This window comes from Aureimonas ureilytica, assembly GCF_001475935.1.
GTDB lineage: Bacteria > Pseudomonadota > Alphaproteobacteria > Rhizobiales > Rhizobiaceae > Aureimonas > Aureimonas ureilytica_A.
In genome coordinates, this window is record NZ_LDQA01000025.1 from 1 (window position 1) to 57200 (window position 57200).

Here is a 57200-nt window from a genome sequence, read left to right on the forward strand (position 1 = left end):
CGTTGATCACGGCCGTGATCGTGCCGATCGGCACTTGGGCGACGACCCATTACGGCGCGCGGATGACGACGACGTGGCGCGAAATCTACGGCAGCATCGGCGACTTCAACGCGCGCATCGAGGAGAATGTTGGCGGCATCCGCGTGGTGAAGAGCTTCGCCAATGAAGGCCACGAGACGGCGCTCTTCGCCGTCAACAATCAGGGCTACCGGGCGCGCAAGCTCGACGCCTATCGCATCATGGCCTTCAGCCAATCGCTGAACTACCTGTCCATGCGCCTGACGCAGATCATCGTCATGGTCGCCGGCACGTGGTTCGTGATCTCGGGTGATCTGTCCTATGGCGGCTTCGTCGGCTTCCTGCTTCTCGTGAACGTCTTCTTCCGCCCGGTCGAGAAGATCGCGGCCGTTCTGGAATCCTATCCCAAGGGGATCGCCGGCTTCCGGCGCTATCTCGAGTTTCTCGACACCGAGCCCGATATCGCGGACGCGCCGGGCGCCGTGCCGCTGCCGGCGGGCGCTGGCCGCGTCGAGTTTTGCGGCGTGGAGTTCGGTTATCCCTCGCGTGGGTCGGTTTTGAAGGGCATCGATCTTTCCATTCGCGCGGGCGAGACCGTCGCCTTCGTCGGCCCGTCCGGCGCGGGCAAGACCACGATCTGCTCGCTGGTGCCGCGCTTCTATGACGTGACCTCGGGCGCGATCCTGATCGACGGGATGGATGTGCGGGAGGTCACGCAGGACTCCTTGCGCCGCCGCGTCGGCGTCGTCAGCCAGGACGTTTTCCTGTTCGGCGGCACGGTGCGCGAGAATATCGCCTATGGCCGGCTGGATGCTTCGGAAGTCGACATCCTGCGCGCCGTCGAGCGGGCCCATCTCGGCGAGACGATCGCGGCGCTTCCGCAGGGGCTGGATACGGTCGTGGGCGAGCGCGGCGTCAAGCTGTCGGGCGGCCAGAAGCAGCGCCTGTCCATCGCCCGCATGTTCCTGAAGAACCCGGACATCCTGATCCTCGACGAGGCGACCTCGGCGCTGGACACGGAGACCGAGCGCATGATCCAGGCCTCGCTTCAAGAACTCGCCGAAGGGCGCACAACGCTGGTGATCGCCCATCGCCTTTCCACCATCCGCCATGCCGATCGCATCGTCGTCATTTCGGACGGGCGCCTTCTTGAAGAGGGCAGCCATGATGAACTGATGGCGCGGGAGGGGAGCTATCGCCGGCTGGTCGAGGCGCAGCACGGCATCCTCAACGACGAGCGGCAGGCGGCGGAATAAGACTTCGACGCTAGAATCGAGCATCATAAAAGCGGCGGCCCCAAGAGGAGCCGCCGCTTTTGTCGTCTTACCAGACGCTTGCCGTCAGAAGTTGAAATGCGCCTTCAGGAGACCCGAGCGCCCTTCGGCATAGCCGCAGGTGACGGAGGTCTGGCAGCCCGCGACATATCGTTTGTCGAAAAGATTGTTCACGTTGAGCGATACGCCCCAGGTCTCGCGGTCGTAGCGCACCGCCGCGTCGAAGACAGTCGCGTCCGGCACTTTCAGCGTGTTGGCGTTGTCGGCAAAGGAATCGCCTTGGTAACGCACGCCGCCGCCGAGCGACAGCCCGTCGAGCGAGCCGCCCTTCACCGTATAGTCCAGCCAGAGCGAGGCCATGATCTCCGGCACCAGATAGGGGCGCTTGCCGATGACCGAGGCGTCGGCGTCGTCTTCGATCGTCAGGTCGAAGGCCGTGAACGCGCCCGTCACACGCCAGTTCGGGTCGAGATTGACCTTGCCTTCCAGCTCGACACCGCGCGAATTGATCTCGCCCACCGTGCGCGGGATGAAGAAGGGCGCGACCGACTGGAGCGTGTTGCGACGGGTCAGGTCGAAGAGCGATGCGGTGAACACGCCGTCGATGAAGCTCGGCGCGTATTTGATGCCGATCTCGTATTGCTCGCCTTCCTCCGGCACGACGCCGTTGCCGCTGGCATCGGTTCCGATCTGCGGATTGAAGAAGCGCGAGGCGCTGATATAGGGCACGATCCCATTGGCGAATTCATAGGCGAGACCCGCGCGCCCGCTGAAAGAGCCGTTGCGGGTCTCGTAATCCGCGTCCGCCGCTGAGCGGTCGTCGCGGTCGATCCACACGCCGTCATAGCGCCCGTTGAGGGTCAGGATGAATCCGTCTCCGAACTTCGCCTGATCCTGCGCGTAGACGCCGAGCTGATTGAGGTCGATCACCTCGTTCAAATAGGGCGCGTAAAGCGGTGCCAGACGGTTCGTATAGACCGGATTGGTCGGGTCCAGCGGCGAGGCCGCGCCCACGGCCTGCACTTGGTCGATGCGGAAGAACTTGTAATCCACTCCCGCCATCAGCGTGTGCCTCACAGCGCCCGTATCCAACTCGACGCTCGCGCGGTTGTCGGTCGTGAACGTATCGACCTCGGTGTCATGCGCGAAATTGAGGCGATTCAGGAGGTAGGGTGGGCCGACCGGCTTCTCGAAGCCGCCGAAGCCCGAAGCGGAATCGTACCAACCGAAGAAATAGGGTCCGTATTCGTTGCGCTGGTCGTGGCCGTAGCGCGTGTTGGAGGTCAGCGTCACCCCGTCGGCCGTCTTGTGCTCGAACTCGTAGCCGAGAAGAATCTGCCGATTGAGGAATTTGTCGAGGTCGGGCTCGGAATAGAAGAGATGCTCGCTGATCCGACCGAAGGGCGCGGGCACGACGCTGCCGAAATAGGGCAGGAACCCGTTCACATGGTTCTGGTCGTCATATTGGTAGTTCAGATAGAGGTTCAAACGCGTGTCGGCGTCCGGCGCGTAGGTGAGGTTCGGCGCGATCAGGCCACGGAAGTTTTTGGCGTAGTCGGTGTCGGTGTCGCCGCCCTTCACCTTGCCGAGTAGACGGTAGCTCCAGGCGCCGTCATTCGTCAGCTTGTCGGCGAGGTCGAAGGCCACGTAGCCGTTGGGCGTGCCGTCGATGCCCCCCTCGACATAGCGGATGCGATCACCCGTCGCGCGCTTGGAGACGGAGTTCACCACGCCGCCGGGATTGCTGCCGCCGTAAAGAACCGAGGCCGGGCCGCGCAGCACCTCGACGCGCTCCAGAAGGAACGGGTCGATGATGAAGCCGCCAAAGGCGTAGGAATAGAGATTGAGTCCGTCGAGATAGACGCCCGACTGCGTGGCGTTGAAGCCCCGGATATAGATCCAGTCCGTATCGGTATCGTTGCCGAAGGGCTGCGCGAAGACGCCGGGCGTATAGCGCAGCGCCTCGTCCACCTTCTGCACGCCCCGATCGGCGAGTTCTTCCTGCCCGATCACCGAAACGGACTGCGGCACTTCGATCAGCGGCGTGTCGGTCTTGGAGCCCGTGGTGGTGGCTTTGGCCACATAGCCGTTGACAGGCCCCGTGCCCCCCGACAGGCCGCTGCCCGCCCCGCCATTGCCATCGATGGTGACGGTCTCGAGGACGACAGGTTCCTGCGCGATGGCGGGAGCCGGCAAGGAACAAAGCGCACAGCCGACCAGAAGCGCGCGGCGAAGGGAGGGGAGGGAACCCATGCAAAACTCCAACAGAAAGTTTCTGCACCTTACGGCTATGAACATGATCTAAGGAGTCATGTTTTCTGCGCGATCGAATTCCCACAACGATATGTGACGGATTCAACACGCGATTTCGAAACGTTCCAATTTGCCCCTCGGCAGCGCTACGCCGATTCGCACGGGGCTTGAGAAGTGCCGCCAACGCCCCGGACGTCGGCGCGCTTCAATCGGTTTGATCCGACGGGCGTTGGCCGGCCCGGCATTTTGAATCGGTTTTTCTGCAAATCGGCCGGCTTTTCCCGGTTTTCGTCATGGATCGGCAAGGTCAATCGCGCTAGTGGCTGCCGCAGACCACGCGGGTCCCATGCCAGGAGCGAAAGGTATTCCCATGACGCAGCCCAAACGCATCGCCGTCACCGGCGCGGCCGGTCAGATCTGCTACTCCCTGCTGTTCCGCATCGCCAATGGCGACGTCTACGGCAAGGATACGCCCGTCGTGCTTCAGCTCCTCGACCTGCCGCAGGCCCAGAAGGCCGTTCAAGGCGTCGTCATGGAACTCGAAGACTGCGCCTTCCCGCTTCTGCAGGGCGTCACCATCACGGACGATCCGGCGACCGCCTTCCGCGACATCGACGCCGGCTTCTTCGTCGGCTCGCGTCCGCGCACGCAGGGCATGGAGCGCCGCGATCTGCTTTCGGCCAATGCCGAGATCTTCCGCACCCAGGGCCGCGCCCTGAACGAGGGCGCCAAGCGCGACGCCAAGGTGATCGTGGTCGGCAACCCGGCCAACACGAACGCCATGATCCTGGCCGCCAACGCCAAGGATTTCCCGACCGAGAACGTCACCGCCATGCTGCGGCTCGACCATAACCGCGCCCTGACGCAGTTCGCCAAGAAGGCGGGCGTCAGCGTCGATGCGATCGAAAAGTTCGTCGTGTGGGGCAACCATTCGCCGACCATGTTCGCCGACTGGGCCAATGCCACCGCCGACGGCAAGCCGCTGCCGCAGGTGATCGGCGACGAAGCCTGGTACAAGGACACGCTGATCCCGACCGTCGCCAAGCGCGGCACGGCGATCATCGAAGCGCGCGGCGCGTCTTCGGCGGCTTCGGCGGCCAATGCCGCCATCGACCACATGCGCGACTGGATCTCCGGCTCGAACGGCGACTGGGTCTCCATGGGCATCTCGTCGGATGGTTCCTACGGCATCCCCGAGGGCGTCATGGCCGGCGTCCCGGTGATCTGCTCGAACGGTTCCTATGAGCGCGTTCAGGGCCTGAAGCTCGATGCGTTCGCCCAGCAGATGCTCGATCGCACGGTGGCCGAACTGGTGGAAGAGCGCGAAGCCGTCTCGGCTCTCCTCTAACTTCCGCCCGTTTTTACGGATTTGGGAAGGGCGCTCCGCGAGCCTCGCGGGGCGCCCTTTCGCGTTCTCGGCGGGTGACAACCGCTCGTTAAGCCTATGCTGCGAGACTTGGGGCTTCTGGGTCACATCGCCTTCGGAAATCTCATGCCCTCCAGCCGCTCCATCCTTCTCTGTCTGGCCTTGGGAAGCTTGGCGGCGGCCGGCGGCTGCGCCACAGTCCAGCCGGGGATGAGCTCGGAAGAGTGCCTCGCGCGGGCCATGTATTTCGAAAGCAACCGCTCCAGCGAGGAGGGGATGATGGCCGTCGGCACGGTGGTGATGAACCGTTTGGAATCAGGCCGCTATCCCAAATCGGTTTGCGGCGTCGTCGGCCAGCCCAACCAGTTCGCGCCGGGCGTTCTGACCAAGCCCATGGGCCGGGGCGGCGATCTCGCCAAGCGCACGGCGCGGCGCGTCCTGCACGGCGAGCGCCATTCGCGGGTGCAGAAGGCCATGTTCTTTCATACCGCGGGCTATTCCTACCCCTATAAGAACATGAACTACCTGACGATCCAAGGTGGGAACGCCTTCTACGAGAAGCGGCGCGACGCCACCCAGACGCAGTTCATGGTGGCCGAACGCGAGCGTGCCGAGCGGGAAGGGCGGATGCCCTACAACCCGCCCGAACGCGCGGCCGCCGCCATTGCGGCCGCCCAGACACCGGCCCCCGCCATCATGACGACGCCGACGCAGACCAGCCGCATCGCGCGCCAGATGGCGGCCGGGCGCGGCGGCAGACTACCGCCACCGCCCAGCCGGGAGGCGACCCTCCCGGACATGTCGATCGAAGAGCTGATCCAGGAGAACGGCGGCTGATCCGCCGCTAGTCCTTTATTCCGGGAAATCGGCCGACAGGCTTTCGCTCTTCAATCGCTCGATTTCGGCGAGGCGCTCGCGCAGCTTTGCCGTGACGCCGTCATAAGCGATGCGCCCGAGCACGAGATGGCGCGGCGGCTCGGCCATCTCGGTCACGCGGATCATCGCCTCGCCGGCGCGCACGGGATCTCCCGCCTGCTTGCCGCTGATGTCGGCCGTGCCCTTCAGCCGCGCGCCCGCCGTAGGCGCATAGGCTTCGATCCGGTTCGGCGTCTGGCGCAGCGAACGGCCCGCCCAGTCGGTGCGGAACGGGCCGGGCGCGACGCAGGTGACGGAAATGCCGAGCGGCTTCACCTCGGCCAGAAGCGCATCCGAGAAGCCCTCCACCGCGTGTTTCGTCGCGGCATAGTATCCCGAGCCCGGAAACCCGATGAAGCCCGCTTGCGAGGTGAGGTTCAGGATATGGCCCTTGCCCTGCCGGCGCATCATGGGCAGCACCGCGCGCGTCATGGCGAAGAGGCCGAAGACATTGGCGTCGAACTGATCGCGGATCTCCTGGGCGTCGCCTTCCTCGATCGAGGCCTGATAGCCATAGCCGGCATTGTTGACGAGAACGTCGACCCGACCGAACCGCGCTTCCGCTTCCTTCACGACGGCGTCGATCGCCTGCTCGTCCGTCACGTCGAGATCGACAGCCAGCGCGCGCTCGCCATGTCCTTCCGTCAGATCGGAAAGACGCGACTTGTCGCGCGCGGTGACGACGGCGTTCCAGCCGCGATCCAGCACCAGCTTCGCCAGTTCGCGGCCGAAGCCGGTGGAGCAGCCTGTGATGAACCAGACGGGCGTTTGCGTCGATGACATGGAACAATTCCTCTGTGAGAGAACGGCGCAGCGGGTTGGTTTGCCCGGCCGACTGTCGTTCGGCTTAACTGGAACGAAACCATGAAGGGACCACCCTCGGATTGATTTGCAACGCCCGGACATCGGCCGGGCGCAACCTTATGCGCCGCGCGATCTCTCGTGCGCGCCAGCCTCTCGGACGTTCCTGTGTCGTTCATCTCCGCCCGCGTCTCGACCCGCCTCGTCGCGGCTTTCCTGGCCCTTGGTCTGGCTGGATGCCAGTCCGTCGATCTATCGCGCAACGATCTGGCGGCCGGCCTGTCCGTGCAGTCGAAGGCACCGGCTTTCCAGGTCGGCAATGGCGAGATCGTGCCGGTGCGCGCGGGCTCGGCCATCGTCGTGGACGCCGATTCGGGCAAGGTGCTCTTCGGCGACGATCCGGACGGGCTGCGCCATCCCGCCTCCCTGTCCAAACTTCTGACGCTCTACCTCCTGTTCGAGGCGATCGAGGCCAAGCGCGTGACGCTCGACACCGATCTCGTCGTCTCGACCCATGCCGCCTCGCGGCCTCCCTCCAAGCTCGGCCTGCGCCCCGGTTCCACGATCAAGGTGCGCGATGCCATGTATGCGCTGGCCGTGAAGTCGGCCAACGACGTCGCGACTGTTGTGGCCGAGAACCTCGCTGACGGGTCCGAGGAAGCCTTCGCGCGACGGATGAACATGACCGCGCGCGAAATCGGGATGCGCCGCTCGAACTTCGTGACGCCTTCGGGCCTGCCGGACGATCTTCAGATCTCGACCGCGCGCGACATGGCGGTGCTGGCGCTTCAGATCCGCAAGCGCTTCCCCGGCTTCGTGCCGCTCTTCTCGACGGAGAGCTTCGACTATGCCGGCCGGCATTACGTCTCGACCAACAAGCTCCTCGGCCGCGTTCCGGGCGTCGACGGAATGAAGACCGGCTTCGTCAACGCCTCGGGCTTCAACCTCGTCGCCTCCGCGCGCCGCAACGGTCGGGGCGTCATCGTCGTGGTCATCGGCGGGCAGACGGGCCGGGCGCGGGATATGAGAGTCGAGCAGTTGATCGACACCTATCTCGGCCCGGCGACCTGAGATTCAAACCGTGCGCAGCATTCCGCCATCGACGAAATAGGTCGAGCCAACCGAGTAGCTCGCCTTGTCGGAGCAGAGGAACACGAAGAAATTCGCCAGTTCCTCCGGCGAGCCGAAGCGCTTGATGGCGGCGTGCTCGTCGGCGACGCCCTGGAGATAGCCTTCCCAGTCGCCGCCCGACTTCTCCGTCAGCTGACGTGCCGTCTTCTTCCAGTCGGGCGTCAGGATCAGGCCGGGATTGATGCAGTTGACACGGATGTTGTCGGGAATCAGCTCCGTCGCGAGGCACTTGGAGAACATCATCAAGGCGGCTTTGGTGACGTTGTAGATGGGCTCGTACCAGAGCGGCTGCACCGCGCAGATCGAGGCATTGTGCAGGATCACCCCGCCGCCGCGCCGCTTCATCTGTGGCGCGATCCCGCGCGCCAGACGCACGGCGGCCATGACATGCAGGTCCCAGTAGGACTGCCATTTCTCGTCCGGCGCTTCCATCACCGTCTCGTTCGAGCCGGTGCCCGCGTTGTTGATCAGAATGTCCGCGCCGCCGAACCGCGTCCGTGCGGCATCGATCACGGCTGCCGTGCCCTCGGGCGTCGCGACATCGGCCGCAAGACCCATCGCTTCGACGCCATATTGGCTGGCGATGCGCGCGGCTTCCGCCTCGACCCGCTCGGCTCCACGTGCGACGAGGAGCACGTGTGCGCCCTCCGCTGCCAGCGCCTCGGCCACCGCCAGCCCGATGCCGACCGATCCGCCGGTGATCACGGCAACCTTGCCGCCCAAGCCCATATCCATCGAATCTCTCCCTCCCATGCCCGGCGTTGCCGCCGGCGTAGGGGAGTGTGGGGCGGGCGGCTGAGGAAGACCAGCCTCGGATCAGTCCGAATAGCGTTCTTCGGCCCAGGGGTCGCCGCGATTATGATAGCCACGCACCTCCCAGAATCCGGGTTGGTCGCGGTTGCGGAACTCGATGCCGCGCAGCCATTTCGCGCTTTTCCAGAAATAGAGATGCGGCACCATAAGGCGCACCGGGCCGCCATGCTCGGCCGTCAGCGGCTGACCCTCCCATGCGTGTACGAGCATCGCGTCGGGCGCGGCGAAATCTTCAAGAGAGAGATTCGTCGTGTATCCATCGTAGGAGGACAGGACAACGAAGCCGGCCTCGGGCTTAGGCTTCACGATTTCCAGAAGATCGCGCGTCAATACGCCTTTCCAGTGATTGTCGTAGCGGGACCATGTGGTGACGCAGTGAATATCCGTCACCTCCTCGCTCTGCGGCTGCGCCTGGAAGGCGGCCCAATCCCAGACCTGCACATTCTCCACCGCTCCGTTGATCGTCAGTTTCCACTGACTTTCATCGACCTGTGGCAGAAGGCCGAGATCGAGAACCGGCCAGTTCTTGACGAGATGCTGACCCGGCGGCAGACGTTCCGTCTCGGGGCGGGCGTGGCGGCCCGTCAGGAAGCGCCCCTCGCGCGCCCAGCTTTCCTTGGTACGGGTGAGCTTGGTGTCGGGATGGTCGGGATCGTTGGGTTCGCTCATGCCGTTCTGCGCTCCTGTTTCGAGGATGACGTGGCGATTTTGAAGGGCATGGCAAGGGTCATGTGACCAAGATGGCTGCTTGATTTCGAGCGGGACCGCGACAAGTCTGAACCCGATGTCCTTCGCGCGAGCCCTCTCGAGATCACGCTCTCAAGCCGCAGCACTCAACGGCTGCGGCCTTCGCCTGTTCATGGTGCTGGCCTTTCTGCTGGCGGCGGCGGGCTTTCCAACAGGCGGTCACGCGCAGATTCATTCCGCCAAGCCCTGCGCCGAAGCCACCATGCTCTCGGACCATCATGGAACCTCTCCGGGCTCTGCTGTGGACAGCCTATGCTGCTTGTTTCATTGCGTGCCGGTCGCGCCGGTCGCGCTCCTGTCCGCGGCAAGGCCGCTTATGCGCTCGGCTCGCATGCCGCTTGTGCTCCAGATCGCCCCGCACGGGGTGACGCCGCCCGTTCTCGCGCCACCGCCGCGAGCCTGAAAGTCTTCGAGCCCCGTTTTATTCCCGGTCCAGACCTCGAGCGCCACACCGACGCCGGGCGAACCCCCGCCATTCGAAGGATTTCACCATGAACCCCATGAAAATGGATATGCAGGCCTGCATCGACGCCTGCCTCGATTGCTACAAGACCTGCCTCTCCTCCGCCTCGCATCATTGCCTGGAGGCGGGCGGCCCGCATACGGAGCCCGCGCATTTCCGGCTGATGCTCGCCTGCGCGGAAATGTGCCGGGCGTCGGCGCATCTGATGCTGCTCGGCACGGACGCTCATCGGCATTCCTGCGCGGCCTGCGCCGAAATCTGTGCAGCCTGCGCGGATGATTGCGAGCGTGTGGGCGATATGGACGCCTGCGTCGCGGCCTGCCGCCATTGCGCGGATGAATGCCGGAAGATGGCGGCTTGAACCATGAAGCGTATTTTGATCGCTCTCACCATCCTGCCCGCTATCGTAGGCGCTCCGGCGCTGGCGCAGGATCATTCCGCCCATGGAGGCGCGCACTCGCCGGCCTCGCAGGCTTACATGAAGGCCATGAAGCGCATGGATGCGGACATGTCGTCCATGCCGATGTCCGGCCAGCCGGGCGTCGATTTCGCGCGCATGATGATCCCGCATCATCAAAGCGCGATCGACATGGCCAAAGCCTATCTCGCCAGCGGCGAGAACGATCCGACGATCCGCAAGATCGCGGAGGATGTGGTCGCCTCGCAGGAGCGCGAGATCGGCGAGTTGCGTGACTGGCTGAAGAGCAAGGGCGCGCAATAAATTCTGCGGGAGCCGGGCCAAGGCCCGGCTCTCCCTCTCGCCGGTTGGAGAGCCGGCTATATCTCGTTGGCATGACCGATCGATCGACCGCGCCCGACGCGCCCTCTTCGTCCCGTTTTCGCCGACTGCCGGTTCTTGGTCGGATCGAAGCCAAGCTCCTGCTTTGGCTCGTCGGCTTGTCCGGCGGACTGTTCGGATTTCTGTCCATTGCCGGCGAGGTGCGGGAAGGGGATACGCACGCCTTCGACGACGCGATCCTGCGCGCCTTGCGCGAGCCCGGCCGACCGGACGATCCGATCGGCCCGTTCTGGCTCGAAGCGGCGCTTCGAGACATCACCGCCCTCGGCGGTTACACCGTCCTGACCATGATCCTCGTCGCGGCCGTCGCCTATCTGTTGCTCAACGGCAAGCGCGCCGCTGCGCTGCTCGTCTTCGGGGCGGTGGTGGGCGGAACGGCTTTGTCGAATGTGCTGAAGGTTTTCTTCGACCGGCAAAGGCCGGATGTCGTCGGCCATCTCGTGGACGTTCACAGCTTGTCCTTCCCGAGCGGGCACGCCATGCTTTCGGCCGTCACCTATCTGACGCTCGGCGCGCTCCTGGCGCGAACGGAAGAGCGCTTCGTCATGCGCGCCTATTTCATCGGCCTCGCGGTGGTGCTGACGCTGCTTATCGGTGCGAGCCGGGTTTATCTTGGGGTGCATTACCCCACCGACGTTCTGGCCGGTTGGTGCGCCGGCGCGACCTGGGCCTTTCTCTGCCTGCTCATGGCGCGCTGGCTTCAGCATCGCGGTCAGGTCGAGCCATCGGATTGAGGCTAGGTGGCGCGGCTTCGAAAAGCCGCGCCATGTTCGGTCTTAGAAGTCGAAGTTGTTGATGTCGGCCTTGGTGAAGACCTTCGGCGCACCGAGCAGAATCTGGCTCTGGTTGACGATCTGGAGATCGCCCAGACGCCCGGCCTTGAAGCTCGTGTCACCCGGCTTCAACGTGCCGTCCGCAACCGCGCGCATGGCGAGGCCTGCCGCATAGCCGAGATCCACCGTCGACCAAAGCACGGTCGACTTGATGCAGTCGCCGTTGATATAGGGCTTCATCGCGTTGGGCAGGGCGAGGCCGACCACCGACACCTTGCCGCAGAGCTTGTTCTGCTGAACGGCTTCGGCGGCGGCGGGCGTCGCGACCGAGGTCATGCCGAGGATGCCCTTCAACTCGTCGCCATATTTGTTGATCAGCGTCTGCGCCTGGTTGAAGGACAGGATGTTGTCCTCCTGCGCTTCCACCGTCTCCAGGAACTTCAGCTTCGGGTGGCACTTCTCGGCATAGCCCTGCATCTCGCTGATCCAGCGGGACTGGTTGGGCGTCGTGAAGGTCGAGGTGACGATGGCGAAGGAGGCGTCTTCGCCGACTTCGGAGGCCAGCTGATCGATGAGCGCCTTGGCCACGCCGTTCGGCTGCGCCTGATTGACGAACCACTGGCGCGCATCGGCTTCCGCATCCGCGTCATAGCCGACAACGTTGATGCCGGCTTCCAGCGCACGCTTCAGAACCGGCGCGATGGCCACCGGATCGTTCGCGGCGAAGAGAATGCCGTCCACGCCTGAGGTGATGTAATTGTCGATGAAGGTGATCTGCTCGTCGATATTGGCCTTGGTCGGACCGTCGGTCGTGACGGTCATCGAGCCGGTTTCCTTGGCGGCTTCCTGAATGCCCTGGGCGGTCGAGTTGAAATAGCCGACGCCGACGAGCTTCGGAATATCGACCACCTTGAGCGGCTTGCCCTTGCGATCGGGCGCGCCGGTCGGCGTGCCGCCATTGTATTCGCCAGGGGGAACGGGCGTGACCGAGGCGTCGCAGGCGAGCGGATTGGCCGGCGCGCCGTCGCCGCCGGTCCAGGCACTCTGCGCCATGGCCGGAGCGGTGAGAAGGCTGGTGCCCAGAAGCAGGGCGAGCATGGTGCGCATTGTTAGTCCTCCCAAATGGAACGGTTGTGAACCGACCCCCTCCCGAGGGGCCGAAGGCCACTCTCAATCGCTGGAATAGCGACGAAGAAGATTGGAAACGAGAACGGCCGCGATCAGCACGAACCCGATGATGACGATCGTGCCGTCGCCTTTGACGCCCGACAGGGCGAGGCCGTTCTTCAGAACCTGCACGAGGCACAGGCCGATCAGCGTCCCGACCACGAGCCCGCGCCCGCCGAAGATCGAGGTGCCGCCGAGAACCACCGCAGTGATCACGTCGAGTTCGATGCCCGTGCCCATGTCCGAGCGCGTGGTGGAGACGCGAGACACGAAGACAAGGGCGGCAAGCGCCGACACGAAGCCCGAAGCCGAGTAGATCAGAAGCTTCGTGCGCACCACGTCGATGCCCGAAAACTCCGCGCCCATCTCGTTGTTGCCGATGGCATAGGTGGCGCGGCCGAAGGCCGTGAAGCGCAGGATGAAGAAGCCGACGAGGGCGACGATGGCGAGAAGCCAGAGCTGCGTCGGCACGCCCAGAACATTGCCCTGACCCAGTACGAAGAACCAGGACGGGTAGCCGCGGATCGACTGTGCCTGGCTGATGCCTTCCGCCAGACCGCGATAAAGGGCGAGCGTCGCCAGCGTCGCGATCAGAGGTGGCACGCGGAAGCGGGTGACGATCAGCCCGTTCACGAAGCCGGCGAGCGTGCCGACCACGAGGCAGAGCACCATGGCAACGGGCAGGGGCAAGCCGAGCGTCTTCCAGAACACGCCCACCAGAATGGCGCAGAGGCCAAGGATGGAGCCGACTGAGAGATCGATGCCGCCCGTGATGATGACAAAGGTCATCACCACCGCGATCAGCCCAACCTCGGTCATTAGGCGACCCTGGTTGAGTAGGTTGGCTGCGGTGAAGAAGCGCTCGTTGTCGATCGCCAGAACGGCGAGCGCGACAGCGAGAATGAGGGCCAGAAGCGCCTCGTGGCGGAGAAGGGAGCGAAGAGCCATGATGATATCCCCCCTCAGCCCGTCCGCCCGCGCCGCGCCATGTCGATCAGCACGGTGGCAAGGATTAGAATGCCCTGAACCGCACGCAGCCAGTAGGCCGAGACGTTCAGGAAAATCAGCGACGAGCCGATCGCGGCGAAGAGAATGGCCGCCAGCGTCGAGCCAGTCACCGTGCCAATACCGCCTAAGATCGAGACGCCGCCGACCACCGAAGCCGTGATGATGATGAGTTCGAGCCCGTTCGGAACGGTGGACTGGATCACCTGAAGCTGCGTCGCGAAGAGAATGGCGGATACCCCAGCGATCATGCCGTGAATGGTGAAGACCTTCACGATCGTTCGGTTATAGGGGATCCCCTCGGCCTCTGCCGCCTCGCCATTGCCGCCAACCGCATAGATCGAGCGCCCGAAGGCGGTGGAGCGCAGCAGGAAAGCCGCGACGATCGTCATCACCACCATGAACCAGACGGGCGAGGGGATGTCGAAAAGGCGAAATTGCGCAAGCTGGAACTCCGGTGGCAGACCGGAAATCCAGGCGCCGCCAGTCGCCGTGATGAGCCCGCCGCGCAGGATCGAGAGCATGGCGAGTGTCGCGATGATCGAAGGCACCTTGAGATAGGCGATGACGGCGCCGAGCAGCGCATTGACCGCCCCGCCGATCAAGACGGGCAGGAGCCAGGCCACCCAGACGGGATAGCCGTTGGTGACGAGAAGGCCGCTGACCGTCGCCAAAACCCCGATCAGCGCGCCGACGGACACGTCGATATGGCCGGAGATGATGACCATCGACATGCCGATCGCCGCGACCGCGATATAGGCATTGCCGACGAAGATCGAGGTCAGGTTGTTCTGCGAGACGAAGCGCGGGTTGAGCCAGCCGACGACGAGAAACAGAGCGACAATGGCCAGCAGCAGCAGGATTTCCTGCCCCGAGCCGGACAGGCGGCGGGAAAGCGAAGGGCCGGTCATGCGGCGTGTCCCGTCATCATGGCCGCGCCGACCATCTCTGGCGTCGCCTCGCTGCGTGGCAGAATCGCGGACATGCGCCCGCCATTCATCACCACCACGCGGTCGCTCATGCCGAGCACCTCTGGCAATTCGCTGGAGATCATGATGATGGCGAGCCCTTGGGCGGCGAGTTGGTTCATCAGTTTATGGATTTCGGTCTTGGCGCCGACATCGACGCCGCGCGTCGGCTCATCGAGAATGAGAATGCGAGGATCGGTGGCGAGCCATTTGGCGATCACCACCTTCTGCTGATTGCCGCCCGACAACTGGGCCACGACTTGCCCGGGGCCGCGCGCGCGGATCGCGAAGCGCTGAATGGCGTCGGCTGCGATCGCCGTTTCGCGCGTGGTATCGACCACGCCGCGCCGGGTCAGCCGGTTCAGGATCGCCATGGACACGTTTTCGCGGATCGTCTGCGGGCGCACGAGGCCGTGCTGGGCGCGGTCCTCCGGGACATAGGCAATACGATGGGCGATGGCTTCGCGCACGCTGCCGACCGTGACCGCTTGTCCGTCGATCAGGATGTCGCCCGAGGTCGCCGGCGTCACGCCGAAGATGGTTTGGGCCAGCTCCGTTCGCCCCGAGCCGACGAGACCGGCAATGCCGAGAATCTCGCCCGCGCGCACGGAAAACGACACGTCGCTGACCTTGCCGGCATGAGCGAGGTTCTTGACCTCCAGCACCGTTTCCCCGAGCGGAATCGTGTCCTTGGGGAAGAGCTGGTGAATGTCGCGGCCGACCATCATGGACACGAGGGTGGCTTCGGTCACGTCATCGGCGGCGCGCGTGTCGATCGTCTTGCCATCGCGCAACACCGTGATGCGGTCCGAGATTTCGAAAATCTCGTTCATGCGATGGCTGACATAGACGATGCCGACGCCTTCCGCCCGCAGCGAGCGCACGACATCGAGCAGCCGGCGCACATCGGCCTCGGCGAGCGCGGCCGTCGGCTCGTCCATGATGAGAACGCGCGCGTCGCGCGACAGGGCGCGGGCAATTTCGACGCGCTGCCGGTTGGCGACCGAGAGGCGGGAGACCTTCTCGTCCACGTCCAGATCGGGGCAGTCGAGCCGATCCAGAATGGCGCGCGCCTTGCGGCGCATCTCGTTCCAGTCGATCAGGCCGCGCCCGGTCCTGGGCGCATGGCCGAGAAAGATGTTCTCAGCCACCGTCATCGCCGGAAACAGAAGGAGCTCCTGATGCACGACGGCGATGCCGGACGCCTTCGCCTCGCCGGGACCGGAAAAGCGTACGGGCGCGCCGTCCACTTCCACCGTGCCGGAATTGGGCTGATGGGCCCCCGACATGAGACGGATCATGGTGGATTTGCCCGCGCCATTCTCGCCCATCAGAGCGTGGACCTCGCCGGCGCGCAGATCGAAATCGACCCCGCGCAGCACCTGGACCGGGCCGAAGGACTTCTCGACGCCACGCAGCGCGATGATGGGCGCGGCGTCAGTTGGCAAGGAAGCCTCCGTCGATCGGCAGCGTCACGCCGGTCAGCATGGCCGCCGCGTCGCTCAAGAGGAACAGGATGACCTCCGCCACGTCCTCGGTTTCGGCGAAACGACCGATCGGGGTGCGTGCCAGCATGGGGCCGCCCTTCTCCGGCGCTTCCCATGCGACGCGGGCGAGATCGGTCAAGGTAATGCCGGGCGCAACGGAATTGACGCGAATGCCGTGCGGCCCCAACTCGTTCGCCATGACCCGCGTCAGCCCGTCCATCGCGCCCTTGGAGGCGCAATAGGCGGCGTGATCGCGAAAGCCGAGAAAGGACGAGATGGACGAGACGTTGACGATTGCGCCCTTGGCCTTTCGGGCGACCAGATCCCTCGCGAAGACCTGCGAGACGATGGCGGCCGAGCGCACGTTCACGGCCTGAACCGTGTCGAAGGACTCGTCCTTCATCTCCAGGAACGGCTCGAGAATGTTGATGCCCGCACAATTGACCAGCATGTCGGCCGGCAGGGCCTCGGCGGTGATCCGACGTGTCTCCGCGGCGTTGCCGAGATCGACGCTGAAGCCGCGCGCGCCCGTCTCGGCCGCGAGACTGTCGAGATCGGCCTGTGAGCGGGACAGCGCGACGACCTTGGCGCCGCGCTGCGTCAGAAGCTCCACCGTGCGCCGGCCGATGCCCTTGCCTGCGCCCGTGACGATGACGGTCTTACCTTCGAAATTCATAGGGCTCCTCCCAAAGCATTCGTGATCGCGGCCGGCAGGCCGGCGCTATGCGCCGGGGAGACCCATGGTGATCTGCATCTTGACTTGGCCCTTGGGGGCGGACGCGGCGTCCTGAAACGCCTCGACGCTCTTCTCGAACGGATAGGTCCGCGTGATGAGGGGCGAGACGTCGATCGCGCCGGAGGCCAGCATCGCCACGCATCGCGGGAAGACATGGGCGTAGCGGAACACATGCTCGACCCGCGCTTCCTTCAGCATGGCGGCCGACACGTTATAGGCGGGGTTGGACAGCGGGATGCCGACGAAGACCACCACGCCGCCGGGGCAGAGCGGTTCGAAAATATCGGCGATCGCCCGTTCGGAGCCGGCGCATTCGTAGATCACATCCGCGCCCCAACCTTCGGTGCGGGCCTTCACGACCTCGGCGAGGTTTTCGCGCGACACGTTGACAGTGGAGACCGAGCCGAGCTTGCGAGCGATCTCGAGCTTCGTGTCGTCCACATCGCTGACGATCACATGCGCGCAGCCGCCTGCGAGCGCGGCGAGCACCGTGACGAGGCCGATCGGTCCGGCGCCGATCACGACCGCGATATGTCCGGGCGCGGCCTTGGCCTTGGTAACGGCATGAACGCCCACCGCCAAGGGTTCCACCATGGCGGCGGCAGCGAAGGTCACGTTATCGGGCAGTTTGAAGGTGAAGGCTTCCGGGTGCACGACGCTCGGGCGCAACACGCCATGGATCGGCGGTGTGGCCCAGAAGCGCACGGCGGGATCGAGATTGTAGAGGCCAAGCCGCGTCGCGCGCCCGTTCGGATCGGGAATGCCGGGCTCCATGCAGACGCGGTCGCCGGCTTTCAGCGTCGTCACCGCCGAGCCGGTCTCGGTCACGATCCCGGAGGCCTCATGGCCGAGGATCATGGGCTCGCGCACCACGAAGGGGCCGATGGCGCCATGGGTATAATAATGCACGTCAGAGCCGCAGATGCCGACCGTGTGGATGGCGATGCGAACGTCGTGAGGCCCGAGCGGCTCGTCCAACTGGAAGTCGCGAAGCGAAAGCTGGTCCTTGGCTTCGAGCACGAGGGCGCGCTGGTCGGTCGGATCGACCGTGGGAACAGGGGCGACGGAAGACATCCGATGGCCTCTCCTTGTCATGCAGTGTTGGAATGGATGCTATGCAGCCTCGTCGCGGATCGCGACACCGATTCAGGCGGGTTTCCAAACTTTCTTGCGTTTCTCCGGGCTAGGCTGTTGCGCGTTGCATCAGGGGAGGGCGCTGGATACGGCGTGTCGTTGCCCGGTAACCGCTGGGCGTCTCCCCGCAGACCATGAAGAATCGCCTGTTGAAATTGGCAGTGTTGTTGAAGCCGGTTTCAAAGCAGATATCGGTGATCGACTTGTCGCTGGTGGCGAGAAGCTGACAGGCGGCCTGCACGCGCAGATGGTTCACATAGGCCGAAAAATTGTGTCCGGTCTGATGCTTGAAGAAGCGAGAGAAGGCCGTCGCCTCCATGTTGCAGACATCCGCAGCTTCCTGCAGCGCGATGTCCCGGCGGAAATGCGCGCCCAGAAACGCGATCACGCGCTCCAGCTTACGCGAGGCGCTGGTGTGAAGGCCAAGCGCGGGCGCGCATCTCGATAGCGTGCGCCGTTCCGCCCGGCGGGTGGCGAGGTCTGCCATCAGGCTCAGAAATGCGAGCAGTCGATGCGGGCCTTCCAACTCGCCGATGTCGCAAAGTTTCTTGCGACCTCGTTCGGCCGTCTCGCCGATGAACTCGACGCCGAAAGCCGCCTCCTGCAGCAGGGCGGCGACCTCGGCGAATTCAGCGAAGGCGTGGGACAGACGATCCGCGATCTCGCCGCTGAACTGCACCAGCACGTCGCGCTCGCGTAAGCTTGTGCCGGGCTCGATGGCGCTGACCCAATTGTGCGGGAGGTTCGGCCCGGTCAGGATCAGGCTCCCGGCCTCGAACGGGCCGACATGATCCCCGATCATCATGCGGCCGGAGCTCTCACGGATGAGATGCAACTCGTATTCCGGGTGGCAGTGCCATTTGGCGAGGTGATGCGGATAATCATGCGTGGCCCAGCGGAAGGACTCGCGCGGTCCGCAAAGAATCACCTCCAAGGCCGGCCCGTTCGGTGGCGTCGGCTCCAGCATAAGCGCGCGTGACGCGGACATGCTCATGGCCATATCCCTTCCATCGCATTCAGCCGCTCGCGCCAGCGCGCCGCGTAGTCGGACAGACCCGGCAAAGACGCGAGCGCTAGCGACGTTTCATCAGACCCTTGTGGCTTCGCGCCGTCGCGCCCCGACGCCAGAAGCGCGGCGCCCGCGCTGGTGCCCGTGCCCTGCGTCGGTGCGAAAACCGGCCGACCCGTCAGGCCTCCGAGCGCCCGCAGGAACAGCGCGTTGCGCGCGAACGGCCCTTCCACGATGGTTGGTCCTGCCGCGCCGATCAACGTAAGGCTTTCATGGGCCATCAGAGCCACGTAAAGGCTCGCAGAGGCGGTACGCTCGGCCGCCGATAGGTTGTGAGACGGGTGCGACCAACCGCCCTGGCCGTGCGGGAATGGGCCAGTTCCCGTTGTGATCGGCGGCGTCACCATCAGCCCGCGCGCCATTACGGCGTTCACCACGTCGTCTCCCGGCGTTTCCGGCGAGCGGCCCGTCAGGATGTCGAATTCGCGCCCGCCCATGAACAGGGCCGAGGGCACCGGGCGGCCAAAGGCATCGACATAGGCCAGCATGTTCCGGTCGGGATCGAAAGGTTTCGGTTCACCGCCAATGGAGAATCCGACGACCCAGGTTCCCGTGGACAGGACGGCGAAAGGGGCCTGCCGCGTCAGGAGATGAGGCAGAAGCGATGCGTTGGAATCGTGAATGCCGCAGAAGACGGGGATTTCTTGCCCCCCCAAGCCGATCCGTTCGGCAAGGTCCGACTTCAACGGACCCAAACGATCGAAGGCGCTGCGCAGCGGCGCAAACAGAGCCCGCCAGCCCATTCGATCAACCAGCGAGGAGAAGTCACCGCGCTCGGGCGACCAGAGATCGGTGTGGCTGCCCAGCGAACTCGCCTCGCAGGCGGCCACGCCCGTCAGCCGATAGGCCCAATATTGTGGGTAGGTGAGAATGTGCCGAGTCTCGGCGAAGCGTTCGGGAAAGCGGGTCTGGAGCCAGAAAAGCTGACGCCCGACATTCAATCCGTTCGCCATGGCGGGGGATAGCGTTTCGGCAAAGTCCGGCCGGATCGCGTCATAGGCTTCGCTTCCCTCCAGCGGCGCCTCGTAGTCGATCACGGGAAGGGCTAGGTCCTCGCCTCCGATCAAAGCGACCGAAGCACCGTGCGCGGTGATCGAGATGGCGTCCAGCCTGTGCTCGGTTGAGAAGGCGGCGAGGCTTTCGATCAGAAAGGCGAAAAGCGCATCCGTGTCGTAATGCGGATAGGGACCGTCTTGCCGGATGATGTTGGGGCGCGAGCGGACAGCGAGGTCGCGCCGCTCGCTGAGGTCGTGCAGCACCAGCTTGGCATTGGTCTTGCCGATATCGACGACGGCGACGAAGCGGGGCGCATCGCTCATGGCTCAATCCATATGAAACATGGGAACGAGCGGCACGGCCACGGGCTCATTTCCGGAATGGGTGTCCATGATATCGGCCATCGCGGCCCACCAGCGCTGCATCACGGGATGGTCCGGCAAGGCCGCCATGCCGTGATCGCGCGGGCGCTTCAGGACGCCGAAGAGGCAGTTCGTCTCGGGATCGAGAAAGATCGAATAGTCGCTGACGCCGGCCTCGCGCAGCAGGACGACGAGTTCGGCCGGAATGGCATCGTGGCGCGCTTTGTACGCTTCCTCCCGATGAGGGTGAAGCCGCATACGGAAGGCGTAGGTTTCCACGCTGTCGGCGCTCATGACTCGCTCCTCGGTGGCTCGCCCTTGGGCTCCAGCACCGCCACGATCAGGCGAAGCCCCGCGCTTTCGATCATGGCGGCGGAGCGGTCGTCGATCCGCTCGTCGGTGATGAGGATGTCGGCCCGCTCCAGCGGCGCGATGATGAAGCTGGACCGATCGGCGAATTTGCTGGCATCGGCCAGGATCACCAGCTCATCGGCCTGCCGCATGAGGCGCTGTTCGGACTGGATAATGAGCGGGTCCGATTCTGCGAAGCCCAGCGGCGAAATGCCCTGCGCGCCCATGAACATGCGCCTTGCGCGGAAATGCGCGATCCCGTCCGCGTCGAACGGCGAGAGGATCAGGCCCTGCTCGCGATAGACCGCGCCCGCCGGCAGCAGGACGCCGCATTGCGAATGCTGAAGGAGATGCTCGGCGATCGGAAAGGAATTGGTCAGCACCTGCAGACGGAGCCCCGTGAGGTAATGCACCATGCCGAACGTGGTCGAGCCGCCATTGATGATGATGGCGCTGTCATCCTCGCATAGGCGCGCGGCCTCGCGGGCGATGGCGAGCTTCTGCGACGCGTTGCGGGTCTGGAGCGTGCCGAAGCTTTCGCCGGAGACGGCGCGAGGCAAAGCCTGTTTCAGGGCCTCCGCGCCACCCCGCACGCGCCTGAGCTTCTTCTGCGAATCGAGCAGCGCGATGTCACGGCGGACCGTCGCCTCCGAAGCGCCCGTCAGCGCTGCGAAGTCCTGAACGGTCGCCACCGAGCGCCCTTCGATAGCGCTCAGGATCATGCGATGACGCTCCCGCTCGTGCATTCCCAGTCCTCCCGAACCCGAAGTTCCGCTCTTATCGGCCCTCTGTCAATCATCTTCGATCAGGAATAATCATTGTGCAGCGCAACATGATCGAACTTGATCGATCCTGTTGACAGATGGGGATTGCGAGCGGATGGTTCGCGTCGTCGCGAGAGGCTTTCGCGGCTGCCGAAGGAGGAGGCTTCTGCCCATGACCACCAAGCTTTTGGACAATCGCTGGGACGACGCCAAGGCGGCGGGCATGAGCGAGTCGGAGCGGCTGCTCTATCGCTCGAACCTTCTCGGCTCGGACAAGCGCATCACCAATTACGGCGGTGGCAACACCTCGGCCAAGGTCGAAGAACGCGATCCGCTCACCGGTGAGACCGTCACCGTCCTCTGGGTCAAGGGTTCGGGCGGCGATGTCGGCACGATGAAGCTGGACGGCTTCGCGACGCTCTACCAGTCCAAGCTCGAGCAGCTGCGCGGCATCTATCGCGGGCCGGAGCATGAGGACGAGATGGTGGGCCTGCTCAGTCACTGCACCTTCAATCTCAACCCGCGCGCATCCTCCATCGACACGCCGCTGCACGCCTATCTCCCGTACACCCATGTCGATCACATGCATCCCGATGCGGTGATCGCCATCGCGGCGACCGGGCGCTCGCGCGAGCTGACGCGCGACATCTATGGCGAGGAGCTCGGTTGGCTGCCCTGGCGTCGTCCGGGCTTCCAGCTCGGGCTCGACCTCTCGCGCTTTGCGGCCGAAAACCCACAGGCCAGGGGCGTCGTCCTGGAAAGCCATGGGCTGTTCACCTGGGGCGAGACCGCGAAGGATTGCTACGAGACGACGCTTCGCATCATCAATCGCGCCATCGAGTGGTTCGATGGACAGCTGGCCGGCAAGCCGGCCTTTGGTGGTGAGAAATCGCCGGCGCGTGATGTGGCCGAGCGCAGGCGGGTCGCGGCGCGGCTCATGCCGGAAATCCGCGCGCGGATCGGCGTCGAAGAGCGCAAGATCGGCCATTTCGACGATTCGCCGGCCGTTCTCGAATTCGTCGGCTCGAACCGGCTGGACGAGCTGGCCGCGCTCGGCACATCCTGCCCCGACCATTTCCTGCGCACCAAGATCCGCCCGCTCGTCCTGCCGTACAACGGCGATCTGGATGTTCTGGTCGGCGGTCTGGATGCGGCCGTAGAAGCCTATCGCGAGGGCTATCGCGCCTATTACGAGCGCTGCCGCCACGACAACAGCCCGGCGATCCGCGACCCGAACGCGGTGATCTATCTCGTTCCGGGCGTCGGCATGTTGTCGTTCGCCAAGGACAAGGCGACGGCGCGCATCGCCTCGGAGTTCTACGTCAATGCCATCAACGTCATGCGCGGGGCATCCGGCGTCGACACCTATCAGGGCCTGCCCGAGCAGGAAGCCTTCGACATCGAGTATTGGCTTCTGGAAGAGGCCAAGCTGCAGCGTATGCCCAAGCCCAAATCGCTGGCCGGGCGCATCGCCTTCGTGACGGGTGGGGCCGGCGGCATCGGCCGTGCGACGGCCGAGCGGCTGATGAGCGAGGGCGCCTGCGTGGTGCTGGCCGATATCGATGCCGGCGCGCTGGACGCGGCAAGGGCCGACTTCGCCAAGCGCTTCGGTGCCGATCAGGTGCGCGGCGTCATCGCCAATGTCACCGACGAGGCGGCGGTCGCACAGGCTTTCGAGGATGCCGTGACGGAATTTGGTGGCCTCGACATTCTCGTGTCCAACGCCGGTATCGCCTCGGCCTCGCCGATCGAGGAGACGACGCTGGAGGTCTGGAACCGCAATATCGACATTCTCGCGACCGGCTATTTCCTCGTCTCGCGCGAGGCCTTCCGACTGTTCCGCCGGCAGAAGCTTGGCGGCTCCATCGTCTTCATCGCCTCGAAGAACGGTCTGGCGGCGTCCGCCGGCGCGTCCGCCTATTGCACGGCTAAAGCTGCGGAAATCCATTTGGCGCGCTGTCTCGCGTTGGAGGGCGCGGAGGCCGGCATCCGCGTGAACACCGTGAACCCCGACGCCGTGCTGCGCGGCTCCAAGATCTGGAGCGGCGAGTGGCGCGAGCAGCGCGCGGCGTCTTCCAAGATCGGCGAGGAACAGCTGGAGGAGCACTATCGTCAGCGCTCGCTCCTGAAGCGTTCGGTCTTCCCGGAGGACATCGCGGAAGCGGTCTATTTCCTCGCGAGCGACCTGTCGGCCAAGTCCACCGGCAATATCATGAATGTGGACGCGGGCAACCAGATCTCGTTCACGCGCTGATCGGCACCGAAACCAGAGACCACGCCCGGCCGGGAGACGAGGCCGGGCAGTTTCACCAAGGCAGGGGAGGACGGCGCATGGCCGCACGGATCGATCGAGACGTTATCGACAAGAGCAACGAGCAGTTCCAAGAGGCACTGGAGGCCGACTACGCCGCGCTCGGTGCGCGACTGGACCGACGCGGCATTGCGATCGACGACATCAAGCGGAAGGTCGCGGGCTTCACGGTCGCCGTTCCCTCCTGGGGCGTCGGGACCGGCGGCACGCGCTTTGCTCGTTTTCCGGGCGGCGGCGAGCCGCGCGGCATCTTCGAGAAGCTGAACGACTGTGCCGTGATCAACGACCTCGGCCGCGCCACCCCCGCCGTCTCGCTGCATATCCCCTGGGACAAGGCCGACCCCGCCGACCTGCGCGCCAAGGCCGAGGAACTGGGGCTCGGCTTCGATGCGATGAACTCCAATACGTTTCAGGATCACCCGGACGATCCCAGCCAGCCACTGTCCTATAAGTATGGCTCACTATCGCATACGGACGCAGCGGTACGGCAGCAAGCCGTGGAGCACAATCTCGAAACCGTATCGATCGGCGAAGCGATCGGCTCCAAGGCGCTGACCGTCTGGATTGGTGACGGGTCGAACTTCCCCGGGCAGAGCGATCTCGGCCGCGCCTTCGAGCGTTATCTGGGTGCGATGAAGGAGATCACGAAGGGTCTGCCCGCCGACTGGCGCATCTTCTCAGAGCATAAGATGTACGAGCCGGCGTTCTATTCGACGGTGGTGCAAGACTGGGGCACGAGCTACCTGACGGCGGTGGAACTGGGCGAGAAAGCCTTCTGCCTCGTGGATCTCGGACACCACGCACCGAATGTGAATATGGAGCAGATCGTTTCTCGGCTCATTCACTCGCGCAAGCTCGGCGGCTTCCACTTCAACGATTCCAAATATGGCGACGACGATCTCGACGCCGGCTCGATCGATCCGTTCCGTCTCTTCCTCGTCTTCAATGAGTTGGTGGAAGCCGGCGCACGGTTGGACGCGCTGGGGCCGTCCTACATGATCGACCAGTCGCACAACGTCACCGACCCGATCGAAAGCCTGATCCGCACGGCCGGCGAAATCCGCCGCGCCTATGCGCAGGCGCTGCTGGTGGATCGCGCGGCCCTGCGCGGCTTTCAGGACGAGAACGACGCGCTCATGGCCTCCGAAACGCTGAAAGCCGGCTTCCGCTTCGATGTGGAGCCGATCCTCGCCAAGGCGCGGCTGGAGGCAGGCGGCGCCATCGATCCGATCGCCGCGTACCGCACGAGCGGCTATCGGCAGCGTGTGTCGCAGGAACGCCCGGCTTCGCGCGGCTCTGGCGGCGGCATCGTCTGAGGGGATAGACATGAGCGATTTGTATCGGTCTGCGATCGATGAGCTTGCCGGCGCCGTGTCCGGCATCGATGACGCGCAAGTGGACGAAGCCTGCCGGCTCGTCGCGAATGCGCGTCATATCTGCACCTATGCGGGCGGGCGCGAAGGGCTTCAGCTCAAGGGCTTCGCCATGCGCCTGTTCCACCTCGGCCGGTCGGTCTCGGTCGTGGGCGACATGACGGTACCGGCTCTGGGCGAGGGGGATGTATTCCTCGTTGTGTGTGGGCCCGGCGAAATCTCGACGTCTCTGGCGCTGATCGGCGTCGCGAAGGCGGCCGGCGCGAAGGTCGTGGTCGTCACCGCGCAGCCCTCCGGCCGCGTGCCCGCTTTGGCCGATCATGTGTTAACCATACCGGCCCAAACCATGGCGGACGATCAGGGCGCCAATGCTTCCTCGGTTCTGCCCATGGGCTCGCTTTTCGAGGGCGCGCTCTTCGTTCTGTTCGAAGTGATGGTGCTGAAGCTGAAGACCTTGCTGGGGGAGTCCAGCGAGACGATGCGCGCCCGGCACACAAATATGGAGTAGCTCCGCCAAGACCCGATGGGGAACCGGCCCAAAGCCTTCCAGTTGTCGCCTTTAGGTTCAAGCGAGCTGGGAGGTCATCATGCCCCAAGGCGACAAGTCGAAATACACAGACAAGCAGAAGCGAAAGGCCGAGCATATCGCGGATGGCTATGAAGAGCGCGGCGTACCCGAGGCGGAAGCGGAGCGCCGGGCTTGGGCCACCGTGAACAAAGACAGCGGCGGAGGCAACAAGAGCGGATCGGGGCGCGGCCATCCCGATACGCACGCGTCGTCGCACAAGGGTGGCGAGAAGGGCGGTAAAGCGAGCGCATCACGGAGCGCCGCCGAGCGTTCGGCCTCAGCCAAGAAGGCGGCGGAAACGCGCAAACGGAATGCAGAGAAGACCGCTCACGCTCATCACTGATGCGGTGCGGCCGGCAAAAAAAAGGGCGGCTGTGAGGCCGCCCTTCTCGTTTGGTGACTATCCGAACTTACTTCGCGGGAACCGTAGAGTTCTCACCCGCGCTCGTGCCTGGGACGGGGTTGTTGGTCTCGGTCGGAACCGAAGTTGCGTCGCCAGACGTCATGGGCTTACGCACGGGCTGCGTGCTGTCGATGCCGCTCGTATTGCCGGGAACAGGAACAGAGGTCGCGGCCGCGGATGTGTCGGCCTTGGGAGCGTCCTGATTGGTGGTAACGGTGCTGGCAGCGCCAGCCGGGACCGCCGAATTCTCGCCCGCGCTGGTGCCGGGAACTGGATTGGTCGTTTCCGAAGACTGCGCGAAGGCCGCGCCACTCAGGAGCATCGTCGCAGAAACGGCAACCAAAAGTGTCTTCTTCATGCCGATCGACTCCATGTGATCTTGCTGATCCGAGCGTTTTGCTCTCGATCCATCAACGGATACTGAAGTGAAAGGTTCCCGATGGACAGGAGATTTGCGTGGGCTGAAGCAAGGCGCTCGCTCCCGAAATCACCCGTGAAGCTCTGCGTTCACGCGTTGTTGGCGGCTGATGGCGATCGATCCGACATCGCGCATTCCAGCGTTTTAAGGAGGATGCGCCCGTCGCACGGCTTGTTGCAAACCGCGACCCCTGGATAGCGCTTGGCGAGAACACTCTGCTCCCCCTGGCCCGTATGGAACACGAAGGGAACATCGTTGGCGGCCAGATAATCGGCAAGCGGATAGGAGGTTTCGCCGTGAAGATTGAGATCGAGCACCACGGCATCGAAACGGCCGGACTGCGCCACACCCGTCGCTTGGCCCAGCGTGCTGGCGCAGGTGACCTCCGCCCCGGAGTCGGCGAGTTCACATTCCAGATCTAGCGCGACCAGGAACTCGTCCTCAACGACGAGAACACGCTTTCCGCGCAGACCATCTGCTTGCCGCATCTTGCTCAAGTCCCTGTTGAAGTCCGCCCGTGCCACGAGGGCAGTTTCCGAACGCGCGATGGTCAAACCGGCTCAATGCACCCTGTCATGCCTTTGTCGTCAGGGCCTCGGGTCATTCTCACCTTCCACCGCGCGGCGCTGTAACCCGCCATTGATGTAAATGTAGAAGGATTCCCGACAAGGAAAGTTGTGAAATTGTCACGCTGCGACGTCGGAGCAGTCTCGCGACAGTTTAGCCGGTAGCGCCCTGCCGCCATTTCCGCTCCAGGCCAACGAAGCGGGCGCTCATCAGAATGGCAGCGACGAGGAGCCCTCCTGCCAGTCCCCACCAGACGCCAACCCCTTTCCAGCCGGCGACGAAGGCCAGTCCGTAGGCGACCGGCATCCCCACCAGCCAATAGCTGGCGACGGCGATGAACATGGGAATGCGCGTGTCCTTCATGCCGCGCAGAATGCCGCTTGCCGTCACCTGAAGAGAGTCCACGATCTGGAACGCGGCGGCCACGGCCAGAAGCGGGATGGCGGCTTGAAGCACCGCCTGCGCGTTGGGCTGGCGCATTTCGAGATAAAGCCCGATCAGGAGTCCCGGCGCGACCCAGAACAGCATGGCGGCGGTGCAGGAGATCACGCCGGCCACGATCAGCGATATGCGTGCCGCGCGCTCCAGATTGGCCGCGTCATGCCGACCGAAAGCCGTTCCGACCCGCACGGTGGCCGCGCTCGCAAGACCCAGCGGGATCATGAAGGAAATCGAGGCCAGCTGAAGCGCGATCCCGTGAGCCGCGAGTTCCAGCGTGCCGATCCAGCCCATCATCACGGACGCCGCTGTGAAGAGGCCGACTTCGGCGAGGATCGTCGCGCCGATCGGCCATCCCAGCCGCAGCACCTCCTGGAAGGCGGGCCAGTCCGGCGCGTAGAAGCGCCGCCAGATATCGAAGACCTCAAGCCCTCGCGCTCGGCTCGTATAGGCGAGGAGCAGCAGAAAGGTCGCGATCGATGTTCCAACGGAAGCGATCCCCGAGCCCGTGAGGCCGAGCGCCGGTGCGCCGAAATGGCCGAACACGAGGATATAGTTGAACAGCGCGTTGAGACCTGCACCCAGCAGCGTGATCCCGAGCACGACATTCGGGCGCTCCAGCGCGCTGAGATAGGAGCGCAGCACGAAGGTCGCGAGATAGGGCGCCATGGACCATTGCAGGACGCGGACATAGTCCCCAGCCTCGGCCGCAATCGCCGGTTCCTGACCGAGATGCACCAGAATGGTTTCGGTGAACCAAAGCGGAACCATCACCAGAAGGCTGTAGAGGATGACGACCCAAAGCCCCATCCGCACCGAACGGCGCACGCCGCGCACGTCGCCATTGCCATGCGCGGCCGCCGCCACGGGCATGACCGCATAGGCGAAGCCCGAGCCGAACATCCAGAACACGTAGAAGGTCTGTGTGGCGAGAACCGCCGCCGCGAGCTGGGCCGCGCCGAGTTGACCTATCATCACCGTGTTGGTGACGTTGATCGAAATCTGCGCGAGCTGCGCGCCCACGAGCGGCAGGCCGAGCGCAAACGTCGCCTTCAGATGCCCCCGCCACGGCAGGAGCTCCGGCTGGGGGGAAGAAGCTGTCGGCATGGTCATGTCGGCCCGTCGGCATCGCAGAGGAAGGCCATTCGGGGTAGAACGCGGTCAAGGGCATGTCCAGTCGCATCGAGAGAACGCACGGTTCTTTCGCGGCGCAGCATCGAATTATCGGTGTGTCCCGGAGCGGGCGCCTGCCTGCCGATTGACAAGACTGGAGCCCTTCGAAATAACGCAGACAATTGAGCCTTCTTGCGCGGGCGCGAGGATGGCTTGGAGACGGGCTCCCGACCGATCGGATCGTATTGCGATGGCACTTCGACTTCTTCAGGTAAAATTCGGTGGCCATCTGGCCGTGGTCGCCAGTGACGATGCGGGCGCGGCGCATGTCGTTCCTGGTTATGCCTCCGTCTACGAACTGGCCGGCGCGGCGATCCGTGAGGGCAAGAGCTTGTCCGATCTGGTCGCGCAGGCCGGGCAGGGCGAGAGTGTCGATCTCGACGCGGCGCTGGCCGAAGGGCGGATCGGTCTCCCCATCCATCATCCCGACCCCGCGCATTTCATCGTGGCCGGTACGGGCCTCACCCATCTCGGCTCGGCTGACGGCCGCGACAAGATGCACAAGTCCGCCGCGGGCGAGCATGTCACCGACTCCATGAAGATGTTCCGCATGGGTCTGGAAGGCGGCAAGCCGGCCGAGGGCGATGTCGGCGTACAGCCCGAATGGTTCTACAAGGGCGACGGCTCCTGCTTGGTCGGCCCCGGCGACCCGCTGACCTCGCCCTCCTTTGCACTGGATGGCGGCGAGGAGCCGGAACTGGCGGGCATCTATTTGATCGGCCCGGACGGAACGCCGTTCCGCCTCGGCTTCTGCCTTGCCAACGAGTTTTCGGACCATGTGACCGAGCGCGGCAACTATCTCTGGCTCGCCCATTCCAAGCTGCGCGAAGCCTCGCTCGGCCCGGAGCTTCTGGTCGGCGAATTGCCGGAGAGCGTCGAGGGCACCTCGCGTATCCTACGCGGCGACGAGGTCATCTTCGACAAGCCCTTCCTGTCGGGCGAGGCGAACATGTCGCATTCGATCCGCAATCTGGAACATCACCATTTCAAGTATGATCTGTTCCGCCGCCCCGGCGACTTGCATGTCCATTTCTTCGGAACGGCCACGCTGTCGGTGACGCATGGCGTCAAGACCGAGAATGGAGACCGCTTCGAGATCGACGCGCGCCCGTTCCGCCTGCCGCTGGTCAATACGCTGGCGAGCGCCAGCGAGACGCCGGTTTCGGTCAAGGCGCTTTGAGGGTCGCAGGATGACGCTTCGTACCGCCATTGTCGGCCTCGGCAAGATCGCACGGGATCAGCATGTTCCCTCCATCGCCAAGGTGGAGGGCGTCGATCTCGTCGCCATCGCCAGCCGCAACGCCTCCCTGGACGGACTGCCGTCGTTTTCGGACGTGAATGAACTTCTGGCGGCGGTCGGCGACGATGTGGACGCCGTGTCCCTTTGCACACCGCCGCAGGGACGCCATGCGCAGGCCGAGGCCGCCTTGCGCGCCGGCAAGCATGTGATGCTCGAGAAGCCGCCGGGTGCGACGGTGAGCGAGATCGCGCCGCTCGTGTCTCTGGCCAAGGAAAAGGGCGTCACGCTTTTTGCCACATGGCATTCGCGCTACGCTTCGGCCGTGGAGCCCGCGCGTGCTTTCCTCGCGGACGCCGGCATTCGCTCGGTTCATGTCGAGTGGAAGGAAGATGTCCGCAAGTGGCACCCGAACCAGGATTGGATCTGGCAGCCGGGCGGCCTCGGCGTATTCGACCCCGGCATCAATGCGCTGTCGATCGTCACGGCCATTCTGCCGCGCCCGATCTTCCTTCTGCGCTCGGACCTGTTCTTCCCGGAAAACCGCGCCGCGCCGATCGCGGCCGATCTGGAATTCACCGACGCGCTGGGGACGCCGGTTCGCGCGGAGTTCGACTGGCGCGAGACGGGCGGCGAGACCTGGAGCATCCATGTCGAGACCGACATGGGCAAGCTCAGCCTGCGCGAGGGCGGCAAGAAGCTCTTCATCGATGATGTCCTGAACGTGGACGAGCCCGATCAGGAATATGTCGGCCTGTATCGCCGCTTTGTCGAACTGACGAAGACGGGCGCGCTGGATGTCGATTTATCGCCGCTGCAGCACGTCGCCGACGCCTTCCTTCTCGGCCGCCGCCGCGCGGTCGAAGCCTTCATCGAGGAATAGGGCGATGGCGGTCGGCATTTCACGGAATTCGTTCGGGAAGCTCGCCTCGGGCGAAGAGGTCGAGATCGTCACGCTGCGTGCGGGTGACGGGCTCGAGGCCTCGGTCCTCACTTATGGCGCGACGCTTCAGGCGCTCAAGGTGCCGGACCGGAACGGGCATGTCGCGGACATCCTTCTCGGTCATGACGATCTGGCCGGCTATGTCGATCATCGCAGCTTCTTCGGTGCCACGATCGGTCGTTATGCCAATCGTATCGCGGGCGGGCGCTTCGAGTTGGACGGTGAGGCTTTCGAGGTCGCGCCCAATGACGGTGCCAATGCGCTCCATGGCGGCGAGCATGGTTTCGATCGCCATCTTTGGACGATCGACGCGATCGGCGATGGCGAGGTGCCCTTCGTCATTCTTAGTCGGCATAGCGCGGACGGCGAAGGCGGCTTTCCCGGCGCTCTCGACGTTCATGTGACCTACCGGCTCCGCGCCAACGCGCTGGAGATTGACCTGCGCGCCGTGAATGGCGATAGGCCGACGGTCGTGAACCTCACCAACCACGCCTATTTCAATCTCGGCGGCGCGTTGGAGCCGGTAGACATCCTGTCGCATGACCTGCGCATTGCGGCGGAACGTTACCTGCCGATCGATAGTGGATCGATCCCGGAGGGCGGCCCACTGCCGGTGGCTGGAACGCCCTTCGACTTCCGCGAGATGCGAGCGATCGGCGCGCGCATTCGCGAGGCGCATCCGCAGATCCTGACGGGGCGTGGCTACGACCACAATTACTGCCTGGATGGCCGCGAAAGCGCCGAGGGTCGCCATCTGGCGGCCCGTGTCGAGGACAAGGCGTCGGGCCGCGCCATGGAACTGTGGACCGACCAGCCGGGCGTGCAGTTCTATTCCGGCAACTTCCTGAACGGGACGATATCGGGCAAGAACGGCCGGTCCTACCGCATGGGCGATGCCTTCTGCCTGGAGCCGCAACTCTATCCCGACACGCCGAACCGGCCCGATTTTCCGTCGGCGCGTCTCGATGCGGGGGCGACCTATCGCCACCGCTCCGCTTTTCAGTTTTCGACGATTTGACCGCAGCGCTCGTCCATGCCCAAAGCATACGAGCGTCGGCCTGACACAGACCAGGGGAAAGACCCAATGAGCAGCGAACTCACCAGCCCCAACGGCGGCGCCGCACACGGGCGCGCCCACACCAAGCTCCGCTCGCGCGCCTGGTTCGACAATCCCGAAAACGCCGACATGACGGCGCTCTATCTCGAGCGCTACATGAATTTCGGCCTGAGCCAGGAAGAGCTTCAGTCCGGCCGCCCGATCATCGGCATCGCGCAGACGGGCTCGGATCTGAGCCCCTGCAATCGCCACCATCTGGAACTCGCCAACCGCCTGCGCGAGGGTATTCGAGAGGCCGGCGGCATCGCGATTGAATTCCCGGTTCATCCGATTCAGGAAACCGGCAAGCGCCCGACGGCGGGTCTCGACCGCAACCTCGCCTATCTCGGCCTGGTCGAGGTGCTTTACGGCTATCCGCTCGACGGCGTCGTGCTCACCATCGGCTGCGACAAGACCACGCCTGCTTGCCTCATGGCGGCGGCGACCGTCAATATTCCGGCGATCGCGCTTTCGGTCGGCCCCATGCTGAACGGCTGGTTCCGCGGCCAGCGCACGGGCTCGGGCACGATCGTCTGGAAGGCCCGCGAACTGATGGCCAAGGGCGAGATCGACTATGCGGGCTTCGTGAAGCTCGTCGCCTCGTCCGCGCCGTCCACCGGCTATTGCAACACGATGGGCACGGCCACCACGATGAACTCGCTTGCCGAGGCGCTGGGAATGCAGCTGCCCGGCTCGGCGGCGATCCCCGCACCCTATCGCGACCGCCAGGAAGTGTCCTACCGCACGGGCCTTCGCATCGTGGACATGGTGCGCGAGGATCTGAAGCCGTCCGACATCCTGACCAAGGACGCCTTTATCAACGCCATCCGCGTCAACTCGGCCATCGGCGGCTCGACCAACGCGCCGATCCATCTCAACGCCTTGGCCCGCCATATCGGCGTCGAGCTGACGGTGGACGACTGGCAGGAGTTCGGCCAGGACATCCCGCTGCTGGTCAATCTCCAGCCGGCCGGTGAATATCTGGGCGAGGACTACTACCATGCCGGCGGCGTGCCGGCGGTGGTCAATCAGCTCATGACCCAAGGGCTGATCAAGGAAGACGCACTGACCGTCAACGGCCGCACCATTGGCGAAAATTGCCGTGGCGCGATCATCGAAGACGAGAACGTCATCAAGACCTATGACAAGCCGCTGAAGGAAAAGGCCGGCTTCCTGGTTCTGAAGGGCAATCTCTTCTCCTCGGCGATCATGAAGACCTCGGTCATCAGCCCCGAGTTCCGCGATCGCTACCTGAACAATCCGAACGACCCCAACGCCTTCGAAGGCAAGGCCGTCGTGTTCGATGGTCCGGAGGACTATCACCACCGGATCGACGATCCCGCGCTCGGCATCGACGAGAACACGGTTCTCTTCATGCGCGGCGCCGGCCCGATCGGCTATCCCGGCGCGGCCGAGGTCGTGAACATGCGCGCGCCCGACTACCTCATCAAGAAGGGCGTCACCTCGCTTGCCTGCATCGGCGACGGCCGTCAGTCCGGCACGTCGGGCTCGCCCTCGATCCTCAACGCTTCGCCCGAAGCGGCGGCGGGTGGCAATCTCGCGGTGCTCAAGACCGGGGACCGGGTGCGCATCGATCTGGGACGCGGCACGGCCAATATCCTCATCTCCGACGACGAGCTGGCCGAGCGCCGCGCGGCGTTGAAGGCCGAGGGCGGCTACAAGTACCCGGACCACCAGACCCCCTGGCAGGAGATTCAGCGCACGCTGGTCGGTCAGATGGAGACTGGCGCGGTGCTCGAAAACGCGGTGCAATACCAGCGACTCGCGCAGACGCGCGGCGTGCCCCGCGATAACCACTAAGCGGCGCACGGAATATGAGAGGGCTTGCGGCTTGAGCGATATCGCCATCGAGATCCTGTCGGATCAATCCTGCCATCTGGGCGAGGGGCCGTGCTACGACGGCCGCACCAACACCGCCTGGTGGTTCGACATTCTCGAAAGCAAACTGTTCGAGGCGCGGCTCTCCGCCGGTTCCGTGACCGTCCATGATCTGCCGTCGATGGGGAGCGTCATCGCACCCATCGACGCTCGGCGTCATCTGGTGGCGACCGCCGATGGGCTTTTCGTGCGCGATGCCGCAAGCGGGCGCATGGAACTGCATACGCCGCTGGAATCCGACAATCCGGCCACCCGCTCCAACGATGGCCGGGTGCATCCCGCCGGCGCGCTCTGGATCGGTACGATGGGGCGTCGCGCCGAAGAGGGCGCGGGCGCGATCTACTGGTTCCGGGATGGCGAGGTTCGCAAGCTCTATTCCGAGATCACCATTCCGAACGGCATCTGCTTCTCGCCGGACGGGCGCTTCGGCTATTTCACCGATACCCATGCCGGCATCTATCACCGCGTGCCGCTCGACCCGGACACCGGCCTACCGATCGGCCAACCATCGATTCTTTACGATCATCGCGGCGGCGAAGGCGGCCTCGATGGCGCGGTCGTGGATGCCGAAGGTCTGATCTGGAGCGCGCGCTGGGGTGCCTCCTGCATCGACGTCTATACGCCGGAAGGCGACCGGGTGCGCACGATCCGCGTGCCGGCGACGCGCCCGAGCTGCCCGGCATTCATCGGTCCCGATCTCGATCGCCTCCTGGTGACGACGGCCCGAGAGGGCATGAGCGAAGCCGATCTTCAGGCCGATCCCAAGGCCGGCATGACGCTCGTCCTCGATGTCAACGCACGCGGAATTCCTGATCCGCTGGTTCGGATTTGATCATGCTGCCGACTTATGCCGCCGTCGATTGGGGCACCACGTCGTTTCGCGCGTGGGCCATCGATGGCAACGGGAATGTTCTCAACGAGACGCGCGCGCGAGACGGGTTGACGACAGCCGCCGAGCGGGGCTTCGAAACGGTGCTCGAGCAGCATCTGTCCGAGCTCGGTCTCGGCCCCGATGCGCCCGCCGTTTTGTGTGGAATGGTGGGCTCGCGCGCCGGCTGGGTGGAAGCCGCCTATCTCGAAACGCCGCTGGAACTCGGCGACCTCGGCGCGCGCGCGATCAAGGTTCCGGGGATCGCGCGTCCGGTCTTCATCCTGCCGGGGCTGGCGCAGCGCGCCGCCTGGGAGCCCGACGTCATGCGCGGCGAGGAAACCCAGCTTCTGGGCGTCGTCGCAGAAGGCTACCGCACCGGCCTCGTTTGTATGCCCGGCACCCATTCCAAATGGGTATCCTTGTCCGATGGGGTGATCGAAGCCTTTTCGACCTTCATGACAGGCGAATTGTTCCAGCTGCTGCGCTCGCAATCCATTCTCAAGCAGGCGGTGGACGGCGAGGGGGCGGTTGCCGCGACCCCGGCCTTTCTGGATGGTGTGCGCCGCGCTTTCGAAGCGCCGGCCTTGGCCACCAACTTCCTGTTTTCGATCCGGGCCGGCTGGCTCCTGCATGGGGCGGCGCCGACCGATCAGGCCGCGCGCCTCTCGGGCCTGTTGCTCGGTCTTGAACTCGCGGGCGCGGCAGAGCGCCATGGCGACCTGCACGGGGCGGCCCTTCTCGCGTCCGGCCCGATCGCCGATCTTTATGTCGCCGCGTTCGAGGCCATCGGCATGGGCGCGTTCCGCCGACTGGATGCCGACTCCTGCGTGCGGCACGGGCTGGCCCAGGCCGCCATATCCCTTTTCAGCAAAGAAAGCTGATCGTCCATGACCGCTACCCGCATTCCCTGGCCGCAGCTTCGCCGTTCGCTCGTCGCCATTCTGCGGGGGATTCGCCCCGAAGAGACCGAAGCCATCGTCACCACGCTGATGGAGGCCGGTTTCGAGGCGATCGAGATTCCGCTGAACTCGCCGGACGCGTTCAATTCCATCGGCAAGGCCGTGCGCCTGGGGACGGACGCGCATTACATCGGCGCCGGTACCGTTCTCTCCGTCGAGAATGTCGATCGGCTGGCCGATGTCGGCGGTCGTCTTCTGGTTTCGCCCAATGTCGATGCCGCCGTTCTCCGGCGCGCGGGCGAGCATGGCATGGTGACGATGCCGGGTGTCTTCACGCCGACCGAAGCCTTTCAGGCGCTCGCGGCCGGCGCTTCGGCGCTCAAGTTCTTCCCGGCCAATGTCCTGGGCCCGGCTGGCGTTTCGGCCGTGCGCGCCGTTCTGCCGAAGGATTGCGAAGTCGGCGTCGTCGGTGGCGTTTCCGAGAATGATTTCGAGGGTTTCGCCAAGGTCGGTGTCCGCGCCTTCGGGCTGGGCTCCTCGCTCTACAAACCTGGGATGGATATACAAGAAATACGTGCACGAGCCGATCGCACCATCTTGCTCTACGACCGCATATTCGGTTTAGGATAAATCAGGCGGCTGGAAGAATTCCGTTGTCGCTGTGGTGACGATCGGATAATCGTCAGACAAATTCGAATTCGGCGAGGAGAGGCCGGCTTCGAATCGGCGGCGCGGGTCAGGGCCGTGATGTCTGTGAGGGAACCGTTGCGACGGTTTCATTCGGGAGGGACAGAATGAAGACGATGAAAACGCTGCTGGCTGCGGTGGCATTGGGCGCGATGGCGTTTGCGGGTGCAGCATCCGCACAGGACAAGGCCGTCGTCGGCGTGTCCATGCCGGACAAGTCTGTCGCGCGATGGATCGCCGACGGCGCCAACATGGTGAAGACGCTGAAGGACAAGGGCTACGACGCCGATCTTCAGTATGCGGAAGACGACGTCTCGACCCAGCTCTCGCAGATCGAGAACATGGTGACCAAGGGCGCGCAGGTTCTGGTGATCGCGCCGGTCGATGGCACGACCATGACCGACATTCTTCAGAAGGCCGCCGACAGCGGCATCAAGGTCATCGCCTATGATCGCCTGATCCGCAATTCGCCGAATGTCAGCTATTATGCGACCTTCGACAATTATCAGGTCGGTGTGCTTCAGGCGACCTCGATCGTCGACGCGCTCGGGCTGAAGGACGGCAAGGGCCCCTTCAACATCGAGCTTTTCGGCGGCTCGCCGGACGATAACAACGCCTTCTTCTTCTACAATGGCGCGATGAGCGTGCTGCAGCCCTATATCGATCAGGGCAAGCTCGTGATTCCGTCGGGCCAGACCGGCATGAACGTCGTCGGCACGCTGCGCTGGGATGCGGCGACCGCACAGGCCCGTATGGACAATCTCCTGTCGGCTCACTACACCGACAAGAACGTCGATGCGGTTCTGGCTCCCAATGACGTGCTCGCCATCGGCATCATTTCGTCGCTCAAAGGCGTCGGCTATGGCTCGGGCGACAAGAAGATGCCGGTTATCACCGGTCAGGACGCCGAACTGCCGTCGGTGAAGGCCATTCTCGCCGGCAACCAGACCTCGACCATCTTCAAGGACACACGCGATCTCGCCAAGGCTGCCGTGGGCATGGTCGAAGCGACGCTCGGCGGGAAACAGGTCGAGGTCAACGACACCAAGACCTACGACAATGGCGTCAAGATCGTCCCGGCCGAGTTGCTGAAGCCAATCCTCATCACCAAGGACAATGCGGTCAAGGTGCTGGTGGATAGCGGCTACTACACGGCTGATCAGCTGAAGTAAGCTGTCTGATCGGCGCCGGCTTCCCGTCTGCGCCGATCATGCCTTCGCCGCCTGATCGGCATGGCTCTTCGCGGGACCACGCGAATGTCCGGCGCGCAGCTGCCGCGCCGAGATCAATACGAATGTCTCCACCGAGCCCCTCAGGGATGCTGCGGCCATCGAGCGTCGCAAGCCGAAGGGCCGGGATGAGGCAGTCGCGAACTCGCACGACGGTCGAACCGGCGTGTGTTCATCAAAAGGGGAGAAGCATGAAGTCTCTGAAGATTCTGGCGGCGGGCGTCGCCCTCGGTCTTACGCTGATGTCGGGCGCCTTCGCGCAGGACAAGGGTGTCGTCGGTATCGCCATGCCGACCAAGTCGTCCACCCGCTGGATCGCAGACGGCGACAACATGGTGAAAGTGCTCCAGGAGCGCGGCTACAAGACCGATCTGCAGTACGCGGAAGACGACATCCCGACCCAGCTCTCGCAGATCGAGAACATGGTCACCAAGGGCGCGAAGGTGCTCGTGATCGCGTCCATCGACGGCACGACGCTGACGGACGTCCTTCAGCAGGCGGCCGACAGCGGCATCAAGGTCATCGCCTATGACCGCCTGATCCGCAATTCGGGCAATGTCGACTACTACGCGACCTTCGACAACTTCCAGGTCGGCGTGCTCCAGGCCAGCTCGATCGTCGACTCGCTCGGTCTGAAGGACGGCAAGGGCCCCTTCAACATCGAACTCTTCGGCGGCTCGCCGGACGACAACAACGCCTTCTTCTTCTATAACGGCGCGATGAGCGTGCTTCAGCCCTATCTGGACTCGGGCAAGCTCGTGATTCCGTCGGGCCAGAAGGGCATGGACACGGTCGGCACGCTGCGTTGGGACCCCTCGGTCGCTCAGGCTCGCATGGATAACCTCCTGTCCGCCTACTACACCGACAAGAATGTCGACGCGGTTCTCTCGCCCTATGACGGCCTGTCGATCGGCATCATCTCCTCGCTGCGCGGCGTCGGTTACGGCTCGGGCAACAAGAAGATGCCCGTCATCACCGGCCAGGACGCCGAGCTGCCTTCGGTGAAGGCGATCATCGCCGGCAACCAGACCTCGACCATCTTCAAGGACACGCGCGAGCTGGCCAAGGTCACGGTCGACATGGTGGACGCGATGGCCGCTGGTAAGGAAGTCCCGGTCAACGACACCAAAACTTATGAGAACGGCGTCAAGACCGTTCCGTCCTACCTCCTGAAGCCGGTCCTCGTCACCAAGGACAACGTGACTCAGGCTCTGATCGACACCGGCTACTACAAGGCCGACGAGATCAAGTAAGATCGCATGCGGGCGGGGCGGGTATCCTTCAAAGGATTCCGCCCCGCCGTCTCTCATCGGGGCCGCGCCTGAGACGCCGGTTCGGCCCGTTCAATTCGAGGTCGCCGATGGCTCCCATTCTAGAAATGCGCGGCATCACCAAGACGTTTCCGGGCGTGAAGGCCCTCGATAACGTCAATCTCTCGGTTCAGGCCGGCGAGATCCATGCCATCTGCGGCGAGAACGGCGCCGGCAAATCGACCCTGATGAAGGTTCTGTCGGGCGTCTATCCGCACGGCACCTATGAGGGCGATATCCACTTCGAGAACGAAGTGCGGTCCTTCAAGGACATCGCCGATTCCGAAAAGCTCGGCATCATCATCATTCACCAGGAGTTGGCGCTCGTTCCGCTTCTGTCGATTGCCGAGAACATGTTTCTCGGCAACGAGATGGCGAAATGGGGCGTGATCGACTGGGACGCAGCGCACGCGCGCACGCGCGAACTGCTGGCCCAGGTCGGTCTCAAAGAATCCCCCATGACCCTGATCAAGGATCTGGGCATCGGCAAACAGCAGTTGGTCGAGATCGCCAAGGCGCTCGCCAAGAAGGTGCGACTTCTCATTCTGGACGAGCCCACGGCGAGCTTGAACGAAAGCGACAGCCAGGCACTGCTCGATCTCCTTCTGGAGTTCAAGAAGCAGGGCATGTCCTCGATCATCATTTCGCACAAGCTGAACGAGATCGCGCGCGTCGCCGATTCCATCACCGTCATTCGCGACGGGACGACCGTTTCCACCATCGACTGCCGCGCCGAACCCATTTCGGAAGACCGCATCATCCGAGACATGGTCGGACGCTCGCTGGAGGATCGCTATCCCAAGCGCGTCCCCAAGATCGGCGAGATGCTGTTCGAGGTGAAGGACTGGAACGCCTATCACCATCTGAATTCCAGCCGGCAGGTTCTCAAGAACGTGTCGCTCAACGTGCGCCGGGGCGAGATCGTCGGGATCGCCGGCCTGATGGGCGCGGGCCGCACGGAACTCGCCATGAGCGTGTTCGGACGCTCATACGGACGCAACGTGTCGGGCGAAGTCCGCATGAGCGGCAAGCCTGTGGACGTGTCCACCATCAACCGGGCGATCGACGCGGGCATTGCCTATGTCACCGAGGATCGCAAGCATCTCGGCCTGATTCTCAGCGACGACATCAAGCAGAACATATCGCTCGCCAATCTTGAAGGCGTCAGCTCGGGCGGCATCATCGATCCGCACAAGGAGCAGGAGGTCGCGGAAGACTACCGCCGTCAGCTCAAGATCCGCTCCTCCGGCATCCTGCAGAAGACCCTCAACCTTTCGGGCGGCAACCAGCAGAAGGTTGTGCTGTCGAAATGGCTCTTCTCGAACCCCGATCTCCTGATCCTCGACGAGCCGACGCGCGGCATCGACGTCGGCGCCAAGTTCGAGATTTATTCGATCATCAACAAACTGGCCGATGAAGGGAAGGCCGTTCTCATGATCTCGTCGGAAATGCCCGAGCTGCTCGGCATGTGCGACCGGATCTACGTGATGAACGAAGGCCGGATCGTCGCGGAGATGACGGCGGCCGAAGCCTCCCAGGAAAACATCATGCGAGCCATCATTCGCTCCGGAGCACAGACCCATGAGCATTAAGACCGTCGATGAGACAGAACGGGGCGGGGGCAAGGGTGCCGCCTGGGGCGTGCTGAGCGGCCATATCCGCGAATACGGAATGCTGATGGCGCTGGTCGTCATCATGGCCTTCTTCCAGTTCATGACGGGCGGCGTTCTCATGCGCCCGCTGAACCTGACGAACCTGATCCTGCAGAACAGCTACATCGTCATCATGGCGATCGGTATGCTGCTGATCATCATCACCGGGCATATCGACTTGTCGGTCGGTTCGGTGGCGGGATTCATCGGCGGCCTCGGCGCCGTCTTGATGGTCAATCACGGCTTCAGCGGCCTGACGGCAGCGGGCATCGGTCTTCTTGCGGGCGCGCTGATCGGTGCCGCGCAGGGCTATCTCGTCGCCTATTTCAAGGTTCCGTCCTTTATCGTGACGCTGGCGGGCATGTTGGTGTTCCGCGGTTTGACGCTCAAAGTGCTCGGCTCCGCTTCGATCGGTCCCTTCCCGGAAGGGTTCCAGAAGCTCTCCAAGGGCTTCATCCCCGATTTTCTGGGCGGCACGGGTGGCCTCCACATGACGACGCTTCTGATCGGCGCGGTGGCGGCCGCGACGATCGTCATCCTGTCGATGCGCAAGCGCGCCAAGCAGGCGAAAGCCGGCCACGTGGACGAGCCGATGGGACTGTTCGCCGGCCGCAACATCTTCATCGCCGCCGCGATCATGCTCATCACCTATCTGATGGCATCCTATAACGGCTTTCCGAACGTTCTGATCGTCATGGCGCTGCTGATCGCGGTCTATGGCTTCATGACGACCCGCACGACCGCCGGCCGCCGCATCTATGCCGTTGGCGGCAACGAGAAGGCAGCCAAGCTCTCGGGCATTCGCACCGAGCGCCTGACCTTCTTCACCTTCGTCAACATGGGCGTTCTGGCGGCGCTGGCTGGTCTCATCTTTGCTGCACGCCTCAACTCCGCCACGCCGAAAGCCGGCGTCGGCTTCGAACTCGATGTCATCGCGGCCTGCTTCATCGGTGGTGCTTCTGCCTATGGCGGCGTCGGCAAGGTGATGGGTGCGGTGGTCGGCGCCTTCATCATGGGCGTCATGAACAACGGCATGTCGATCCTGGGCATCGGCATCGACGATCAGCAGGTCATCAAGGGCCTCGTCCTGCTCGCCGCCGTCTGCTTCGACGTCTACAACCGCAACAAGGCCTGATCGTCTCAACGAAGGCGTGGACATGCGAAAGGCGCCGGGAGCGATACCGGCGCCTTTTTCTTGTGCTTGCGAAATTAGCTCAGAAAGCGAGACAGCTATCAGACCCGGATGTATGAGGTGACTTTGAAGGTGAATTGATAGGTCATGATATGCCGGAGAGCCACGCCCTCGTAGCGACCGCTCATGCCAGCCGCTATCTCCAACAATTGTGCAAACACTGGGCGCACAAGTTCGCGGTTGAGTTCACGCCGTCTCACGGCGAGATTGCCCTTCCGTTGGGGGCGTTGGTGCTGGATGCGACGGACGAGGCCCTAGAAATCAGGATCCGCAGCCCGGAAGACACAGTGCTGGATCAACTGGAGGGCGTCGTCGCCGATCACATTCGTCGCTTTGCCTTTCGCGAGGAGCTGCGCTTCGACTGGCGGCGTGGCAGTCCGGCATAGGGGGCGGCCCGCGCGAGGCGGTGACGCCCGACCGCGAAGCCGTCAGGCGCGCGGTTCGGCTCGTTGAAGCAGGCCGCGATAGATTTCCTCGTTGTCGCAAAGCCCCGCCAAGCGGCCGAGGTCGTCCACCAAAAGGATAGGGTGGTTGGTCTGGCGCTTCAGGGCGATCGCGGCACGCAGCTTCAGATCGACCGGCGCGACGATGACGTCGCAGGCGTGAGGGACGCGCCCTTCTTCGCCATCGGCATGACCGAGCGTTCCGCCATGCCCTTCGATCCGAACACAGACAGGCCGGTCGGCGCTGTCCACTTCGAGTCTCACACCGCCGGCATCGTCCAGGAGCAGCATATCGCCCTCGCGTTTCAAGGAGTGAAGCGGGCGCATTACGGCGGAGCCGCGCAGCACGTTGAGCGGGTTCATATGGCGCACGAATTCCGCGACATAAGGCGTCGCGGGCCTCAACAGGATATCGTCCGGCCGGCCCCATTGAACGATATGGCCGTCCTGCATGATGGCGATGCGGTTGCCGAGTTTGAGCGCCTCGTCCAGATCATGGCTGACGAAGAGGATCGTCTTGCGGATGGATTTTTGCAGCTCCAGCAATTCGTCCTGAAGCTTGGTGCGAATGAGCGGATCGAGCGCCGAAAAGGGCTCGTCCATCAGGAGAATATCCGCATTCGTTGCGAAGGCTCGCGCCAGGCCGACGCGCTGCTGCATCCCGCCCGAAAGCTCGTGAGCGTATTTGTCGGCCCATTTCGTCAGGCCGACCATAGCGAGTTTCTCGTCCACGATCCGGTTGCGCTCGGCAACGGGCAGGCCCTGCAGCTCCAGACCGAGCCCCGCGTTCTGCCGGACGGTGCGCCAGGGCAGGAGGGCGAATTGCTGAAAGACCATCGACACGGTGTGCGTGCGGATATCGCGCAAGGTCGTCTCGTCGCAGGCGGCGACATCGATCGCGCGCTCGCGATGTCGTACCAGAACCTCGCCGCGCGCCACGTCGTTGAGCCGGTTGACCGCGCGCAGGATCGTGGATTTGCCCGAGCCGGACAGACCCATCAGGACGCAGATCTCGCCTCGATCGACAGTAAAGCTGACACCAGCCGCACCCAGGACGGCGTTCGTTGCCTGCAGGATTTCGTCTCGTGTCTTGCCTTGATCGACCAGACGGAGCGCTTCTGCGCGCCGCTCGCCGAAGACGATGTCGAGGTTACGGAATTCGATCGCGGGAAGGGTGGTCTCGGCCATGGGTCAGCGTCCTTTTGCGCGACGCGGTTCGGGCGCCTTGCAGATTCGATCGAGAAGGATGGCGAGGATGACGATGGCGAGCCCGGCCTCGAAGCCCATGCCGATATTGACGGTGTTGAGGGCGCGCACGACGGGCTTGCCCAGTCCATCAGCACCGACGAGAGCTGCGATCACGACCATCGATAGGCTCAACATGATGCATTGCGTGACGCCCGCCATGATGGTCGGTAAAGCGTGTGGCAGTTCGACCTTATAGAGAAGTTGGCGCTTGGTGGCGCCGAATGCGCTGCCAGCCTCATGCAGGGCGCTCGGTACGGCGGATATGCCGAGATAGGTGAGTCGGATGGGAGCCGGAAGGGCGAAGATGACCGTCGAGATCAAGCCCGGCACAGCGCCGAGACCGAAAAGCACGAGCGTGGGGATGAGATAGACGAAGGTCGGGATCGTTTGCATCAGATCGAGAAAAGGCCGAAGGGCCGTGTAGACCCAAGGGCGATGGGCTGCGACGACGCCGAGCGGAACGCCGATCAGCACGCAAACGAGGGTCGCGCAGAAGACGAGGGAAAGGGTCTGGATCGTCTCCGTCCAATAGCCGAGATTGACGATCAGAAGCAGGGAGAAAACGGCAAAAAGCGCCAGCCCGATCGAGCGGTGAAGCAGCCATGTGCCTGCGGCGACGAGCGCGATGAAGACGAGCGGAGGGATCAAGGACAGGCCTGCGGTCAGGCCGTCGATCAGCGCGCCTAGAACGAGCGAGATCGTGTCGAAAAAGCCCTGTGCGTGGCTTGTCAGGCCATTCACGAGGTCGCGAAGCCAGACCCCGAGGGGTATCTTATGATTGGTCAGCCAATCGAGCATACAGGATGATCCCTTGAGTCTCGGCTCGAAATGAAAGGCCGGCGCCCTGCGAAAGGCGAAGAGCGCCAGAGGGCCGGCAGGAGACTATAGACGGTGCGGCGGTGACCGCTGCGTCAGCGGCCCCGAGGGGTACACGAAAACAAAAAGAGCGCTCGGCCTGCTGGTCAGACCGAGCGACAGTTCTCAGATCATTTCGAAAGAGCGGCGGACACGGCAGCCTCTGCTGGCTTTCCGTCGAATGTCGTCACACCGTCGAGCCAAGGCTTCCAGGTCTCGGGATGGGCTGCGAGCCATTGTTTCGCGGCGGCCTCTGGCGCCTTTCCGTCATTCAGGATCGCGCCCATGATCTCGTTTTCCATCGGCAGCGAGAAGACGATATTCGAAAGCAGTTTGCCCACATTCGGACACTCGGTCGTATATCCCTTGCGAACTAGGGTATAGATCGTCGCGCCACCATAGTTGGGGCCGAATACATCGTCGCCGCCCGAAAGGTAGGAGATCTTGAAGTTCGAGTTCATGGGATGGGGCTCCCAACCCAGGAAGACCACGGGCTTCTCACCGCGCGTCTGACGCGCGACTTGGGACAGCATGCCTTGTTCGGAGGACTCCACCAGTTCGAACTTGCCGAGGCCGAACTTGTTGTCGGCGATCATCTTCAAGATTAGCCGGTTGCCGTCATTGCCAGGTTCGATGCCGTAGATCTTGCCACCGAGCTGGTCGTAGAACTTTCCGATATCGGCGAAGGATTTCAGGCCTTCATTGTAGAGATAGGTCGGTACGGCCAGCGTATATTTGGCGCCTTCCAGATTGACGCGCACCGTTTCGATAGACCCGTCCGTCTTGTAGGGCGCGAGATCGGCCTCCATGGTCGGCATCCAGTTGCCGAGAAAAACGTCGATATCCTTGTTCTTCATAGAGGCGAAGGTGACGGGCAAGGCCAGCACATCCGTCTTGGGCTTGTAACCCAAGGCCGATAGGAGAGTGGAAACCGAAGCCGTCGTCGAGGTGATGTCTGTCCATCCCACATCGGCGAAGCGAACTGCTTGGCAGCTCGCCGGATCTGCAGCGTGTGCCGGGGGTGCCGAAGCGGCCAGTGCTAAAACGAGGCCTGTCAGGGCGAGGTGGCGGGACATCATCATTCGGTATGCTCCTGATCATAGAGAGCCAAAGCTCTCGGGCGCAAAATACACGATGTCAGTCGCTGATCGGTGGAACAATCAACGGGTTTGAAGCCATTCCAAATGCGTTCCGTGGATCTGTCAAGACGTCTATTGAACAATCGTTCAATATTATGGAAGCCAGAGCATTCTTCGATGAAAGCTTGATCGTTCTGCTTCTGATTTGTGCGTTGCATGATGGATGCGAGCTTCAACTTTTGTAGGAAAACGTGTCGCTCCCGTCCTGCTGAGCTCGAATGCCTTGATTGAATGACCGATCAGTTTCTGCTATCGCCTCTCTACTCCCGGAGGTGAACGATGGCTCGCATGGACAGTGTTTCGCGATTCGGCGCAGAGGATCAGCGTCGTCGTCAACTCATCGAGGCGACGATCGACGCGCTCGCCGATGTCGGATTTGCCGCCTCCAGCCTGTCGGAAATCGCGGGCCGGGCCGGGGTCGCGCCCTCGCTCGTGTCGCACTATTTCGGTGACAAGGAAGGGCTGCTGGAATCCACCCTGCGCCATCTGGCCAACCGTGTTTCCAACAGCGCGCGGCTGCGGCTGGCGCGCGCGGACGGGCCGCGCGAACGCATTCAGGCCGTTATCGACGCCAATCTCGCTCCTGAAGAATTCGACGCGCGCACATGTTCGGTCTGGCTCGCCTTCTGGGGGCAGGTGCTGCACTCGGCACGGCTGAAGCGGGTTCAGCGTGTCTACCAAAAGCGCATGCTGTCCAATCTGCGGCATGAGCTCAAATTTCTCTGCAACGCGGACGACGCCAACAGGATCTCGATTGCCATAGCGGCCGTGATCGACGGGCTCTGGCTTCGCTCTACCTTATCGGACGTGGCGGAGACGGATAGTTTCTCAGCCCGCGCCATCGCGACGAGCTTTGCCGATCAGCAGATCGGCGCGGCGCGGCCCCGTGATTCGGGTGAGATGGTGCGTGCGCCCCGGCGCGCCGACGGCGTGCGCGTTCTGACGAGCCATGTCGGCGGCGACTATCTGCCGCTAGCGGCCGACGCCGAAACCTTTCCGACGCTCAATCCGGCGACGGGCGAGGTTCTGGCTGAAATCGCCATCGCCGGTGAAGCCGAGGTCGATCACGCCGTGGCCGTCGCCCGCGAGGCGCAACGGGCCTGGGGCGCGATGACGGGCGCCGAGCGGGGCCGCATTCTTCAGCGCGTGGCCATGCGCCTGCGCGAACGCAACGGCGAACTCGCCATGCTGGAGACGCGCGACACCGGCAAGCCGATTCAAGAAACACAGGCGGTCGATGTTCTTTCGGGCGCCGACTGTATCGAGTATTTCGCGGGGCTTGCCGCAAGTCTGGCGGGCGAGCATGTCGATCTCGGCCCCTCGGCGTTCGGTTATACGAGGCGCGAGCCGCTGGGCGTCGTGGCCGGAATCGGGGCGTGGAATTATCCGATCCAGATCGCTTGCTGGAAGGCCGCCCCCGCGCTCGCGGCCGGAAACAGCTTCATTTTCAAACCGGCCGAACTCACGCCACTGACCGCGCTGAAGCTTGCGGAAGTGATGACCGAGTGCGGCGTTCCCGCCGGGGTGTTCAACGTGGTGCAGGGGGATGGGCGCACTGGCCGTCTTCTCTCCCGCCATTCTGGTATCGCCAAGATTTCGCTGACCGGCGAAGTCGGTACCGGCAAGAAGGTGATGGCGGACGCGAGTTCCACCCTCAAGCAGGTGACGCTGGAGCTCGGCGGCAAGTCGCCGCTCATCGTATTCCCCGACGCCGATTTGGACGACGCGGTCGGCGGCGCGCTTCTCGCCAACTTCTATTCCGCTGGCGAGGTCTGCTCCAATGGCACCCGCGTCTTCGTGCACGAGGACGTGCGTGAGGCATTCCTCGCGAGGCTCGCCGAGCGCACGCGCGCTATGGTGGTGGGTGATCCCTGCGACCCCGCGACCCATGTCGGCGCGCTGATCTCGCAAGCGCATATGAGCAAAGTGCTGTCCTATATCGAGGAGGGGCAACGCGAGGGTGCGCGGCTCCTCGTAGGCGGCAACCGAGAGACGACGGGGGCGCTGGCCAGGGGCTGTTTCGTGCAGCCGACCATTTTCGACGCCTGCACCGACGATATGCGCATCGTACGCGAGGAAATCTTTGGTCCGGTCATGACCGTCCTGTCCTTTCGAGAAGAGGATGAGGTCATCTCCCGCGCCAACGACACTCCGTTCGGTCTGGCGGCAGGCGTCTTCACGCGCGATCTGGGACGCGCGCACCGCGTCGTGGCGAAGCTTCAAGCCGGCACGACCTGGATCAACACCTATAACATCACGCCGATCGAACTGCCCTTCGGCGGCGTCAAGCAGTCGGGTCTCGGGCGCGAGAACGGGCGAGCAGCGCTTCTCGCGCATACGGAAGTGAAGAGCGTCTACGTCAATCTCGGTTCTGTCGACGCACCCTATTGATCGGAGGACAAGCCATGTCTGTCGAAAGCTTCGATTATGTGATCGTGGGCGCCGGCTCGGCGGGCTGCGTTCTGGCCAACCGCCTGAGCGAGGATGGGAAGAGCACCGTTCTCCTGCTGGAGTTCGGCGGCTCGGATCGCTCGGTTCTGATCCAGATGCCGAGCGCGCTGTCGATCCCCATGAACATGAAGAAATACAATTGGGGCTACGAGTCCGAGCCCGAACCCTATCTCGGCGGACGGCGTATAAATTGCCCGCGCGGCAAGGTGCTAGGCGGCTCCTCCTCGATCAATGGCATGGTCTATGTGCGCGGTGCGCCGGCCGATTTCGATCGGTGGGAACGCGAAGGTGCGTCGGGCTGGAGCTACCCTGACGTTCTGCCCTATTTCCGCAAGGCCGAGCACCGGCGCGCTGGGGGCGATCCCTATCGCGGCGATGAGGGCGCGCTTCACACGACCTATGGCACGCTGGAAAATCCGCTCTATCAGGCCTTTGTCGCAGCTGCCGGAGAGGCCGGCCATGCACTGAATCAGGACATCAACGGCGCGACCCAGGAAGGTTTCGGCCGGATGGACATGACCGTCCACGAAGGGCGGCGCTGGTCCACCGCCAACGCCTATCTAAAGCCTGCGCTGGGCCGGCCGAACCTGAAGGTCGAAACCCACGCGCTGGTCGAGCGCGTGCTTTTCGACGGGCGCGTCGCTTCGGGCGTTGCGTACCGCGTGGGAGCCTCGGAACGGCGTGCGATGGCACGGCGCGAGGTGATTCTCTCGGCTGGCTCGATCAATTCACCCAAGCTCCTGAAACTCTCCGGCGTTGGACCAGCCGGCGAACTGCGCGATCTCGGGATCGATGTCGTGGCCGATCGGCCGGGCGTCGGCGAGAATCTTCAGGACCATCTGGAATTCTACTTCCAGGTGGCTTGCCGCGAACCGATCACCCTGTTCTCGGCTATGTCGCCCTTCGCCAAGGGGACGATCGGGGCGCGATGGCTGTTCACCAAAAAAGGGCTCGGCGCCACGAATCATTTCGAGAGCTGCGGCTTCATCCGATCCTCACCCAATGTCGAGCACGCCGATATCCAGTACCACTTCCTGCCGCTGGCCGTGACCTATGACGGGAGGGGGCTGGCATCCGAGCACGGCTTCCAGGCCCATGTCGGGCCGATGCGCTCCAAGTCTCGCGGCCATGTCCGACTGGCCTCACGCGATCCGGCCGAGGCGCCGCGCATCCTCTTCAACTATATGAGCCATCCCGATGACTGGGCGGAAATGCGCGCCTGCGTGCGACTGACTCGTCAGATTTTCGCGCAGCCAGCCTTCGATCGCTATCGCGGTCGCGAGATCCAGCCGGGCGAGGGCGTGCAGAGCGACGCGGAAATCGACGCCTTCATCACCCAGCATGTCGAAAGCGCCTATCACCCCTCCTGCACCTGCGCGATGGGAGCGCCGGACGCGACGATGAGTGTGGTCGATCCCCAGACGCGCGTCATCGGTGTCGACCGACTGCGCGTGGTGGATTCGTCGATCATGCCATCCATCACCACCGGCAATCTCAACGCACCGACCATCATGATCGGAGAGAAGGCGGCCGATATCATCCGCGATCGCGCGCCTCTGCCCCGTGCGGATGTGCCCTACGAGCGCGTGGCCTTCCTGCCCGCGCCCGCGCAAGGCGTCATGTAGCGCTGCTGTCTTTGACGGCGGGAAGGGCGCCAATAGCGCGCAAATGCCGGAGAATGGCGCGGGCCGCCATCTCCGGCTCGGGATCGACCAGCAATTCGCCCCCGGTGCTGGCCGCGATTTCGGTCGCCGCCTTCAAGCGATCGGCGGCGCTGCCGCCCGTGGCGGATGCCTTCACCTTTGCCCGCTGACGCATGGGGCGTTCCAATGGTCTGGGCGACGTGTCCAACTCAGCTTCGATGCTCCGAGTTTCGATCAGGCCTCGGCGTTCCTGCGCATAGGCGTAGGCGCGCGGTGGCGGGGCGGCTGGATGAAGCGTGAGGACGAGCGAACCTGTTTCCTTACAGATCAATCGCTCACCCTTCGGCAGGGCGGAGGCGACCTTGAACCCATCCGACATCCGCTCCACCGACACGGCATCGGCGAGGATCGGCCATCCCAAGGCGTCCGCAAGGCGATAGGGCACGAGACCTGTTTCATCCGCGCCGACGGATCGCGGACCCGCCAGGACGAGATCGGGCTGAAAGCGCTGGAGCTCGGCCACGAGGGGCAGTACGGGGTCGGCGGTCGGCTGGGTTCGCAGATGAACGAGACGGGGCAAGCCGTGCCCCAAGGCGCTCGCCGCCGCGACGCAATCCGGCCCGGCATGGAAACCCACGATATCGCCGCCGAGATCGAGCGCCATGGCCACGGCCTGAGCCTCGATGCGGGACAATGCCGGCCGCTGAGACACGGGATGGAGGCTGGCCGAAAGGAGGATCGCGATTTTCATGGCTGCTTCTCCTGAGCCAGGCGCAACAGCGCCTCCATCACGGGCTGCGCATCGGCGACGATGGCAAGTTCCGCCCGCTCCACCATGGCGGCGTGAAGGTCGGTGTTGACCGCGATCACATGCCGGCACCCGGCAATGCCTTGAAGGTGTTGGGGCGCGCCGGCGATCCCCAGCGCGAGGTAGCAATCGGCCGCCAGCACCGTTCCCGAAGCGCCGACCTGCGCCGCGCGGGGCATGTCGCCGCTATCGCAAACGACGCGGCTAGCGCCCGGCGTGCCGCCCAGCGCTGCCGCAACATTGCGAAACAGTTCGAAGTCCCGAATGCCATTGCCGGCGGAAACCACGAAATCGGAATCCGCCAGTGGCAGCGAGCCGCGCGCGGGCCGAACGCGTTCGACGGCGCGCTTCGCTTGAGGAAGATCGAGTGAAACAATGCGCCCCTCGCGCGGCGCGTCCGAGCGCAGCGGCACCATGTCGGGCGCGAGCGTGAGAATTTCGGGGCATTCCGCCTGTTCCTGATCGACCTTGCGCCCGCGCACCGGGCGCACGAGACCCCGCGCGCCGATCTGCTCCACGCCGGAAAACAGCGCCCATCCAAAACGCGCGGCCAGACGCCGGCCCAGATCGCCGCCGGCCGGCGTCTCTGGCAGCATCATATGTGCCAGCGGGATAGCGGTTCGCAGCGCCAGCGCGGTCTCGAAACGATCGGCCGGATGCGCCGATTCCGGGAGGATAACGATGCGGTCCGCCCCGGCTGATCCCGCGTCGTCCACCTCACGATCGACAGCGAGCACGACGCCGCCAGCGGCTCCCGCCGCGATGCGTGCCGACGCCAGCAACTGGCGATCCATCGGCGTCAGCGGACCTTTTCCGGGATCGGTGATAACGAGCACGCGCAGGGCCGCATCCTCGACCCGAACCACAGCAGGCTTGCTTTCAGGGATGGGCGCGGCTTGAGCAGCGCTTGCCGAGAGGAAGACATGCTGCGTGCGGTCGATACGCAGGCGCGGAGCAAGGCGCACGGCCTGGGACGCCGCCTCCTGCCTCGGATCGCGTCGGGGCCGGCCGCTGCGTTGCGTGAGATCGTAGCGAGGCCGTGCGCCAGAGGACGGCAGCAGGTGAACGGAGCGCTCAAGGCGCGGGTCGCGGCGAAGGCGCATCAGGCGAACTCCTTGGCATGGGCCGCCGCATTCGGCGTCCCCGCGTCCGTATCGAGCGCCCGCAGAACGAGTTCGGCAATGTCGAGGACATCCGGCCGCGCGCCGACCACGCCTTCCAGCATGGCGGTGCATTGCGGGCAGGCCACGGCGACGAGTTCGGCACCGGTTTCCTGTGCCTGGGCCATGCGCAGATCGGGGATGCGGCGCTCGCCGGCAATGTCCGTCACCGGCGCTCCGCCGCCGCCGCCGCAGCACATGGAGCGCTTGCCAGAGCGCGCCATCTCGCGGCGTTCCAGACCCAGCCGATCGAGAAGCCGGCGCGGCGCGTCCACCTCGCCGTTATAGCGGCCGAGATAGCAGGGGTCGTGATAGGTGACGGGTTCAGGGCCGAGCGCGCGCAGAGGCAAGCGCCCGGTCTCGGCCAGTTCGTCCAGAAAACCCGTGTGGTGCACCACGTCGTAGCGGCCGCCGAACGCGGAATATTCGTTGCGCAGGACATGCAGCGAATGCGGGTCGGCTGTCAAAATTCTGTTGAACCGGTATTGCGACAGGGTCTGGACGTTCGATCGCGCTAAACGTTGAAAACTGGCTTCGTCGCCCAGCCGGCGCGCGAGATCGCCGCAGTCGCGCTCTTCCGCTCCAAGAATGGCGAAATCGATTTTGGCCGCACGCAGAAGTTCAACCAGAGCCCGCAGTGTGCGGCCCGTGCGCAGATCGAAGGCATTGGTCCCGAGCCAGAGGAGCACGTCCGCTTCGCCCTTGTCCCGCATCAGCGGAACGGGCAGACCGGCGGCGAAATCGCCGCGCGCGCTGAGCGGCGCGCCACTCGGCTCATCCGCGCCGCGCAGTTCGGTCAAAACCGCTTCGGCCTTGGCTGGAACCGCGCCGCGCTCCAGCGTCTCGAAGCGGCGCAGATCGACGATGGCGTCCACGTGCTCGATCATCATCGGGCATTCCTCCACGCAGGCGCGGCAGGTCGTGCAGCTCCAGAGCGTATCGGGATGGATCATAGCGCCTTCGCTGATGATGGATCGATGCAGGCCGCTGACGCCCGCCACCGGGCGGGCCTGCGGATAGTCGCTGCCGGCATAGGCGGGATTGCCGCCCGGCGTGCTGGCTGCGGCCAAATCCTGGATCAGGCGCTTGGGGTTCAGCGGTTGGCCGGCGGAGAAGGCCGGGCAGGCGGCCTCGCACCGGCCGCATTGGATGCAGGCGTCGAAGGCCAGCAGGCGGTTCCAGGCGAAATCAGCGGGCTCTTCCGTACCGAGCTTCGGGGCGTCCAAATTCAACGGGCGAAGCGCCGTTTCGCGCTGTCCTTCGAAACGGCCCGGCCGAGGGTGTGCTGCCAAATGCAGCGCGCCCGTCAGCGCATGGCGCATGGGCCCTTTACCGGTTTGCCAGGCAAGGCCCAAGCCGCCGCCCAGCGCCAGCGCCGCACCCAAAATCGAAACGGCAGCGGGCCCGTTCAACGCGAGGCTGAGAGACAGGATCGCCCCGCCGAGCGCATAGGCCAAAAGCAGAAACGGCAAAATCTGGAACGCCCCACCTGACAGCCGCTTGGGCTTTACAGGATAACGCCGGGCACCGACGGCGAGCGTGCCCGCGAGCATTGCCAGAAACAGGAGTGTCACGACGCCCCAGAAGAGGCGGGATGCGCCGAGCGGTGGAAGGAGACCAAGCAGCGCCAGACCGGATGCGCCGATCAGGCCGCCGGCTACCGCCGCGTGCATCCGAGCCGCATAGGGATCGCGTGCCACGACATGATGAACGTCAACGAGATAGCGCCGTGGCACGGCGGCGAGCCCTTTGGCCCAATCGACCGGGGCGGGCGCGCCCGCGCGCCAGATGGCGATGCGCGGGGCCATGCGGACGGCCGCAAGAGCGATCATCGCAAGAACCAGAAGCGGCAGAACCCAGCTCATCCTACGCTCCGTGTCTCAAACCCGGTGCTAAGCCGGGCATGGTTAGAGGTCCTTGCAGAGACGAAGCGCGTCGTAGATCGCGGCGTGGATGTTGCGGCCCGCGACCGCATCTCCAAGACGGAAGAGCTGGAAGCCGTCCCCGTCCTTGGGTTGCGGGCGACCTTCCACCAGGGCTTCCTGATCGATCTGCCCATGGTTCACCGATTTCGCCTTGAGGTCGAAATAGAGGCCGTCCACCGGCAGCGTGCCGTAATCCACGACGACCCGGTCCACTACGCGCTCTTCCTCGGCATCCGTGTGCGTGTTGCGGAGCGCGGCGACAAGACGATTGCCCTCGGGATAGATTTCGATCAGCTCCACATTGGGCGTCATCATCACGCCGAGCTTGTAAAGCTCGCGAATGTGGATCGGCTGGTTGGTGGTGCCGATTTCCTCGCCGATCATCCGGTCATGCGTGGCGATCTCCACGAGGCAACCGCGCTTGGCCATGAACTCGGCTGTGGACGAGGCATTGTGCTGCCCCTGCTCGTCATAGAGGAGGATCGAGCCGGTCGGTTCGACCTTGCCGGACAAGACATCCCAAGTCGAGATCGCAAATTCATGCGCCCCCTTGGCATGGCCGAGGTTCGGCAGACCTCCCGTCGCAACGATCACGACATCCGGGTTTTCGGCCAGAACCGCCGCCTCGCTCGCCTCCGCGCCGAGCCGGATATCGACGCCGAGCTTGGTGACCTGGCCCTGTAACCAGCGCGGAATGCCCGACAGCGCCTCGCGCCATGTGCCCTTGGCCGCGACGTTGATCTGCCCGCCGAGGCTCGGCTGCTTCTCGAACAGGACGACGCGGTGCCCGCGCTCGGCCGAGACGCGCGCCGCCTCCAACCCCGCCGGTCCGCCGCCGATCACGACGATCGTCTTGCGCGGGCCGTCCGTCCTCGCGATGACATGCGGCATCTTCGCTTCGCGGCCGGTCGCCGCGTTCTGGATGCAGAGCGCATCCCCGCCGACATAGATCCGGTCGATGCAATAGCCCGCGCCGACGCATTGGCGAATATCGTCCGCGCGCCCCTCCTGAAGCTTTTTGACGAGATGCGGGTCGGCGATATGGGCGCGCGTCATGGCGACCATATCGACATGTCCCTCATGCACCGCGCGCGCGGCGGTCGCCAGATCGGTGACGCGCTGCGCGTGGAAGACGGGCACGTCCACCTCGCGCTTGATGGCGCTCGGCAGAAACAGGAAGGGCGCGACCGGAAAGCTCATGTTGGGCAGCGAGATCGCATGGGCGATATGATCGCGCGCCTGCCCGCCGATGATGTTGAGGAAGTCCACGAGACCCCGGCGGGAATATTCCGTCGCGATGGTCAGAAGGTCTTCGTGCGTCAGGCCGTCCGCAACCATCTCGTCGCCGGACATGCGAATACCGATCAGGAAATCCTCGCCCGCCGCCTCGCGCATGGCCTCCAGCACCTCGATGCCGAAGCGCATCCGGTTCTGGAGCGAGCCGCCATATTCGTCGGTGCGTTGGTTGACGGAGGGCGACCAGAACTGATCCACAAGGTGGCCATGGGCGGCCGAAATCTCGCAACCATCGAGCTGGCCTTCGCGCGCGCGGCGCGCGGCCTCGGCAAAGCCCCGCACGACGCGTTGGATGTCCTCCTTCTCCATCTCCTTCGGGACCGAGCGCGAGGCCGGTTCGCGCCGCACCGAAGGCGCGATGGTCGGCATCCAATTGTCGGTATTGTCCTTGGTGCGACGGCCCATATGGGTCAGCTGAATCATCAGCTTGGCGCCGTGGCGATGAACCCGATCGGCGAAGGACTGGAAATGCGGGACGACGCTGTCGTCGGTCAGCGAAATCTGCGCCCAGGGCGTCGCCGGGCTGTCGATCGCGACCGAGGACGAGCCGCCGAACATAGTCAGGCCGATGCCGCCCTTGGCCTTTTCCTCGTGGTAGAGCTGGTAGCGCTCCTGCGGCTTCCCATCCTGACCATAGCCCGGCGCGTGGCTGGTCGACATGACCCGGTTGCGAAAGGTCACGCCGCGAATGGTGAGGGGTTTCAGCAGCGCTTCGGCATGGGCGATCATGACAGGCTCTCCGCAAGCGGAACGGAAGGAACGGGGCGGATAGGGGCATGGGCACGGGTCGCAACCCGCTCGGCGCGGGGCGCGTGGCCGAAGCGGCGGCGATAGGCGGCCGAGAAATGCGCCGAGGAAACGAAACCGGACGCGACGCCGACGGCAGTGACCGCAAGGTCGGATTGGCGCAACAGCTCGCGGGCATGGTCGAGCCGGAGCGCCATGGAGAATTCGGCTGGACCCATGCCGGTATGCTGGCGGAACAGCCGTTCCAACTGGCGAGGCGAAAGCCCGACGCGAGCGGAGACCGCCGCGACGGTGAGCGGCGCACCGATCGTCTTGGCCATCAAGGCCCCAGCCTGTTCCAGGGCAGGATGGCGCAGACCTTTGGAGCGAAGCGGCGCATGCTGCGGCTCGGCCCCGCCGCGCAAGCGATCCATGACGAACTGCTCCGACATGCGTTCGGCCACGTTGCGCCCCAGCCGCGCTTCGATGAACGCGCCCATCATGTCGATCGGCGCTGACCCGCCCGTGCAGGTGAAGCGGTCCCGGTCGATGACGAAGAGATCGTCCACGAAGTCCACGCCCTGAAATTCTTCCCGGATGGCGCCGAGATTTTCCCAGTGAATGGCGCAGCGATAGCCATCGAGAAGTCCGGCTTCGGCCAAGGCAAAGCTGCCGGTGCAGAGCGATCCGAGGCTGACCTTGCGGCGCGCGAGGCGACGTAGCGCTTCGCGTGTCGTCCGGTCGATCGCCCGCCTGATATCGATGCCCCCGCACACGAACAGAATGTCGAGAGGGGCTGCCTTGTCGAGCGCTGTGGTCGGCGTCAGGGTCAGGCCGCCGGAGGCTCTGGCCGGCGCGCCGTCCAGCGTGAGAACCTGCCACGAATAGATTTCCGTTCCGGCCACGTAATTGGCCATCCGGCACGCTTCGATCGCCGCCGAGACGGCGATCAGCGAATAATTGGGCAGCGTCAGAAAGCCGAACCGCGTGAGATCGGCCAGCGGGAGAGCCCCGGCGCTCATGATCCTACCGCTCGATGACGACGTCGGAGCGAGGCTTGGCGCAGCAGATAAGGATCTGCCCCGCGTCGATCTCGCGCTGGCGGATGCCGCCCTGATGCGTCATCTCGACCTCGCCCGACACTTTCTTCGACTTGCAGGTGCCGCAGAGCCCCTTGGTGCAGGACGAGGGAAGGCGCAGGCCCGCGCGCTTGGCGGCTTCGAGGATCGGCATGTCCTCCGGGCATTCCACCACGCGCTTGGTCTTGGCGAATTCGATCCGAAAGGTGCGCGCCGCTGGAGCCATCTCCTCGGCGGCCGTTTCGACCTCGGCTTTCTCGCCGGGCGAAAGCTCTTCGAAATTGAAGCTTTCCTCGTGATAGCGCGCCATGTCGAAGCCCGCGCCTTGCAGCATGGCGCGAACGGCGTTCATGAAGGGCGAGGGGCCGCAGACGAAGACTTCCCGCTCGCGGAAATCCGGCGCGACGGCTTCCAGCATTCCGGCGGACAGACGCCCGCGCAGGCCCGGCCAGCTTCGCCCCGGCGCGTCGCTCTCGCAGACATGCGCGACGCGGATCGAGCGATTGCGCCGGCTCATCATGGCCAGCTCGTCCTCGAACACGATGTCGGCTGGCGTGCGGGCGGCGTGGAGAAAGACCGTGTCGCGGATTTCGGCCAGATCATAGGCCGCGCGGGTCATGGACATCATCGGCGTGACGCCGCTGCCGCCCGAGATCAGGAGATATTTGCCGGACGCCGACACATGGCGCGCCCAGGAAAACTCGCCCATCGGCCCTGTCGCCTTCAGCGTCATGCCGGGCTTGAAATGATCATGCAGCCAGTTCGAGAC

The 57200-nt window shown here is 64.2% G+C and carries 51 protein-coding genes (1 of these 51 running past the window's edge); 25 read left to right on the top strand and 26 right to left on the bottom strand.

The genetic code is table 11. The features are described 5' to 3' along the window. A partial coding sequence (locus NS365_RS11495; protein WP_058600434.1) for an ABC transporter ATP-binding protein occupies positions 1-1274 on the top strand: 1274 nt, incomplete at its 5' end. 84 nt (positions 1275-1358) lie between these two features. Here NS365_RS11495 and NS365_RS11500 read toward each other — a convergent pair. After that, positions 1359-3545, bottom strand: a complete 2187-nt coding sequence (locus NS365_RS11500; RefSeq protein ID WP_058600435.1) for a TonB-dependent siderophore receptor — start codon at positions 3543-3545, stop codon at positions 1359-1361. A gap of 370 nt (positions 3546-3915) precedes the next feature. Between NS365_RS11500 and NS365_RS11505 the strand changes: the two genes are divergently transcribed. Next, on the top strand, positions 3916-4893 hold the full coding sequence (locus tag NS365_RS11505) for a malate dehydrogenase (protein WP_058600436.1): 978 nt from the start codon (positions 3916-3918) through the stop codon (positions 4891-4893). 96 nt (positions 4894-4989) lie between these two features. Beyond that, positions 4990-5748: a cell wall hydrolase gene (locus NS365_RS23545; RefSeq protein WP_343286841.1), complete on the top strand. Its 759-nt coding sequence runs from the start codon at positions 4990-4992 to the stop codon at positions 5746-5748. Between the two features lie 15 nt (positions 5749-5763). Here the strand turns inward: NS365_RS23545 and NS365_RS11515 are convergent, their stop codons facing one another. After that, a complete protein-coding gene (locus NS365_RS11515) occupies positions 5764-6609 on the bottom strand; it encodes an oxidoreductase (protein ID WP_058600437.1) in 846 nt (281 codons plus the stop codon). 186 nt (positions 6610-6795) lie between these two features. Between NS365_RS11515 and NS365_RS11520 the strand changes: the two genes are divergently transcribed. Further along, positions 6796-7698, top strand: a complete 903-nt coding sequence (locus tag NS365_RS11520) for a D-alanyl-D-alanine carboxypeptidase family protein (RefSeq protein ID WP_058600537.1) — start codon at positions 6796-6798, stop codon at positions 7696-7698. Between the two features lie 3 nt (positions 7699-7701). Here the strand turns inward: NS365_RS11520 and NS365_RS11525 are convergent, their stop codons facing one another. Then, positions 7702-8493, bottom strand: coding sequence for an SDR family NAD(P)-dependent oxidoreductase (locus tag NS365_RS11525; RefSeq protein ID WP_058600438.1), 792 nt, complete (start codon positions 8491-8493; stop codon positions 7702-7704). Between the two features lie 81 nt (positions 8494-8574). Continuing rightward, on the bottom strand, positions 8575-9240 hold the full coding sequence (locus NS365_RS11530) for a sulfite oxidase-like oxidoreductase (protein ID WP_058600439.1): 666 nt from the start codon (positions 9238-9240) through the stop codon (positions 8575-8577). A 569-nt stretch (positions 9241-9809) separates the two neighbouring features. On the opposite strand from NS365_RS11530, the gene NS365_RS11540 reads away from it, so the two are divergent. The 3 genes from NS365_RS11540 (at position 9810) to NS365_RS11550 (ending at position 11314) form a co-directional block, all read left to right on the top strand. Continuing rightward, entirely contained in the window at positions 9810-10142 is a 333-nt protein-coding gene (locus NS365_RS11540) for a hypothetical protein (protein ID WP_058600441.1), read from the top strand. Between the two features lie 3 nt (positions 10143-10145). Continuing rightward, on the top strand, positions 10146-10502 hold the full coding sequence (locus NS365_RS11545; RefSeq protein ID WP_058600442.1) for a DUF305 domain-containing protein: 357 nt from the start codon (positions 10146-10148) through the stop codon (positions 10500-10502). A 71-nt stretch (positions 10503-10573) separates the two neighbouring features. Next, the gene (locus tag NS365_RS11550) at positions 10574-11314 is read left to right on the top strand and encodes a phosphatase PAP2 family protein (RefSeq protein WP_058600443.1); all 741 of its coding nucleotides are present in this window, start codon (positions 10574-10576) and stop codon (positions 11312-11314) included. Between the two features lie 42 nt (positions 11315-11356). Here NS365_RS11550 and NS365_RS11555 read toward each other — a convergent pair whose 3' ends face one another. From NS365_RS11555 to NS365_RS11600, 10 genes are all read right to left on the bottom strand, one after another. Further along, complete coding sequence (locus NS365_RS11555; RefSeq protein ID WP_058600444.1) at positions 11357-12460, bottom strand: substrate-binding domain-containing protein; 1104 nt, start codon at positions 12458-12460, stop codon at positions 11357-11359. Positions 12461-12523: 63 nt separating this feature from the next. Continuing rightward, positions 12524-13468 (bottom strand): ABC transporter permease, encoded by a 945-nt coding sequence (locus NS365_RS11560; RefSeq protein ID WP_058600445.1) that lies wholly within the window; start codon positions 13466-13468, stop codon positions 12524-12526. 14 nt (positions 13469-13482) lie between these two features. Beyond that, positions 13483-14436, bottom strand: coding sequence for an ABC transporter permease (locus NS365_RS11565; protein WP_058600446.1), 954 nt, complete (start codon positions 14434-14436; stop codon positions 13483-13485). Beyond that, positions 14433-15941 carry a sugar ABC transporter ATP-binding protein gene (locus NS365_RS11570; protein ID WP_058600447.1) on the bottom strand — a complete coding sequence of 503 codons (1509 nt, stop codon included), beginning with the start codon at positions 15939-15941 and terminating at the stop codon, positions 14433-14435. Before NS365_RS11570 ends, NS365_RS11565 begins: the two co-directional genes overlap by 4 nt. Next, positions 15931-16656, bottom strand: coding sequence for an SDR family oxidoreductase (locus NS365_RS11575; RefSeq protein ID WP_058600448.1), 726 nt, complete (start codon positions 16654-16656; stop codon positions 15931-15933). The genes NS365_RS11570 and NS365_RS11575 overlap by 11 nt, the downstream gene beginning before the upstream one ends. 45 nt (positions 16657-16701) lie before the next feature. After that, on the bottom strand, positions 16702-17790 hold the full coding sequence (locus tag NS365_RS11580; protein WP_058600449.1) for an NAD(P)-dependent alcohol dehydrogenase: 1089 nt from the start codon (positions 17788-17790) through the stop codon (positions 16702-16704). Positions 17791-17899: 109 nt separating this feature from the next. Continuing rightward, a complete protein-coding gene (locus NS365_RS11585) occupies positions 17900-18844 on the bottom strand; it encodes a helix-turn-helix domain-containing protein (RefSeq protein ID WP_244498432.1) in 945 nt (314 codons plus the stop codon). Then, the gene (locus NS365_RS11590) at positions 18841-20238 is read right to left on the bottom strand and encodes an FGGY-family carbohydrate kinase (protein ID WP_058600450.1); all 1398 of its coding nucleotides are present in this window, start codon (positions 20236-20238) and stop codon (positions 18841-18843) included. Before NS365_RS11590 ends, NS365_RS11585 begins: the two co-directional genes overlap by 4 nt. 3 nt (positions 20239-20241) lie before the next feature. Continuing rightward, entirely contained in the window at positions 20242-20556 is a 315-nt protein-coding gene (locus NS365_RS11595) for an L-rhamnose mutarotase (RefSeq protein WP_058600539.1), read from the bottom strand. Between the two features lie 11 nt (positions 20557-20567). Further along, complete coding sequence (locus tag NS365_RS11600) at positions 20568-21374, bottom strand: DeoR/GlpR family DNA-binding transcription regulator (RefSeq protein WP_058600451.1); 807 nt, start codon at positions 21372-21374, stop codon at positions 20568-20570. Between the two features lie 190 nt (positions 21375-21564). Between NS365_RS11600 and NS365_RS11605 the strand changes: the two genes are divergently transcribed. The 4 genes from NS365_RS11605 (at position 21565) to NS365_RS11620 (ending at position 25987) form a co-directional block, all read left to right on the top strand. Further along, positions 21565-23646: a bifunctional rhamnulose-1-phosphate aldolase/short-chain dehydrogenase gene (locus NS365_RS11605; protein ID WP_058600452.1), complete on the top strand. Its 2082-nt coding sequence runs from the start codon at positions 21565-21567 to the stop codon at positions 23644-23646. A 77-nt stretch (positions 23647-23723) separates the two neighbouring features. After that, complete coding sequence (gene rhaI / locus NS365_RS11610) at positions 23724-25019, top strand: L-rhamnose catabolism isomerase (RefSeq protein WP_058600453.1); 1296 nt, start codon at positions 23724-23726, stop codon at positions 25017-25019. A 10-nt stretch (positions 25020-25029) separates the two neighbouring features. Beyond that, the gene (locus tag NS365_RS11615; RefSeq protein ID WP_058600454.1) at positions 25030-25584 is read left to right on the top strand and encodes an SIS domain-containing protein; all 555 of its coding nucleotides are present in this window, start codon (positions 25030-25032) and stop codon (positions 25582-25584) included. Positions 25585-25663: 79 nt separating this feature from the next. Beyond that, positions 25664-25987, top strand: a complete 324-nt coding sequence (locus tag NS365_RS11620; RefSeq protein WP_058600455.1) for a hypothetical protein — start codon at positions 25664-25666, stop codon at positions 25985-25987. A 67-nt stretch (positions 25988-26054) separates the two neighbouring features. Here NS365_RS11620 and NS365_RS11625 read toward each other — a convergent pair whose 3' ends face one another. The 3 genes from NS365_RS11625 to NS365_RS11635 all read right to left on the bottom strand — a co-directional run bounded on the left by NS365_RS11625 (position 26055) and on the right by NS365_RS11635 (position 28577). Next, entirely contained in the window at positions 26055-26405 is a 351-nt protein-coding gene (locus tag NS365_RS11625; RefSeq protein ID WP_153003738.1) for a hypothetical protein, read from the bottom strand. Between the two features lie 149 nt (positions 26406-26554). Next, the gene (locus NS365_RS11630; RefSeq protein ID WP_082675370.1) at positions 26555-26953 is read right to left on the bottom strand and encodes a response regulator; all 399 of its coding nucleotides are present in this window, start codon (positions 26951-26953) and stop codon (positions 26555-26557) included. 232 nt (positions 26954-27185) lie between these two features. Further along, complete coding sequence (locus tag NS365_RS11635) at positions 27186-28577, bottom strand: MATE family efflux transporter (protein ID WP_058600540.1); 1392 nt, start codon at positions 28575-28577, stop codon at positions 27186-27188. Between the two features lie 256 nt (positions 28578-28833). On the opposite strand from NS365_RS11635, the gene araD1 reads away from it, so the two are divergent. The 12 genes from araD1 to NS365_RS11695 all read left to right on the top strand — a co-directional run bounded on the left by araD1 (position 28834) and on the right by NS365_RS11695 (position 42044). Further along, positions 28834-29823, top strand: a complete 990-nt coding sequence (gene araD1 / locus NS365_RS11640) for an AraD1 family protein (RefSeq protein ID WP_058600458.1) — start codon at positions 28834-28836, stop codon at positions 29821-29823. A 10-nt stretch (positions 29824-29833) separates the two neighbouring features. Beyond that, positions 29834-30763 carry a Gfo/Idh/MocA family protein gene (locus NS365_RS11645; RefSeq protein WP_058600459.1) on the top strand — a complete coding sequence of 310 codons (930 nt, stop codon included), beginning with the start codon at positions 29834-29836 and terminating at the stop codon, positions 30761-30763. A gap of 4 nt (positions 30764-30767) precedes the next feature. After that, a complete protein-coding gene (locus NS365_RS11650; protein ID WP_058600460.1) occupies positions 30768-31841 on the top strand; it encodes an aldose epimerase family protein in 1074 nt (357 codons plus the stop codon). Between the two features lie 66 nt (positions 31842-31907). Beyond that, positions 31908-33740: an IlvD/Edd family dehydratase gene (locus NS365_RS11655; protein WP_058600461.1), complete on the top strand. Its 1833-nt coding sequence runs from the start codon at positions 31908-31910 to the stop codon at positions 33738-33740. Between the two features lie 31 nt (positions 33741-33771). Next, positions 33772-34650 carry an SMP-30/gluconolactonase/LRE family protein gene (locus NS365_RS11660; RefSeq protein ID WP_058600462.1) on the top strand — a complete coding sequence of 293 codons (879 nt, stop codon included), beginning with the start codon at positions 33772-33774 and terminating at the stop codon, positions 34648-34650. Positions 34651-34652: 2 nt separating this feature from the next. Beyond that, complete coding sequence (locus NS365_RS11665) at positions 34653-35570, top strand: 2-dehydro-3-deoxygalactonokinase (RefSeq protein ID WP_058600463.1); 918 nt, start codon at positions 34653-34655, stop codon at positions 35568-35570. A gap of 6 nt (positions 35571-35576) precedes the next feature. Next, positions 35577-36218, top strand: a complete 642-nt coding sequence (locus NS365_RS11670; RefSeq protein WP_058600464.1) for a 2-dehydro-3-deoxy-6-phosphogalactonate aldolase — start codon at positions 35577-35579, stop codon at positions 36216-36218. Between the two features lie 164 nt (positions 36219-36382). After that, positions 36383-37447, top strand: a complete 1065-nt coding sequence (gene chvE, locus NS365_RS11675; RefSeq protein WP_058600465.1) for a multiple monosaccharide ABC transporter substrate-binding protein — start codon at positions 36383-36385, stop codon at positions 37445-37447. Positions 37448-37695: 248 nt separating this feature from the next. Continuing rightward, positions 37696-38757 carry a multiple monosaccharide ABC transporter substrate-binding protein gene (gene chvE / locus NS365_RS11680; RefSeq protein WP_058600466.1) on the top strand — a complete coding sequence of 354 codons (1062 nt, stop codon included), beginning with the start codon at positions 37696-37698 and terminating at the stop codon, positions 38755-38757. 107 nt (positions 38758-38864) lie between these two features. Next, positions 38865-40406 carry a multiple monosaccharide ABC transporter ATP-binding protein gene (gene mmsA, locus NS365_RS11685; RefSeq protein ID WP_058600467.1) on the top strand — a complete coding sequence of 514 codons (1542 nt, stop codon included), beginning with the start codon at positions 38865-38867 and terminating at the stop codon, positions 40404-40406. Beyond that, positions 40396-41601, top strand: a complete 1206-nt coding sequence (mmsB, locus tag NS365_RS11690) for a multiple monosaccharide ABC transporter permease (protein WP_058600468.1) — start codon at positions 40396-40398, stop codon at positions 41599-41601. Before mmsA ends, mmsB begins: the two co-directional genes overlap by 11 nt. A gap of 149 nt (positions 41602-41750) precedes the next feature. After that, entirely contained in the window at positions 41751-42044 is a 294-nt protein-coding gene (locus NS365_RS11695) for a DUF2218 domain-containing protein (RefSeq protein ID WP_058600469.1), read from the top strand. A 42-nt stretch (positions 42045-42086) separates the two neighbouring features. On the opposite strand, the gene choV is transcribed toward NS365_RS11695, so the two are convergent. The 3 genes from choV to NS365_RS11710 form a co-directional block, all read right to left on the bottom strand. Continuing rightward, positions 42087-43289 carry a choline ABC transporter ATP-binding protein gene (gene choV, locus NS365_RS11700; protein WP_058600470.1) on the bottom strand — a complete coding sequence of 401 codons (1203 nt, stop codon included), beginning with the start codon at positions 43287-43289 and terminating at the stop codon, positions 42087-42089. Positions 43290-43292: 3 nt separating this feature from the next. Beyond that, a complete protein-coding gene (gene choW, locus NS365_RS11705) occupies positions 43293-44147 on the bottom strand; it encodes a choline ABC transporter permease subunit (protein WP_058600471.1) in 855 nt (284 codons plus the stop codon). 188 nt (positions 44148-44335) lie between these two features. Further along, complete coding sequence (locus NS365_RS11710) at positions 44336-45283, bottom strand: choline ABC transporter substrate-binding protein (RefSeq protein WP_430515420.1); 948 nt, start codon at positions 45281-45283, stop codon at positions 44336-44338. A 348-nt stretch (positions 45284-45631) separates the two neighbouring features. Here NS365_RS11710 and betB point away from each other — a divergent pair, with 348 nt between their 5' ends. Continuing rightward, positions 45632-47734 carry a betaine-aldehyde dehydrogenase gene (gene betB / locus NS365_RS11715; protein WP_244498433.1) on the top strand — a complete coding sequence of 701 codons (2103 nt, stop codon included), beginning with the start codon at positions 45632-45634 and terminating at the stop codon, positions 47732-47734. Between the two features lie 14 nt (positions 47735-47748). Beyond that, the gene (betA, locus tag NS365_RS11720) at positions 47749-49419 is read left to right on the top strand and encodes a choline dehydrogenase (protein ID WP_058600474.1); all 1671 of its coding nucleotides are present in this window, start codon (positions 47749-47751) and stop codon (positions 49417-49419) included. Here the strand turns inward: betA and NS365_RS11725 are convergent. The 6 genes in view from NS365_RS11725 to NS365_RS11750 are tightly spaced (at most 42 nt apart) and all read right to left on the bottom strand, a layout consistent with a single transcriptional unit that may run on beyond the window. Next, positions 49412-50188 (bottom strand): hypothetical protein, encoded by a 777-nt coding sequence (locus NS365_RS11725; protein ID WP_058600475.1) that lies wholly within the window; start codon positions 50186-50188, stop codon positions 49412-49414. The two genes, betA and NS365_RS11725, sit on opposite strands and share 8 nt — an antisense overlap. Continuing rightward, positions 50185-51348: an FAD-binding protein gene (locus NS365_RS11730; protein ID WP_082684566.1), complete on the bottom strand. Its 1164-nt coding sequence runs from the start codon at positions 51346-51348 to the stop codon at positions 50185-50187. Before NS365_RS11730 ends, NS365_RS11725 begins: the two co-directional genes overlap by 4 nt. Then, positions 51348-53270 (bottom strand): (Fe-S)-binding protein, encoded by a 1923-nt coding sequence (locus tag NS365_RS11735; RefSeq protein ID WP_058600476.1) that lies wholly within the window; start codon positions 53268-53270, stop codon positions 51348-51350. Before NS365_RS11735 ends, NS365_RS11730 begins: the two co-directional genes overlap by 1 nt. 42 nt (positions 53271-53312) lie before the next feature. Then, on the bottom strand, positions 53313-55355 hold the full coding sequence (locus tag NS365_RS11740) for an NADH:flavin oxidoreductase (RefSeq protein WP_058600477.1): 2043 nt from the start codon (positions 55353-55355) through the stop codon (positions 53313-53315). Beyond that, positions 55352-56374 (bottom strand): GlxA family transcriptional regulator, encoded by a 1023-nt coding sequence (locus tag NS365_RS11745; protein ID WP_058600478.1) that lies wholly within the window; start codon positions 56372-56374, stop codon positions 55352-55354. The genes NS365_RS11740 and NS365_RS11745 overlap by 4 nt, the downstream gene beginning before the upstream one ends. Positions 56375-56378: 4 nt before the next feature. Next, positions 56379-57200: the 3' portion of a hybrid-cluster NAD(P)-dependent oxidoreductase gene (locus tag NS365_RS11750; RefSeq protein ID WP_058600479.1), read on the bottom strand. Its footprint extends 282 nt past the window's final position; only the last 822 of its 1104 coding nucleotides appear in the window; the start codon falls outside the window, past its right edge — the gene reads right to left on this strand; it ends in the stop codon at positions 56379-56381.

Excerpts from the sequence above, each read along its gene's own strand:
- NS365_RS11500 (WP_058600435.1), bottom strand. The coding sequence starts at position 3,545 with ATGGGTTCCCTCCCCTCCCTTCGCCGCGCGCTTCTGGTCGGCTGTGCG.
- NS365_RS11505 (WP_058600436.1), top strand. The coding sequence starts at position 3,916 with ATGACGCAGCCCAAACGCATCGCCGTCACCGGCGCGGCCGGTCAGATC.
- NS365_RS23545 (WP_343286841.1), top strand. The coding sequence starts at position 4,990 with ATGCTGCGAGACTTGGGGCTTCTGGGTCACATCGCCTTCGGAAATCTC.
- NS365_RS11515 (WP_058600437.1), bottom strand. The coding sequence starts at position 6,609 with ATGTCATCGACGCAAACGCCCGTCTGGTTCATCACAGGCTGCTCCACC.
- NS365_RS11525 (WP_058600438.1), bottom strand. The coding sequence starts at position 8,493 with ATGGATATGGGCTTGGGCGGCAAGGTTGCCGTGATCACCGGCGGATCG.
- NS365_RS11530 (WP_058600439.1), bottom strand. The coding sequence starts at position 9,240 with ATGAGCGAACCCAACGATCCCGACCATCCCGACACCAAGCTCACCCGT.
- NS365_RS11540 (WP_058600441.1), top strand. The coding sequence starts at position 9,810 with ATGAACCCCATGAAAATGGATATGCAGGCCTGCATCGACGCCTGCCTC.
- NS365_RS11545 (WP_058600442.1), top strand. The coding sequence starts at position 10,146 with ATGAAGCGTATTTTGATCGCTCTCACCATCCTGCCCGCTATCGTAGGC.
- NS365_RS11550 (WP_058600443.1), top strand. The coding sequence starts at position 10,574 with ATGACCGATCGATCGACCGCGCCCGACGCGCCCTCTTCGTCCCGTTTT.
- NS365_RS11555 (WP_058600444.1), bottom strand. The coding sequence starts at position 12,460 with ATGCGCACCATGCTCGCCCTGCTTCTGGGCACCAGCCTTCTCACCGCT.
- NS365_RS11560 (WP_058600445.1), bottom strand. The coding sequence starts at position 13,468 with ATGGCTCTTCGCTCCCTTCTCCGCCACGAGGCGCTTCTGGCCCTCATT.
- NS365_RS11565 (WP_058600446.1), bottom strand. The coding sequence starts at position 14,436 with ATGACCGGCCCTTCGCTTTCCCGCCGCCTGTCCGGCTCGGGGCAGGAA.
- NS365_RS11575 (WP_058600448.1), bottom strand. The coding sequence starts at position 16,656 with ATGAATTTCGAAGGTAAGACCGTCATCGTCACGGGCGCAGGCAAGGGC.
- NS365_RS11580 (WP_058600449.1), bottom strand. The coding sequence starts at position 17,790 with ATGTCTTCCGTCGCCCCTGTTCCCACGGTCGATCCGACCGACCAGCGC.
- NS365_RS11585 (WP_244498432.1), bottom strand. The coding sequence starts at position 18,844 with ATGAGCATGTCCGCGTCACGCGCGCTTATGCTGGAGCCGACGCCACCG.
- NS365_RS11590 (WP_058600450.1), bottom strand. The coding sequence starts at position 20,238 with ATGAGCGATGCGCCCCGCTTCGTCGCCGTCGTCGATATCGGCAAGACC.
- NS365_RS11600 (WP_058600451.1), bottom strand. The coding sequence starts at position 21,374 with ATGCACGAGCGGGAGCGTCATCGCATGATCCTGAGCGCTATCGAAGGG.
- NS365_RS11605 (WP_058600452.1), top strand. The coding sequence starts at position 21,565 with ATGACCACCAAGCTTTTGGACAATCGCTGGGACGACGCCAAGGCGGCG.
- rhaI (WP_058600453.1), top strand. The coding sequence starts at position 23,724 with ATGGCCGCACGGATCGATCGAGACGTTATCGACAAGAGCAACGAGCAG.
- NS365_RS11615 (WP_058600454.1), top strand. The coding sequence starts at position 25,030 with ATGAGCGATTTGTATCGGTCTGCGATCGATGAGCTTGCCGGCGCCGTG.
- NS365_RS11620 (WP_058600455.1), top strand. The coding sequence starts at position 25,664 with ATGCCCCAAGGCGACAAGTCGAAATACACAGACAAGCAGAAGCGAAAG.
- NS365_RS11625 (WP_153003738.1), bottom strand. The coding sequence starts at position 26,405 with ATGAAGAAGACACTTTTGGTTGCCGTTTCTGCGACGATGCTCCTGAGT.
- NS365_RS11630 (WP_082675370.1), bottom strand. The coding sequence starts at position 26,953 with ATGCGGCAAGCAGATGGTCTGCGCGGAAAGCGTGTTCTCGTCGTTGAG.
- NS365_RS11635 (WP_058600540.1), bottom strand. The coding sequence starts at position 28,577 with ATGCCGACAGCTTCTTCCCCCCAGCCGGAGCTCCTGCCGTGGCGGGGG.
- araD1 (WP_058600458.1), top strand. The coding sequence starts at position 28,834 with ATGGCACTTCGACTTCTTCAGGTAAAATTCGGTGGCCATCTGGCCGTG.
- NS365_RS11645 (WP_058600459.1), top strand. The coding sequence starts at position 29,834 with ATGACGCTTCGTACCGCCATTGTCGGCCTCGGCAAGATCGCACGGGAT.
- NS365_RS11650 (WP_058600460.1), top strand. The coding sequence starts at position 30,768 with ATGGCGGTCGGCATTTCACGGAATTCGTTCGGGAAGCTCGCCTCGGGC.
- NS365_RS11655 (WP_058600461.1), top strand. The coding sequence starts at position 31,908 with ATGAGCAGCGAACTCACCAGCCCCAACGGCGGCGCCGCACACGGGCGC.
- NS365_RS11665 (WP_058600463.1), top strand. The coding sequence starts at position 34,653 with ATGCTGCCGACTTATGCCGCCGTCGATTGGGGCACCACGTCGTTTCGC.
- NS365_RS11670 (WP_058600464.1), top strand. The coding sequence starts at position 35,577 with ATGACCGCTACCCGCATTCCCTGGCCGCAGCTTCGCCGTTCGCTCGTC.
- chvE (WP_058600465.1), top strand. The coding sequence starts at position 36,383 with ATGAAGACGATGAAAACGCTGCTGGCTGCGGTGGCATTGGGCGCGATG.
- chvE (WP_058600466.1), top strand. The coding sequence starts at position 37,696 with ATGAAGTCTCTGAAGATTCTGGCGGCGGGCGTCGCCCTCGGTCTTACG.
- mmsA (WP_058600467.1), top strand. The coding sequence starts at position 38,865 with ATGGCTCCCATTCTAGAAATGCGCGGCATCACCAAGACGTTTCCGGGC.
- mmsB (WP_058600468.1), top strand. The coding sequence starts at position 40,396 with ATGAGCATTAAGACCGTCGATGAGACAGAACGGGGCGGGGGCAAGGGT.
- NS365_RS11695 (WP_058600469.1), top strand. The coding sequence starts at position 41,751 with ATGCCGGAGAGCCACGCCCTCGTAGCGACCGCTCATGCCAGCCGCTAT.
- choV (WP_058600470.1), bottom strand. The coding sequence starts at position 43,289 with ATGGCCGAGACCACCCTTCCCGCGATCGAATTCCGTAACCTCGACATC.
- choW (WP_058600471.1), bottom strand. The coding sequence starts at position 44,147 with ATGCTCGATTGGCTGACCAATCATAAGATACCCCTCGGGGTCTGGCTT.
- NS365_RS11710 (WP_430515420.1), bottom strand. The coding sequence starts at position 45,283 with ATGATGTCCCGCCACCTCGCCCTGACAGGCCTCGTTTTAGCACTGGCC.
- betB (WP_244498433.1), top strand. The coding sequence starts at position 45,632 with ATGGACAGTGTTTCGCGATTCGGCGCAGAGGATCAGCGTCGTCGTCAA.
- betA (WP_058600474.1), top strand. The coding sequence starts at position 47,749 with ATGTCTGTCGAAAGCTTCGATTATGTGATCGTGGGCGCCGGCTCGGCG.
- NS365_RS11725 (WP_058600475.1), bottom strand. The coding sequence starts at position 50,188 with ATGAAAATCGCGATCCTCCTTTCGGCCAGCCTCCATCCCGTGTCTCAG.
- NS365_RS11730 (WP_082684566.1), bottom strand. The coding sequence starts at position 51,348 with ATGCGCCTTCGCCGCGACCCGCGCCTTGAGCGCTCCGTTCACCTGCTG.
- NS365_RS11735 (WP_058600476.1), bottom strand. The coding sequence starts at position 53,270 with ATGAGCTGGGTTCTGCCGCTTCTGGTTCTTGCGATGATCGCTCTTGCG.
- NS365_RS11740 (WP_058600477.1), bottom strand. The coding sequence starts at position 55,355 with ATGATCGCCCATGCCGAAGCGCTGCTGAAACCCCTCACCATTCGCGGC.
- NS365_RS11745 (WP_058600478.1), bottom strand. The coding sequence starts at position 56,374 with ATGAGCGCCGGGGCTCTCCCGCTGGCCGATCTCACGCGGTTCGGCTTT.